57 protein-coding genes and 1 tRNA gene (2 of these 58 cut by a window edge) are annotated in these 56,272 nt (G+C 62.6%); 43 read left to right on the forward strand and 15 right to left on the reverse strand.

Annotated elements, in window-relative coordinates; all coding sequences use genetic code 11:
- Positions 1-826: the 5' portion of a class I SAM-dependent methyltransferase gene (locus NKH19_RS15460; protein ID WP_352868386.1), read on the reverse strand. 434 nt of this gene lie to the left of the window's left edge; 826 of the gene's 1,260 nt are visible here — the first part of the coding sequence; its start codon is at positions 824-826; the stop codon falls past the left edge of the window.
- 1 nt (position 827) lies between these two features.
- Entirely contained in the window at positions 828-1,109 is a 282-nt protein-coding gene (locus NKH19_RS15465) for a DUF1365 family protein (RefSeq protein ID WP_352868560.1), read from the reverse strand.
- Between the two features lie 64 nt (positions 1,110-1,173).
- On the opposite strand from NKH19_RS15465, the gene NKH19_RS15470 reads away from it, so the two are divergent.
- The 16 genes from NKH19_RS15470 to NKH19_RS15545 all read left to right on the forward strand — a co-directional run bounded on the left by NKH19_RS15470 (position 1,174) and on the right by NKH19_RS15545 (position 14,770).
- Positions 1,174-1,308, forward strand: coding sequence for a hypothetical protein (locus tag NKH19_RS15470; protein WP_352868389.1), 135 nt, complete (start codon positions 1,174-1,176; stop codon positions 1,306-1,308).
- A gap of 99 nt (positions 1,309-1,407) precedes the next feature.
- Entirely contained in the window at positions 1,408-1,698 is a 291-nt protein-coding gene (locus NKH19_RS15475; RefSeq protein WP_352868392.1) for a Dabb family protein, read from the forward strand.
- A 109-nt stretch (positions 1,699-1,807) separates the two neighbouring features.
- Positions 1,808-2,698, forward strand: a complete 891-nt coding sequence (locus NKH19_RS15480) for a VOC family protein (RefSeq protein WP_352868395.1) — start codon at positions 1,808-1,810, stop codon at positions 2,696-2,698.
- The gene (kdsA, locus tag NKH19_RS15485; protein ID WP_352868397.1) at positions 2,695-3,540 is read left to right on the forward strand and encodes a 3-deoxy-8-phosphooctulonate synthase; all 846 of its coding nucleotides are present in this window, start codon (positions 2,695-2,697) and stop codon (positions 3,538-3,540) included. Before NKH19_RS15480 ends, kdsA begins: the two co-directional genes overlap by 4 nt.
- Before the next feature lie 95 nt (positions 3,541-3,635).
- On the forward strand, positions 3,636-3,839 hold the full coding sequence (locus tag NKH19_RS15490; protein ID WP_352868399.1) for a dodecin family protein: 204 nt from the start codon (positions 3,636-3,638) through the stop codon (positions 3,837-3,839).
- Positions 3,840-3,924: 85 nt separating this feature from the next.
- On the forward strand, positions 3,925-4,290 hold the full coding sequence (locus NKH19_RS15495; protein ID WP_352868401.1) for a PRC-barrel domain-containing protein: 366 nt from the start codon (positions 3,925-3,927) through the stop codon (positions 4,288-4,290).
- A gap of 504 nt (positions 4,291-4,794) precedes the next feature.
- A complete protein-coding gene (eno, locus tag NKH19_RS15500) occupies positions 4,795-6,069 on the forward strand; it encodes a phosphopyruvate hydratase (RefSeq protein WP_352657940.1) in 1,275 nt (424 codons plus the stop codon).
- Positions 6,070-6,232: 163 nt separating this feature from the next.
- The gene (locus tag NKH19_RS15505; protein ID WP_352868403.1) at positions 6,233-6,556 is read left to right on the forward strand and encodes an FtsB family cell division protein; all 324 of its coding nucleotides are present in this window, start codon (positions 6,233-6,235) and stop codon (positions 6,554-6,556) included.
- A 193-nt stretch (positions 6,557-6,749) separates the two neighbouring features.
- Positions 6,750-7,787, forward strand: a complete 1,038-nt coding sequence (gene pdhA / locus NKH19_RS15510) for a pyruvate dehydrogenase (acetyl-transferring) E1 component subunit alpha (protein WP_352868406.1) — start codon at positions 6,750-6,752, stop codon at positions 7,785-7,787.
- Positions 7,788-7,802: 15 nt separating this feature from the next.
- The gene (locus tag NKH19_RS15515) at positions 7,803-9,203 is read left to right on the forward strand and encodes a pyruvate dehydrogenase complex E1 component subunit beta (RefSeq protein ID WP_352868409.1); all 1,401 of its coding nucleotides are present in this window, start codon (positions 7,803-7,805) and stop codon (positions 9,201-9,203) included.
- 18 nt (positions 9,204-9,221) lie between these two features.
- Positions 9,222-10,631: a pyruvate dehydrogenase complex dihydrolipoamide acetyltransferase gene (locus NKH19_RS15520; RefSeq protein WP_352868412.1), complete on the forward strand. Its 1,410-nt coding sequence runs from the start codon at positions 9,222-9,224 to the stop codon at positions 10,629-10,631.
- A gap of 108 nt (positions 10,632-10,739) precedes the next feature.
- On the forward strand, positions 10,740-11,375 hold the full coding sequence (locus NKH19_RS15525) for an SGNH/GDSL hydrolase family protein (RefSeq protein WP_352868415.1): 636 nt from the start codon (positions 10,740-10,742) through the stop codon (positions 11,373-11,375).
- Positions 11,376-11,391: 16 nt separating this feature from the next.
- Positions 11,392-12,837 (forward strand): dihydrolipoyl dehydrogenase, encoded by a 1,446-nt coding sequence (gene lpdA / locus NKH19_RS15530; RefSeq protein ID WP_352868418.1) that lies wholly within the window; start codon positions 11,392-11,394, stop codon positions 12,835-12,837.
- Between the two features lie 99 nt (positions 12,838-12,936).
- Positions 12,937-13,194 carry a GlsB/YeaQ/YmgE family stress response membrane protein gene (locus NKH19_RS15535; RefSeq protein WP_352868420.1) on the forward strand — a complete coding sequence of 86 codons (258 nt, stop codon included), beginning with the start codon at positions 12,937-12,939 and terminating at the stop codon, positions 13,192-13,194.
- Positions 13,195-13,332: 138 nt separating this feature from the next.
- Positions 13,333-14,298, forward strand: a complete 966-nt coding sequence (lipA, locus tag NKH19_RS15540; protein WP_352868562.1) for a lipoyl synthase — start codon at positions 13,333-13,335, stop codon at positions 14,296-14,298.
- 10 nt (positions 14,299-14,308) lie between these two features.
- Positions 14,309-14,770, forward strand: a complete 462-nt coding sequence (locus tag NKH19_RS15545) for a type II toxin-antitoxin system RatA family toxin (protein WP_352868423.1) — start codon at positions 14,309-14,311, stop codon at positions 14,768-14,770.
- Here NKH19_RS15545 and NKH19_RS15550 read toward each other — a convergent pair.
- The gene (locus NKH19_RS15550) at positions 14,746-15,255 is read right to left on the reverse strand and encodes a CinA family protein (RefSeq protein WP_352868425.1); all 510 of its coding nucleotides are present in this window, start codon (positions 15,253-15,255) and stop codon (positions 14,746-14,748) included. The genes NKH19_RS15545 and NKH19_RS15550 overlap by 25 nt on opposite strands.
- On the reverse strand, positions 15,252-16,481 hold the full coding sequence (locus tag NKH19_RS15555) for a bifunctional 2-C-methyl-D-erythritol 4-phosphate cytidylyltransferase/2-C-methyl-D-erythritol 2,4-cyclodiphosphate synthase (protein WP_352868427.1): 1,230 nt from the start codon (positions 16,479-16,481) through the stop codon (positions 15,252-15,254). The genes NKH19_RS15550 and NKH19_RS15555 overlap by 4 nt, the downstream gene beginning before the upstream one ends.
- Before the next feature lie 242 nt (positions 16,482-16,723).
- Here NKH19_RS15555 and dusB point away from each other — a divergent pair, with 242 nt between their 5' ends.
- From dusB to hflX, 8 genes are all read left to right on the forward strand, one after another.
- Positions 16,724-17,752, forward strand: a complete 1,029-nt coding sequence (gene dusB, locus NKH19_RS15560; RefSeq protein WP_352868429.1) for a tRNA dihydrouridine synthase DusB — start codon at positions 16,724-16,726, stop codon at positions 17,750-17,752.
- Positions 17,749-18,891 carry a two-component system sensor histidine kinase NtrB gene (locus NKH19_RS15565; RefSeq protein WP_352868432.1) on the forward strand — a complete coding sequence of 381 codons (1,143 nt, stop codon included), beginning with the start codon at positions 17,749-17,751 and terminating at the stop codon, positions 18,889-18,891. The genes dusB and NKH19_RS15565 overlap by 4 nt, the downstream gene beginning before the upstream one ends.
- Entirely contained in the window at positions 18,888-20,348 is a 1,461-nt protein-coding gene (gene ntrC, locus NKH19_RS15570) for a nitrogen regulation protein NR(I) (protein ID WP_352634499.1), read from the forward strand. The genes NKH19_RS15565 and ntrC overlap by 4 nt, the downstream gene beginning before the upstream one ends.
- 128 nt (positions 20,349-20,476) lie before the next feature.
- Entirely contained in the window at positions 20,477-22,762 is a 2,286-nt protein-coding gene (locus NKH19_RS15575; RefSeq protein WP_352868434.1) for a sensor histidine kinase NtrY-like, read from the forward strand.
- Positions 22,752-24,113, forward strand: a complete 1,362-nt coding sequence (gene ntrX / locus NKH19_RS15580; protein ID WP_056588733.1) for a nitrogen assimilation response regulator NtrX — start codon at positions 22,752-22,754, stop codon at positions 24,111-24,113. Before NKH19_RS15575 ends, ntrX begins: the two co-directional genes overlap by 11 nt.
- 98 nt (positions 24,114-24,211) lie before the next feature.
- Positions 24,212-25,075 (forward strand): D-amino-acid transaminase, encoded by an 864-nt coding sequence (locus NKH19_RS15585; RefSeq protein ID WP_352868437.1) that lies wholly within the window; start codon positions 24,212-24,214, stop codon positions 25,073-25,075.
- Between the two features lie 145 nt (positions 25,076-25,220).
- Positions 25,221-25,466, forward strand: coding sequence for an RNA chaperone Hfq (hfq, locus tag NKH19_RS15590; RefSeq protein WP_006202172.1), 246 nt, complete (start codon positions 25,221-25,223; stop codon positions 25,464-25,466).
- Entirely contained in the window at positions 25,467-26,858 is a 1,392-nt protein-coding gene (hflX, locus tag NKH19_RS15595; protein ID WP_352868439.1) for a GTPase HflX, read from the forward strand.
- 5 nt (positions 26,859-26,863) lie between these two features.
- Here hflX and mazG read toward each other — a convergent pair whose 3' ends face one another.
- Both mazG and NKH19_RS15605 read right to left on the reverse strand, forming a co-directional pair.
- A complete protein-coding gene (mazG, locus tag NKH19_RS15600; RefSeq protein ID WP_352868441.1) occupies positions 26,864-27,688 on the reverse strand; it encodes a nucleoside triphosphate pyrophosphohydrolase in 825 nt (274 codons plus the stop codon).
- 139 nt (positions 27,689-27,827) lie between these two features.
- Positions 27,828-29,012, reverse strand: coding sequence for an amino acid aminotransferase (locus NKH19_RS15605; protein ID WP_352868443.1), 1,185 nt, complete (start codon positions 29,010-29,012; stop codon positions 27,828-27,830).
- 195 nt (positions 29,013-29,207) lie between these two features.
- On the opposite strand from NKH19_RS15605, the gene NKH19_RS15610 reads away from it, so the two are divergent.
- The 10 genes from NKH19_RS15610 to NKH19_RS15655 all read left to right on the forward strand — a co-directional run bounded on the left by NKH19_RS15610 (position 29,208) and on the right by NKH19_RS15655 (position 38,586).
- Positions 29,208-29,729, forward strand: coding sequence for a sigma-70 family RNA polymerase sigma factor (locus NKH19_RS15610; protein WP_352868446.1), 522 nt, complete (start codon positions 29,208-29,210; stop codon positions 29,727-29,729).
- On the forward strand, positions 29,726-30,517 hold the full coding sequence (locus NKH19_RS15615; protein ID WP_352868448.1) for an anti-sigma factor family protein: 792 nt from the start codon (positions 29,726-29,728) through the stop codon (positions 30,515-30,517). Before NKH19_RS15610 ends, NKH19_RS15615 begins: the two co-directional genes overlap by 4 nt.
- A 42-nt stretch (positions 30,518-30,559) precedes the next feature.
- Positions 30,560-31,276, forward strand: a complete 717-nt coding sequence (locus tag NKH19_RS15620; RefSeq protein ID WP_352868450.1) for a Bax inhibitor-1/YccA family protein — start codon at positions 30,560-30,562, stop codon at positions 31,274-31,276.
- A gap of 372 nt (positions 31,277-31,648) precedes the next feature.
- Positions 31,649-32,293 carry a helix-turn-helix domain-containing protein gene (locus tag NKH19_RS15625; RefSeq protein ID WP_352868452.1) on the forward strand — a complete coding sequence of 215 codons (645 nt, stop codon included), beginning with the start codon at positions 31,649-31,651 and terminating at the stop codon, positions 32,291-32,293.
- 128 nt (positions 32,294-32,421) lie between these two features.
- Positions 32,422-33,081 (forward strand): 2Fe-2S iron-sulfur cluster-binding protein, encoded by a 660-nt coding sequence (locus NKH19_RS15630; protein WP_352868454.1) that lies wholly within the window; start codon positions 32,422-32,424, stop codon positions 33,079-33,081.
- Between the two features lie 3 nt (positions 33,082-33,084).
- Positions 33,085-34,065: an FAD binding domain-containing protein gene (locus tag NKH19_RS15635; RefSeq protein WP_352982357.1), complete on the forward strand. Its 981-nt coding sequence runs from the start codon at positions 33,085-33,087 to the stop codon at positions 34,063-34,065.
- 17 nt (positions 34,066-34,082) lie between these two features.
- Positions 34,083-36,410, forward strand: a complete 2,328-nt coding sequence (locus NKH19_RS15640; RefSeq protein WP_352982359.1) for a xanthine dehydrogenase family protein molybdopterin-binding subunit — start codon at positions 34,083-34,085, stop codon at positions 36,408-36,410.
- Positions 36,411-36,509: 99 nt separating this feature from the next.
- A complete protein-coding gene (locus tag NKH19_RS15645) occupies positions 36,510-37,382 on the forward strand; it encodes an aldose 1-epimerase family protein (protein WP_352868463.1) in 873 nt (290 codons plus the stop codon).
- Between the two features lie 40 nt (positions 37,383-37,422).
- A complete protein-coding gene (locus tag NKH19_RS15650) occupies positions 37,423-38,076 on the forward strand; it encodes a glutathione S-transferase family protein (protein ID WP_352868466.1) in 654 nt (217 codons plus the stop codon).
- A 336-nt stretch (positions 38,077-38,412) separates the two neighbouring features.
- The gene (locus tag NKH19_RS15655) at positions 38,413-38,586 is read left to right on the forward strand and encodes a hypothetical protein (RefSeq protein WP_352868469.1); all 174 of its coding nucleotides are present in this window, start codon (positions 38,413-38,415) and stop codon (positions 38,584-38,586) included.
- An 83-nt stretch (positions 38,587-38,669) separates the two neighbouring features.
- Here NKH19_RS15655 and NKH19_RS15660 read toward each other — a convergent pair whose 3' ends face one another.
- From NKH19_RS15660 to NKH19_RS15695, 8 genes are all read right to left on the reverse strand, one after another.
- Positions 38,670-39,581 carry an agmatinase gene (locus NKH19_RS15660; RefSeq protein WP_352868472.1) on the reverse strand — a complete coding sequence of 304 codons (912 nt, stop codon included), beginning with the start codon at positions 39,579-39,581 and terminating at the stop codon, positions 38,670-38,672.
- A gap of 543 nt (positions 39,582-40,124) precedes the next feature.
- On the reverse strand, positions 40,125-40,943 hold the full coding sequence (locus tag NKH19_RS15665; RefSeq protein ID WP_352868475.1) for an MBL fold metallo-hydrolase: 819 nt from the start codon (positions 40,941-40,943) through the stop codon (positions 40,125-40,127).
- Positions 40,940-41,758 (reverse strand): TatD family hydrolase, encoded by an 819-nt coding sequence (locus NKH19_RS15670; protein ID WP_352868478.1) that lies wholly within the window; start codon positions 41,756-41,758, stop codon positions 40,940-40,942. The genes NKH19_RS15665 and NKH19_RS15670 overlap by 4 nt, the downstream gene beginning before the upstream one ends.
- The gene (metG, locus tag NKH19_RS15675) at positions 41,758-43,308 is read right to left on the reverse strand and encodes a methionine--tRNA ligase (protein WP_352868481.1); all 1,551 of its coding nucleotides are present in this window, start codon (positions 43,306-43,308) and stop codon (positions 41,758-41,760) included. Before metG ends, NKH19_RS15670 begins: the two co-directional genes overlap by 1 nt.
- Positions 43,309-43,450: 142 nt before the next feature.
- The gene (locus NKH19_RS15680; RefSeq protein WP_352868483.1) at positions 43,451-44,506 is read right to left on the reverse strand and encodes a DNA polymerase III subunit delta'; all 1,056 of its coding nucleotides are present in this window, start codon (positions 44,504-44,506) and stop codon (positions 43,451-43,453) included.
- Positions 44,503-45,177, reverse strand: a complete 675-nt coding sequence (gene tmk / locus NKH19_RS15685; RefSeq protein WP_352868486.1) for a dTMP kinase — start codon at positions 45,175-45,177, stop codon at positions 44,503-44,505. The genes NKH19_RS15680 and tmk overlap by 4 nt, the downstream gene beginning before the upstream one ends.
- A 141-nt stretch (positions 45,178-45,318) precedes the next feature.
- Positions 45,319-46,485: a D-alanyl-D-alanine carboxypeptidase family protein gene (locus NKH19_RS15690; protein ID WP_352868565.1), complete on the reverse strand. Its 1,167-nt coding sequence runs from the start codon at positions 46,483-46,485 to the stop codon at positions 45,319-45,321.
- Positions 46,486-46,588: 103 nt separating this feature from the next.
- Positions 46,589-47,809, reverse strand: coding sequence for a septal ring lytic transglycosylase RlpA family protein (locus tag NKH19_RS15695; RefSeq protein WP_352868489.1), 1,221 nt, complete (start codon positions 47,807-47,809; stop codon positions 46,589-46,591).
- A gap of 469 nt (positions 47,810-48,278) precedes the next feature.
- On the opposite strand from NKH19_RS15695, the gene NKH19_RS15700 reads away from it, so the two are divergent.
- On the forward strand, positions 48,279-48,485 hold the full coding sequence (locus NKH19_RS15700) for a hypothetical protein (RefSeq protein WP_352868490.1): 207 nt from the start codon (positions 48,279-48,281) through the stop codon (positions 48,483-48,485).
- A 515-nt stretch (positions 48,486-49,000) separates the two neighbouring features.
- Here the strand turns inward: NKH19_RS15700 and NKH19_RS15705 are convergent.
- Complete coding sequence (locus NKH19_RS15705) at positions 49,001-49,165, reverse strand: hypothetical protein (RefSeq protein ID WP_352868493.1); 165 nt, start codon at positions 49,163-49,165, stop codon at positions 49,001-49,003.
- A 240-nt stretch (positions 49,166-49,405) separates the two neighbouring features.
- Here NKH19_RS15705 and NKH19_RS15710 point away from each other — a divergent pair, with 240 nt between their 5' ends.
- The 8 genes from NKH19_RS15710 to NKH19_RS15745 form a co-directional block, all read left to right on the forward strand.
- Positions 49,406-50,908 carry a winged helix-turn-helix domain-containing tetratricopeptide repeat protein gene (locus NKH19_RS15710; RefSeq protein ID WP_352868495.1) on the forward strand — a complete coding sequence of 501 codons (1,503 nt, stop codon included), beginning with the start codon at positions 49,406-49,408 and terminating at the stop codon, positions 50,906-50,908.
- A 167-nt stretch (positions 50,909-51,075) separates the two neighbouring features.
- Positions 51,076-51,165: transfer RNA gene (locus tag NKH19_RS15715), tRNA-Ser, on the forward strand.
- A gap of 164 nt (positions 51,166-51,329) precedes the next feature.
- Positions 51,330-52,127: a sterol desaturase family protein gene (locus NKH19_RS15720; RefSeq protein WP_352868496.1), complete on the forward strand. Its 798-nt coding sequence runs from the start codon at positions 51,330-51,332 to the stop codon at positions 52,125-52,127.
- An 80-nt stretch (positions 52,128-52,207) separates the two neighbouring features.
- Positions 52,208-52,906, forward strand: a complete 699-nt coding sequence (locus NKH19_RS15725; protein WP_352868499.1) for a DUF2161 domain-containing phosphodiesterase — start codon at positions 52,208-52,210, stop codon at positions 52,904-52,906.
- Positions 52,907-52,962: 56 nt separating this feature from the next.
- On the forward strand, positions 52,963-53,370 hold the full coding sequence (locus tag NKH19_RS15730) for a DUF930 domain-containing protein (RefSeq protein WP_352868502.1): 408 nt from the start codon (positions 52,963-52,965) through the stop codon (positions 53,368-53,370).
- 182 nt (positions 53,371-53,552) lie between these two features.
- On the forward strand, positions 53,553-54,212 hold the full coding sequence (locus NKH19_RS15735; RefSeq protein WP_352868505.1) for a TerC family protein: 660 nt from the start codon (positions 53,553-53,555) through the stop codon (positions 54,210-54,212).
- Positions 54,213-54,352: 140 nt separating this feature from the next.
- Positions 54,353-55,666 (forward strand): 30S ribosomal protein S12 methylthiotransferase RimO, encoded by a 1,314-nt coding sequence (gene rimO / locus NKH19_RS15740; RefSeq protein ID WP_352868507.1) that lies wholly within the window; start codon positions 54,353-54,355, stop codon positions 55,664-55,666.
- Between the two features lie 109 nt (positions 55,667-55,775).
- Positions 55,776-56,272 carry the beginning of an acyltransferase family protein gene (locus NKH19_RS15745; protein ID WP_352868509.1) on the forward strand. The gene runs 610 nt beyond the window's last position, so the window shows 497 of its 1,107 coding nt (coding positions 1-497); its start codon is at positions 55,776-55,778; the stop codon falls past the right edge of the window.

Consider the following 56,272-nt stretch of genomic DNA (forward strand, 5'->3'; position numbering starts at 1 on the left):
CGATCGAGGCGATGCGGTCATAGGTGCCGGTTTCGTCGCGATAATCCTGCAGCTTGATGTCAACCTTGTCGGCAAGTCCGGCCTTGGCGATGCGCGCCGTGGCGAAATCGTGCTGCTCGCGGCTGATTGTCAGCCCTGTCACCCGGCAGCCGATCTCGCGCGCCGCGAATTCGGCGAAGCCACCCCAGCCGCAGCCGATTTCCAGCACATGGTCCTTCGGATCGATCCCGATATCCTTCGCCAGCGCGCGATATTTGGCGGCCTGGCCGCTTTCCAGGTCGTTGGCACCGGTCGTATAGAGCGCCGAGGAGTAGGTCATGCTCGGATCGAGCCATTCCTTGTAGAAGGCGTTGCCAAGGTCGTAATGCGCCGAGATGTTGCGCCTCGAGCCGGTGCGTGTGTTCTGGTTGAACCAGTGGCGGATGCGCTGGACGGTGTTGATGAGCCAGCTGGTGCCGCCCGCGATACGCTCGCCGATGGCCGAATTGATCACGAACAGCTCCAGGAAGCTGGTCACGTCAGGGCTATCCCAATCGCCATCCATGTAGGATTCGGCAACGCCGATCGTGCCGCCGGAAAAGGCGCGGCCGGGCAAGCGCCAGTTCTTGAGCACCAGTTCGGCGTCCGGGCCGGGTCCCTTGCCGCCGACGAGGACGGCGCGGCCGTCCGGCATCCTGACCTTGAGCGAACCGCGCGGCAGGTTCATCGCCGCCGACAGCACCATGCGTGCCTTGGCCGGCAGACCTTTGACGATCTCGGCGAAATTGAATTCGTCGAGCCTGATCGCGTCGCTCAACGCCATGCCATGATGTTCCTTGTGTGCCATCTCACGCGCCCCTGACTTCCGCGGTGTCGGCGCAAATTGCCGAGCCCCGGTTCTCGCGGTTCATTCGCCAGGTTCGAACACCGTTGCGTGGTTCCGGCAGCTGACCGGTTCGGCGATCGGCGGTCTCGAACGAAGCGCGCGCCCTTTTTCGCCTGAGCTTCAGCGCTTCCCAGTGAATCCTTGCGACAATCTTCCACGTCATGAGGGGGAACTTCAAGAGGCAGGCTGCAAGCTGGGCTGTGCCAAGTGGGTGCTCTCGCCGGTGTGGATCTGCCTTTTGCACAGCAAAGGCCGAACGCGCCAAAAACGCCTATGGCTGCGGCATTGCGTGTGCGATAGATTTAGCCATGCGTTATGTAGTCGTCATTGCCGCCATCGCGTTTTTCCTGATCTGGGATGGCATATACAATCAGGGCCGGTATCTCGACTCAACGGTGAGGGGCGCCACGCACTTCGCGCGGTCCGTCACCAACAATATCTAACGTCTGCTCGAACGACCGGCGGCCGCGACATCCTTGTCGATTGACGCCGCCGTGCTGCCGTCACAAAAGACCTCCGGCATTTAGATCGAGGAGGCGGCTTTGATCCGGCATATCGTTTTCTTCAGCGCGCGGCGTAAGGAGGACGTGGAGGCGGTGCGCACCGGCCTGCTGGCGCTCGGCAACATTCCTCATTCCAGCCTTTTCGAGGTCACCTTGAACACCAAGGTGGACCCGCTGTCGGATGAGGTCGATGTGGTCGTCTATGCGGAATTCGCCGATGACGCCGCGCTGGCCGCCTACAAGGCGCACCCGCTCTATGCGCGGACCACCAGCAAGGTCAAACCACTGCGCGAGCTGCGCTACTCCGCCGATGTCGTCGCGGGGAGCTGATCGAGACCACGCTCCGGCCTTTCGACGTCCCATGAAATAGCCGGGTGGACCGGCCCGGATTGCGATCAAGTCTTGAACCGGTTTGCGGAATGATGCACATCGCGCCTGCATGACCCGAACCACAGCCACCGGCGCCCATCCGCTCGATCATCTGGTGCTGCCGACGCAGAGCCTCGATGTGGCGCGAGCCCGGCTCACCACGCTCGGCTTCGTCGTTGCACCGACCGGGGTCCATCCCTTCGGGACCGAAAACTGTTGTGTGTTCCTCGCCGACGGCACCTATCTCGAACCACTGGCTGTCGGCGATTCGCAGGCCGCGACGACGGCCATTGCCGAAGGCAATGTCTTCGTCGCGCGCGACCGCATCTATCGCGACAACCGTGGTGACGAGGGATTCTCCGCCATGGTTCTCTCTACCGGCAATGCCGATGCCGATCATGCGCGCTACCTCGAGGCCGGCATCTCGGCGGGGGACACGCTTAGCTTTTCGCGCGCCTTCACGGACCCGGCGGGCAAAAGCGACGTCGCATCGTTCAAGCTCGCCTTTGCGGCGGGAGCCAAGGCCACGGACGCTTTCCTGTTTGCCTGCGAGCGGGTCAACGCGCCTGACGTGGACCGTGCGGCTTTGCAGGCGCACGCCAACGGCGCCACTGGAATTGTCGAGATCGTAGCTGTCAGCGACCAACCTGCCGAACAGCATGGATTGATTTCGGTGGCGGTGGACAATCCGACCACCGACAGCCGGGGCGGCACATTTCACTTGCCGAATGCGGATCTGAGCGTGCTCGACCCAGCCTCTTTCACCGCGCGCTTTGGCCTGCCGGCCGGTGCGCCGACGGACCTTCGCTTCGCCGCGGTGGTCTTTTCGGTCCGGAGCGCCGATGTCACATCGCGGCTGCTTGCAGCCAATTCCATCCAACACGATATAGCGGGCAATGATATTGTCGTGCGGCCTGCACCCGGACAGGGCGCGGCCTTCATCTTCCGGGAGATCCCATGAGCATACCCCTGGCGCCCAATTCATCGGTAACCGTCGGCAATGTCGTCTTCGACAACAATGCAGCCTTGGCGCTGATCGCCGGCCCTTGCCAGTTTGAATCGCGCCAGCATGCCTTCGATATGGCCGGCGCGCTGAAGGAACTGACCGGCAAGCTCGGCATAGGCCTCGTCTACAAGACCAGCTACGACAAGGCCAACCGCACTTCGCTGTCGGCGACGCGGGGTGCCGGCATGGATGCGGCACTTCCCGTCTTCGACGAACTGCGCAAGGCATTTTCGCTCCCCGTGCTGACCGATGTCCACACCGAGGAGCAGTGCGCCATCGTCGCGCCGCATGTCGACGTCCTGCAGATTCCGGCTTTCCTGTCGCGCCAGACCGACATGCTGGTCGCCGCCGCCAAAACGGGCAAGGTGATCAACGTGAAGAAGGGGCAGTTCCTTGCCCCCTGGGACATGAAGAACGTCGTCGCCAAGATCACCGGCTCCGGCAACGCCAATGTGCTGACCACCGAGCGCGGTGTCTCCTTCGGCTACAACACGCTGGTCTCCGACATGCGCGCTTTGCCTGTCATGGCCGAGATCGGCGCGCCGGTGATCTTCGACGCCACCCATTCGGTGCAGCAGCCGGGCGGGCAGGGCGGCTCCTCGGGTGGTGAGCGCCGCTTTGTCGAGACTCTGGCACGCGCCGCCGTCGCCGTCGGCGTTGCCGGCGTGTTCATCGAGACCCATCAGGATCCGGATAATTCGACCTCTTCCGATGGCCCGAACATGCTGCCGCTGAAGGACATGCCGGCCCTGCTCGAGCGGCTGATGGCATTCGATCGCATCGCCAAGGGTCACTAAGCCAGGCACATCCTTCGCCGACTGTCGGCGCTTGTGATCGGCATAAGCCGACTGTACGCTTGCCCGGCAAATGAGCGTTTTGGCAGGAGGAAGCCATGTCCGTCGCCCGCGTCACCGAAATCACCTCGTCGTCGAACAAGAGCTTTCAGGACGCCATCGAACAGGGGATTGCGCGCGCATCGAAAACCCTGAAGAACGTCGAAGGCGCCTGGATCCAGGATCAGAAGATCGTCGTCGAGGACGGCAAGATTACCGCCTATCGCGTCAACATGAAGGTGACTTTCATCCTCGCGGAGTGACCGGCCCGCAGCCGAAAAAAGTCGGGAACTTTCGCCCGCGCCCCTCATTGTCCAAGCAGAGTTAACGACAATGAGGAGCAAGATCATGACAACCCAGACTGGCCACACCGAGGCCATCGCGGCTTCGCGAGTCATTGGCACGTCGGTCTACAACACCGAGGGCAAGAGCATCGGCAGCATCCAGGACGTCATGCTCGACAAGACGTCGAACGGCATCATGTTCGCAGTGATCGGTTTTGGCGGCTTCCTCGGCATCGGCGAGAAGTATCACGCGATACCGTGGGCAAGCCTGGACTACGACGAGGACAAGGGCGGCTATGTCGTGCCGTTCTCCAAGGAACAGCTGAAGGCCGCACCCGCCTATTCGATCAACGAACTGGCCGGCGCGGATGGTGAGGTGGCACGCGACGCGTCCTATGACTACTACAAGGTCACGCCTTACTGGCATTGATGCCTGCAAGCAAAAGGCCCCGTCGAGAGATCGACGGGGCCTTTTGGATTCGAGGCACACCTATCCGCTTATATGCGGCGCCGACAAGGGCGCCGCAGCCTTGGGCGGCGACTGCTGATTGTCGCACGACGTCAGAAAGGCCGCCGCGATCAGGAACAGACTCACGATACCACTCAACTGGGACATGGCGAAACTCCTCCTGTTTCGCCCCGCGCATCCGCACCATAGCCGGAAGCCGCTCTGCCGCACATGACTTATGATGACAGCGATTTGCGCTTCGTGAATCGTGATGCATGTCGCCCAAAAAGTGGCCCCGGTTTTGGGAGAACGACATGCATAAAAACAAACATCTAAAGCGCGGCGCCTGAATCCGTTTGAATCCGTTCAAACGCGACGCGCTTTAGGCTGACGCCACGGCAATAATTGCGAGCCGGCCGATTGCCTTTTACGGCACTTTGGCTAAGACGTGCGCGACGCTTCTTAAGATCAATCGAGGACATCGCAATGACCGCCATCATCGACATTGTCGGGCGTGAAATCCTGGACAGCCGTGGAAATCCGACCGTCGAGGTCGACGTCATTCTCGAAGACGGCTCGATGGGCCGCGCGGCGGTGCCGTCGGGCGCTTCGACCGGCGCCCACGAGGCCGTCGAACTGCGCGACGGCGGCGCCCGCTATCTCGGCAAGGGCGTGCTCAAGGCTGTTGAGGCGGTGAATGGCGAGCTGTTCGAGGCGATCGGCGGCATGGAAGCCGAAAATCAGATCCACATCGACCAGACCATGATCGAGCTCGACGGCACACCCAACAAGAGCCGGCTCGGCGCCAACGCCATTCTCGGCGTGTCGCTGGCGGTGGCCAAGGCCGCCGCCGAAGCAGCCGGCCTGCCGCTCTACCGTTATGTCGGCGGCACCAAGGCGCATCTCCTGCCGGTGCCGATGATGAACATCATCAATGGCGGCGCGCATGCCGACAACCCGATCGACTTCCAGGAATTCATGATCCTGCCGATCGGCGCGCCGACGCTGCGTGAAGGTGTCCGCTGGGGTTCGGAAATCTTCCACACGCTGAGGAAGAAGCTGAAGGATGCCGGCCACAACACCAATGTCGGCGACGAGGGCGGCTTTGCCCCGAATTTGAAAAGTGCGCCTGTGGCGCTCGATTTCATCATGGAATCGATCGAGCAGGCCGGCTTCAAGCCGGGCGAGGAGATTGCGCTCGGCCTCGATTGCGCCGCGACCGAGTTCTTCAAGGACGGCAACTACGTCTATGAGGGCGAGAAGAAGACGCGCGACCCCAAGGCGCAGGCCAAGTACCTGGCCAAGCTTGCCGCCGACTATCCGATCATCTCGATCGAGGACGGCCTGGCCGAGGACGATTGGGAAGGCTGGAAGTACCTGACCGATCTGATCGGCAAGAAGACCCAGCTGGTCGGCGACGATTTGTTCGTCACCAACACCGCACGGCTGCGCGACGGCATTCGCATGGGCGTTGCCAATTCGATTCTGGTCAAGGTCAACCAGATCGGCTCGCTGACGGAAACGCTCGATGCCGTCGAAACCGCGCACAAGGCCGGCTACACCGCCGTCATGTCGCACCGCTCGGGCGAAACCGAGGATTCGACCATTGCCGATCTCGCGGTCGCCACCAATTGCGGACAGATCAAGACCGGCTCGCTGTCGCGCTCCGACCGCATGGCCAAGTACAACCAGTTGATCCGCATCGAGGAAGAGCTCGGCAAGCAAGCAAGCTACGCCGGCAAGTCGGTGGTCAAGGGCTGATCCGTAAGCACGCTAACGTCGAATATCGGATGAAAGGGCGGGAGCATTCCCGCCCTTTTTCATTTCGACAGGGCCCCGCCGGTCATCCGTAACCGTCCGTTAAGCACAATCGAGCGAAAAAGATCGTGAGCCGCCTGAGTTCGCGGCCGAGAGGAATCGGGCGATGTGGACGCGTCAGCACAAGCAGAGAAACACCGGCCGGCTGATCATCCCCTCGCTCTGCGCGGCGTTTTTGGCTTATTTCGGCTTTCATGCCTATCACGGCGAATTCGGCATCTACTCGAAATACCAGCTGGAAGCCCAGACGGTAGCGCTGCAAGGCCAGCTCGATGCGATCAAGGCACGCCGCATGGAACTCGAGCGCCGCGTTCGGCTCATGCATGAAGGCACGCTTGAGAAGGACATGCTCGACGAGCAGGCGCGCAAGGCGCTCAATCTGTCCCAGGCAGACGAAATCACCATCATGTTGCCGTCCGTCGAGAAATAACTGATATCCAGTTAATCGGCAATATTTTCAATGATTTTAATCGCTTAGGTGCATGCCAGCTATGCAAATTCGGCATGGCGCAACGCTCTTACGCGTGTTAGCTTCCCATAAATCGATGGGGAGGAGCTCATCTCCCCAGAGCAGATTTCATCTGCTCTAATGTCCACAAAGAGACGCCAACAGGGAGTGATGCATGGCTACCGCCGCCAGAAAAGCGCCTGCCAAATCCAAATCCGACGGTAAATCGGGGCTTTCGGCCCCCAAGCCTGCCGAATTCACCAAGGACGAAGAGCTTGCCGCCTACCGGCACATGCTGCTCATCCGCCGTTTTGAGGAAAAGGCCGGCCAACTTTATGGCATGGGCTTCATCGGTGGCTTCTGCCACCTCTATATCGGCCAGGAAGCGGTCGTCACGGGCATGAAGATGGCGCTGATCGACGGCGATCAGATGATCACCGCCTATCGCGACCACGGCCACATGCTGGCGATGGAGCTGTCGCCGCGTGGCGTCATGGCCGAGCTGACCGGGCGTCGTGGCGGCCTGTCGCGGGGTAAGGGCGGCTCCATGCACATGTTCTCCAAGGAAAAGCATTTTTATGGCGGCCACGGCATCGTCGGCGCGCAGGTTTCGCTCGGCACCGGGCTGGCCTTCGCCAACCGCTACCGCGACAACAACAATGTCTCGCTGACCTATTTCGGCGACGGTGCGGCCAACCAAGGCCAAGTCTATGAAAGCTTCAACATGGCCTCGCTGTGGAAGCTGCCGGTGATCTACATCATCGAGAACAACCGCTATGCCATGGGCACCTCGGTTTCGCGCTCTTCGGCGGAAACCAACTTTTCGCATCGCGGCGCCTCGTTCAAGATCCCTGGCATCCAGGTCGATGGCATGGACGTGCGCGCCGTGAAGGCCGCCGGCGACCAGGCGACCGAATGGTGCCGCGCCGGCAACGGACCGATCATTCTCGAAATGCAGACCTACCGCTATCGCGGTCACTCGATGTCCGACCCGGCGAAATACCGCTCGAAGGAAGAAGTGCAGAAGATGCGCTCGGACCATGACCCGATCGAGCAGGTCAAGGCGCGGCTGACCGGGAAGAAGTGGGCGACCGAGGACGAGCTCAAGGCCATCGACAAGGAGGTTCGTGACGTCGTTGCGGACGCCGCCGAATTTGCCCAGAACGACGCGGAGCCGGATCCGTCCGAGCTCTGGACCGATATCGTATTGTAACGGGAGGGCAAGGACATGCCGATCGAAATTCTCATGCCCGCTCTCTCGCCGACCATGGAAGAGGGCAATCTTTCCAAGTGGTTGAAGAACGAGGGCGACAAGGTCGTCGCCGGCGATGTCATCGCCGAGATCGAGACCGACAAGGCGACGATGGAAGTCGAAGCCGTTGACGAAGGCACGCTGGGCAAGATCCTGATCGCCGCCGGCACCGAAGGCGTCAAGGTCAACACGCCGATCGCTGTTTTATTGCAGGACGGCGAAAGTGCCGGAGACATCGGCAAGTCCGCGGCTCCCGCCAAGGCGGAAGCGCCTGATAAGGCGGAGGCTCCAGCAGCCGAGGACAAGGCTGAGGCCGCAAAGCCCGCGGCCACGCCGGTCGCCGCCGCCCCCAAGACGGAAATCGCCGCCGATCCGGATATTCCGGCCGGCACGGAAATGGTCTCGACCACGGTGCGCGAGGCGCTGCGCGATGCCATGGCCGAGGAAATGCGCCGCGATGGCGATGTCTTCGTCATGGGCGAGGAGGTCGCCGAATACCAGGGCGCCTACAAGATCACGCAAGGCCTGCTGCAGGAATTCGGACCGCGCCGCGTCGTCGACACGCCGATCACCGAGCACGGCTTTGCCGGCGTCGGCGTGGGTGCCGCGATGGCCGGCCTGAAGCCGATCGTCGAGTTCATGACCTTCAACTTCGCCATGCAGGCGATCGACCAGATCATCAACTCGGCCGCCAAGACGCTCTATATGTCGGGCGGCCAGATGGGCGCTCCGATCGTGTTCCGCGGACCGAACGGTGCCGCCGCCCGGGTCGCCGCCCAGCACTCGCAGTGCTATGCCGCCTGGTACAGCCACATTCCGGGCCTGAAAGTGGTGATGCCTTACACCGCCGCCGACGCCAAGGGCTTGCTGAAGGCTGCGATCCGCGATCCCAATCCGATTATCTTCCTCGAGAACGAAATCCTCTACGGCCAGTCCTTCGACGTGCCGAAGCTGGATGATTTCGTGCTGCCGATCGGCAAGGCGCGCATCCACAAGACCGGCAAGGACGTCACCATCGTCTCCTTCGGCATCGGCATGACCTATGCGGTCAAGGCCGAGGCCGAACTGCGCGGCCTGGGCATCGACGTCGAGATCATCGATCTCAGGACCATCCGGCCGCTCGACCTCGACACCATCATCGCCTCGGTCAAGAAGACCAACCGGTTGGTCGTGGTGGAGGAAGGCTACCCGCAGAGTTCGGTCGGCGACCATATCGCCAACCAGGTGTCGCAGCGCGCCTTCGACTTCCTCGACGCTCCGGTGATCACCATTGCCGGCAAGGATGTGCCGATGCCCTATGCGGCCAACCTCGAAAAGCTGGCCTTGCCCAATATCGGCGAGGTCATCGAGGCGGTCAAAGCCGTCACGTATCGCTGAACCGGGCGGGAGGACAAAATGCCAATCAACATCACCATGCCGGCCCTGTCGCCCACGATGGAAGAGGGCAATCTGTCCAAGTGGCTGGTCAAGGAAGGCGACAAGGTTTCGCCGGGCGATGTCATTGCCGAGATCGAGACCGACAAGGCTACGATGGAAGTCGAGGCAGTCGATGAGGGCACGGTTGCCAAGCTTGTCGTTCCCGCCGGCACCGAGGGCGTCAAGGTCAACGCGCTGATCGCCGTGCTGGCTGCCGAGGGTGAAGATGCGGGCGCTGCCGCGAAAAGCGGTGGGGCTGCCGAACCAGCGAAAGCCGAGGCCAAGCAGGATAAAGCGCCAATCTCCCCACCCGTGGGGGAGATGTCGACCAAGTCGACAGAGGGGGGCGCTGTCCCGCAAACGTCTCATTCTGTCACGCCCGCCTCTGCCCTGCCGGGCATCTCCCCCACAAGGGGGGAGATTGGCCAATCGTCGGGCGACCGCACCTTTGCCTCACCCCTGGCGCGCCGTATCGCCAAGGAAGCCGGCGTCGACGTCTCCGCCGTGACCGGCACCGGCCCACATGGCCGCGTGGTCAAGGCCGATGTCGACGCGGCGATTGCCGGTGGCGGCGCCAAGGCGGCGCCTGCCGCCAAGGCTCCCGCCGGCGCTCCGGCGGCTGCCCCTGCCGTGAAGGCGATGTCGGACGATCAGGTGCTCAAACTATTCGAGCAAGGCTCCTACGACCTGGTCCCGCATGACAATATGCGCAAGACCATCGCGCGCCGTCTGGTCGAGGCCAAGACCACGATCCCGCATTTCTACCTGACGCTCGACTGCGAACTCGATGCGCTCTTGGCGCTGCGCACGCAGATCAATGCGGCGGCCCCGGTGAAGAAAACGGAAAAGGGCGACGCACCCACTTACAAGCTGTCGGTCAACGACATGGTGATCAAGGCGATGGCGATGGCGCTGAAGGCGGTGCCGGATGCCAATGCGTCGTGGACGGAAAGCGCCATGGTCAAGCACAAGCATGCCGATGTCGGCGTTGCGGTGTCGATCCCGGGTGGCCTGATCACGCCGATCATCCGCAAGGCGGACGAAAAGACGCTGTCCACCATCTCCAACGAGATGAAGGACCTGGCCAGCCGCGCGCGCAGCCGCAAGCTGAAGCCGGAAGAGTACCAGGGCGGCACCACGGCGGTGTCCAATCTCGGCATGTTCGGCATCAAGGATTTTGCCGCGGTCATCAACCCGCCGCATGCGACGATCCTGGCGGTCGGCGCCGGCGAAGAGCGGGCAGTGGTCAAGAACGGCGAGATCAAAATCGCCACCGTGATGTCGGTGACATTGTCGACCGACCATCGCGCCGTCGACGGTGCGCTCGGTGCCGAACTGCTGGTCGCCTTCAAGCGGCTGATTGAGAACCCGATGGGCATGCTGGTCTAGGAAGGGAGAGGGCGGTGCGGATAGTCTTCACCAGCCTTTTTGCCTTCATGATTGGCTGTTCGTGCGCTGGCGGTTGAGACGCGGTTTGATTAACGCACAGGTGGGCGCATGAAGACGGTTCTTTGCTACGGCGACTCGCTGACCTGGGGCTACAACGCCGAAGGTGGCCGCCACCCGCTTGAAGACCGCTGGCCAAGCGTGCTGCAGGCGGGGCTCGGCGGTGCCGCCGAAGTCATTGCCGAAGGCCTCAATGGCCGCACCACGGCGTTCGATGATCATCTGGCCGGCGCCGATCGTAACGGCGCCAGGCTGCTGCCGACGATCCTGACAACGCATGCGCCGATCGATCTGATCGTCTTCATGCTCGGCGCCAACGATATGAAGCCGTGGATCCACGGCAATCCAGTCGCGGCCAAGCAAGGCATCCAGCGTCTGATCGACATCGTGCGTGGTCACGACTACCCGTTCGACTGGCCGGCGCCGCAGGTCCTGATCGTGTCACCGCCCGTGGTCAGCCGCACCGACAATGCCGAATTCAAGGAAATGTTTGCCGGCGGTGACGATGCTTCGACCCGTCTGGCGCCGCTCTACGCTGCCCTTGCCGACGAGGTTGGTTGCGGTTTCTTCGATGCATGCACGGTGGCGCAAACCACCCCGCTCGACGGCGTCCACCTCGATGCCGAAAACACACGAAACATCGGCAAGGCGCTGACGCCGCTCGTGCGCGTCATGCTGGAACTGTGAATCAAGGAGAAAAATCGTGGCTGAGAACTACGACGTCATCATCATCGGCTCCGGCCCCGGCGGCTATGTCACGGCGGTGCGTTCCGCCCAGCTCGGTTTCAAGACGGCGATCATCGAGCGCGAGCATCTCGGCGGCATCTGCCTCAACTGGGGCTGCATCCCGACCAAGGCGCTGCTGCGCTCGGCCGAGATCATGCATTATTCGGATCATCTGAAGGATTACGGGCTGAAGCTCGACGGAAAGGTCAGCGTCGACACGGCTGCCGTGGTCGACCGCTCGCGAAAAGTCTCGCTGCGGCTCAATGGCGGCGTTGCCTTCCTGATGAAGAAGAACAAGGTCGACGTCATCTGGGGCGAGGCCAAGCTCTCGAAACCCGGCGAGGTTGTCGTGTCGAGGACCGCCAAGAAGCCGATGGAGCCGCAGCCGCCGGTGCCGAAAGGCGTCAAGGGCGAGGGCACCTATACCGCCAAACACATCATCCTGGCGACCGGTGCGCGGCCGCGCGCGCTGCCAGGCATCGAGCCGGACGGCAGACTGATCTGGACCTATTTCGAGGCCATGGTGCCGAAGGAGATGCCGAAGTCGCTGCTGGTCATGGGATCAGGCGCCATCGGGATCGAATTCGCCTCCTTCTACCGCACCATGGGCGCCGACGTGACGGTGGTCGAACTGCTACCGGCGGTGATGCCGGTCGAGGACGCCGAAGTCTCGAAATTCGCGCAGAAGCAGTTCGAGAAGCAAGGCATGAAGATCATCCTCGAAGCCAAGGTGAGCAAGGTCGAGAAGGGTGCCAACTCGGTCACTGCCCATGTCGAGATGAAGGATGGCAAGGTCGAGAAGATCACCGCCGACCGCATGATCTCGGCCGTCGGCGTGCAGGGAAACATCGAGAATCTCGGGCTTGAGGCACTCGGCGTGAAGACCGAGCGCGGCTGCGTCGTCGTCGACGGCTACGGCAAGACCAATGTGCCGGGCATCTACGCCATCGGCGATGTCGCCGGCCCGCCAATGCTTGCCCACAAGGCCGAGCATGAGGGTGTGGTGTGCGTCGAAAAGATCGCCAATTTCCCCGGCGTGCATGCCACCGACAAGCTCAAGATTCCAGGCTGCACCTACTGCAATCCGCAGGTCGCCTCCGTCGGCCTGACGGAAGCGAAGGCCAAGGCGGAGGGCAAGGATATCCGGGTCGGGCGCTTCCAGTTCGTCGCCAATGGCAAGGCCATCGCGCTGGGCGAAGACCAGGGCTTCATCAAGACCATCTTCGACAAGAAGACTGGTCAGCTGCTCGGCGCGCACATGGTCGGCGCCGAAGTGACCGAACTGATACAGGGGTTTGTCGTGGCGATGAACCTCGAAACGACCGAGGAAGAGCTGATGCACACCATCTTCCCGCACCCGACGCTGTCGGAAATGATGAAGGAAAGCGTGCTCGACGCCTATGGTCGCGCGCTGAACGCATGATAGATTGGCCGCACGAGACTCAATCGCGCAAACTGCGGGATCTCGGCGGCAAGGCAGTTCGCTTCCGGATGCATTTTCACTCGTGCAAGGAGAGGACATATGGACGTGAATGGCGTGGGCTGGATCGCAGCCATCATCATCGGCGGGCTGGCGGGTTGGTTTGCCGAGATGGTCATGAAGAGCAACACCGGCATCCTTATGAATATTGTTATGGGCATCGTCGGCGCGGTCGTGCTGAACGCCATTCTGCAGGCACTCAATTTCGGCCCGTTCGGCGTCGGCTGGACTGCCTATCTAATCACCGGCTTTATCGGCGCCTGCCTGCTGATCTGGGCTGGGCGTCTGGTGCGCCGTTAACACCGCTGAATATCCGCTATGCGAAAAAGGCTGTTGCGGCATGCGCCGCCGCGGCCTTTTTCTTTGCGCTGAAAAGCCTTAGATGACGTTATGACAGCGAACGCCCGACTGGCGATCGCGAACGAACCAGGTTTCCCGATGGTCACTGTCCTCGATACGATTGCCAACGCACCGCGCTTGCGGCATCCGGAAAAGGCGCACAAGCCTGACCAGGACGTGCTGCGCAAGCCCGACTGGATCCGCGTCAAGGCGCCGATGTCGAAGGGTTATGCCGAAACGCGCGAAATCGTGAAGTCGAACAGGCTGGTGACGGTCTGCGAAGAAGCCGGCTGTCCCAACATCGGCGAGTGCTGGGAGAAGAAGCACGCCACCTTCATGATCATGGGCGAGATCTGCACGCGCGCCTGCGCGTTCTGCAACGTCGCCACCGGCATTCCGACCGCACTGGACCCCGATGAACCGGCTCGCGTAGCGCACGCTGTCAAGCAGATGGGTTTGACCCATGTCGTCATTACCTCGGTCGACCGCGACGATCTCGCCGATGGCGGCGCACAGCATTTCGCCGAAGTTATCCGCGCCATCAGGGCGGCAACGCCGTTGACGACGATCGAAATCCTGACGCCCGACTTCCTGCGCAAGGAAGGCGCGCTGGAGGTCGTCGTGGCGGCCAAGCCCGACGTCTTCAACCACAATCTGGAGACCGTGCCGTCGAACTATCTGACGGTTCGTCCGGGCGCCCGCTATTTCCATTCGATCCGGCTGCTGCAGCGGGTCAAGGAACTCGACCCGTCGATCTTCACCAAGTCCGGCATCATGGTGGGTCTCGGCGAAGAGCGGAACGAAATCCTGCAGCTGATGGACGATCTGCGTTCGGCCAATGTCGACTTCATGACCATCGGTCAGTATCTGCAGCCGTCGAAGAAGCACCATCCGGTGATCCGCTTCGTCACGCCGGAGGAGTTCAAATCCTTCGAGACGATCGGCCGGACCAAGGGTTTCCTGCTGGTGGCGTCGAGCCCGCTGACGCGCTCGTCGCATCATGCCGGCGACGATTTCGCCAGGCTGCGCGCGGCACGGGAAGCGCAACTTCAGAAATCGGTCTAGCGCTGGTTGCATGCCGAAATTCGAAGCCACCCGCCGCGTATCCCACACGCCGGACCAGATGTTCGCGCTGGTCGCCGATGTAGAATCCTATCCGCAATTCCTGCCGCTTTGCGAGGCGCTGACGGTTCGCTCGCGCAAGGAGCGTGACGGACGTACCGTTCTCCTCGCCGACATGAGCATCGGCTACAAGGCGATCCGCGAAACCTTCACCACGCAGGTGCTGCTGAAACCCGACGAGAACACCATCGACGTGAAATACATCGATGGCCCGTTCAAATATCTGAGCAATGTCTGGCGTTTCGAGCCCGACGGCAACGCCGGCTGCACGGTCCGCTTCTTCATCGACTACGAGTTCAAGAGCCGCATTCTGGGCGCGGTGATGGGAACCATGTTCGATCGCGCCTTCCGCATGTTCGCCGAGGCTTTCGAGAAGCGCGCCGACGTCATTTATGGTGCAGCACCCTCGGCCTGACGTTGGCCAAGCACACGCAAACCCAGTTCCAACGCGTGCCGGACCGTTTCACGGCGGATGAAATCGCGACCTTTGTCGGCAAAGATCTTGTGTTCGGCGGTCACGGTCTGGCCGTCCAGGCCGAAGCCGAACCAGACCAGGCCGACAGGTTTTTCCGCCGAACCGCCGCCGGGCCCGGCGATGCCGGTGACCGCAAGGGCGAGCCCGGCGCGCGAACGGGCAAGCGCGCCTTTCGCCATCTCAATCGCCGTCTCGCGCGAAACCGCGCCGTATGCCTCAATCGTGGCGGCGGAAACACCGAGCATGTCCATCTTGGCTTCGTTGGAATAGGTGATGAAGCCGCGATCGACCACGGCGGAGGAGCCGGCGATGTCGGTCAACGCGGCGATGATCATGCCGCCGGTGCAGCTTTCCGCCGTCGCCAGCATGATGCCGCGCTTCTGGCAGGCTTGCAGCAAGGCATTTGCCAACTCGTTGTTGCTCATTCCGGCACCTCGCCGGGAAACACCACGCTGGCGGTTGCGATCGCCGCTATGCCTTCCTCGCGCCCGACAAAGCCGAGCTTCTCGTTGGTTGTCGCCTTGATCGAGATGCGGTCCGGTGAAATTGCCAGCATCCGCGACAGAGCCGCGGTCATCGCGTCACGATGCGGGCCGACACGCGGCGCTTCGCAGATCAGCGTGATATCGGCATTGGCGATGCGTCCGCCGCGCTCGCGCACCAGCCTTGCCGCATGCTCGACGAATATCCGGGACGCAGCGCCTTTCCACTGCGGGTCGGACGGCGGGAAATGCGTGCCGATGTCGCCGGCGCCGCAAGTCGCCAGCAGCGCATCGGTCAGGGCGTGCAGGCCGACATCGGCGTCGGAATGGCCGGACAGTTTCTTGTCATGCGCAATGGCGACGCCGCACAGGGTGACATGGTCGCCGGGCTCGAAGGCATGGACGTCGTAACCATTGCCGGTCCGGATGTCGGGAAAGCGCACGCGTTCGCCGGAAAGTCTCTGATCCGCCATCGCAATATCCCGTGCCCAGGTGAGTTTCACATTATCCGGCGAGCCCGGAACGATCCTGACCGGAATATGCGCCCATTCGGCGATCGCGGCGTCGTCGGTGAAATCCATTTTTCTCAGATGATGGGCTTTCTCGTGCGCGGCAAGAATGGGCCAGAACGGAAAGCCCTGTGGCGTTTGCGCCGCGTGAAGCCCGCTGCGGGAAACGGTTTCTCCGACCACGCCAGAGGCCGACTCACGTTTCAGCGTGTCGGCGACGGGCAGGGCAGGCAACGCCCCCTCGCGCTCGCCGATGGCAGCGATCGTGCGGTCGATAAGGTCCGCGTCGACGAACGGACGGACGGCGTCGTGGATCAGAACCCGCCCTGGCGCGTGGCTTCTCAGCGCAAGCAGTCCCAGCCGGACCGATGCCTGCCTGGTCGCCCCGCCCATGATGAGGATGACCCGTTCGGCGTTGGCGCCCACCGCCTGCAGGAACAGTTCGTGGTCGTCGGCATGGATGGCGACAACAACCTCGCCGATTCGCGAGTGGGTCAGAAAAATTTCCATTGTGTGCGCGATGACGGCATAGCCGCCAATGTGTTGATATTGCTTCGGCCCATTGGCCTGTCCGGCACGCGCGCCGCGGCCGGCCGCAACGATCACCACGGCGACCTTGCCATCCTCACTTGAAACGCGATTTTCACTTGCGTCAGTCATGTTGACTGGTCCTAACGTACGATCCCGAAAAGTGTAATCGGTTTTCGGAAAGATCATGCGCTAAGTGTGAAATTCCAAAGTGTCAAAGCCCGTCCTGAGTGACGCGCGGCGCTTTGGTCGCCGCCAATCCCGAAGGCCGGCATTTTTCCAATTGCGCCTTAATGTGGCGTCATTCCGCGTTGCACATTGCGGCGGTTCTGGCTAGAGAATGTGCAGCGAATGAACGTGCTTGGTTTTTGTGCATGGTTAACTTGACCAAATTGGCCGCGCCGCTCGATGTCGGTGGTGTGAAAATCCGCAATCGCGTGTTCCTCGCGCCGATGTCGGGGATTACAGACGAGCCGTTCCGGCAACGCGCCCACGCGCATGGCGCGGGCCTGGTCGTGTCCGAAATGGTGGCCAGCGGCGAGTTGGCCAAGGGAAGGGCCGGTTTCAACCTGCGCATACGCCACTCCGGTCTGCCGGTCCATATGGTCCAGCTTGCCGGCCGCGAGGCTGCGCACATGGCGGAAGGCGCCAGGATAGCCGCCGGCGAGGGCGCCGACATCATCGACATCAACATGGGTTGCCCGGCCAAGAAGGTTACTGGCGGCTATGCCGGCTCGGCATTGATGCTGGATCTCGACCATGCGCTGTCGCTGATCGACGCCGTTGTCGGCGCGGTCGAGGTGCCGGTGACTGTCAAGATGCGGCTCGGCTGGGACGAAGGCGCGCTCAACGCGCCTATGCTGGCGCGCCGCGCCGAGCAGGCCGGCGTCAGGATGGTGACCGTGCACGGCCGCACGCGCTGCCAATTCTATCAAGGCAAGGCCGACTGGCGCGCCATCGCCCGCGTCAAGGAAGCCGTGTCCATCCCGGTCGTCGCCAATGGCGATGTTTCTTCGCCAGCGGAAGCTGCCGACATTCTCGACCAATCCGGCGCCGATGCCGTGATGGTCGGCCGTGCGCATTATGGTGCTCCCTGGATCGCCGGCGGCATTGCGGCGGAAGCGACAGGCGAGACGACGCCAAAGCTTCCACGGGCCCCGATGGCGCTGGCTGACTACATCGTGTCCCACTATGAGGACATGCTGGCACTCTACGGCGTCGAGAGCGGCCTACGCCAGGCGCGCAAGCACCTCGGCTGGTATCTCGACCGCCATGCCGGCGGTGTCGCCGACGACAGCCGAAAGGCCATACTGACCGCATTCAAGCCCGCGCGCGTCATTGGCTTGCTGCGCGACGTGTTTTCGCGCGATCCGCAACCATTGAACCTGCGGAGCGCGGCATGAACGCCAACGTCACACAGGGCAGCGAGATGGCGGACGCCGCCCATATCGTGCTCAACACCATCCGCCGCCCGGTAATCATGGTCGATACGGACGGGTTCATCACCTACGCCAACGCCGATGCCGAGGATTTCTTTCGCTCGAGCGCGACGATGCTGGCGCGCAACACCCTGTCAAAGCTCATTCCGTTCGGCAGCCCTTTACTGACCTTGGTCGATCAGGTGCGCGAGCGCCGGGCTCCGGTCAACGAATACCGGGTCGACGTTTCGTCGCCGCGCCTCGGCATCGAGAAGGTCGTCGATCTCTATGTCGCGCCGGTGCCGGAATTTCCGGGTTGCGTGGTGGTGATGTTCCAGGAACGGTCGATGGCCGACAAGATCGACCGGCAGATGACGCATCGGGGCGCGGCGCGCTCGGTGACCGGTCTGGCGGCGATGCTTGCCCATGAGATCAAGAACCCGCTCTCCGGCATCCGGGGTGCTGCCCAGCTCCTCGAACTGTCGGCTTCCGACGAGGACCGTGCGCTGACGCGGCTGATCACCGACGAGACCGACCGCATCGTGTCGCTGGTCGACCGCATGGAGGTATTTTCCGATGAGCGGCCGATCGATCGCTACCCCGTCAACATCCATGTCGTGCTCGACCATGTGAAGGCAATTGCCAAGAACGGTTTTGCCAAGAGAATCAAGATATTGGAGGATTATGATCCTTCATTGCCTCCGGTGTTTGCCAACCGTGACCAGCTCATCCAGGTGTTCCTCAACCTCGTCAAGAACGCCGCCGAGGCGATCGGCAGCGACCCACAGGGCGAGATCGTTCTGTCGACCGCCTTCCGGCCGGGCATCCGCGTTTCCGTTCCGGGCACGCAGGACCGCGTCTCGCTGCCGCTGGAATTCTGCGTGCGCGACAACGGCTCGGGCGTCTCGGAAGATATTTTGCCGATCCTGTTCGACCCGTTCATCACCACCAAGCCAAACGGCTCGGGGCTGGGGTTGGCGCTGGTCGCCAAGATCGTCGGCGAGCATGGCGGCATCATCGAATGCGAATCGACGCCGCGCGGGACCACATTCCGCATCCTGATGCCGGCCTGGAAAGAGACGCCACACGGCGCCGATGAAGACGGTGAAGGAGACCGCAAATGACCGTTCGCGGCAATATTCTCGTCGCCGACGACGATGCGGCGATCCGCACCGTCCTAAACCAGGCCCTATCGCGCGTCGGCCACGAGGTGCGTGTCACCTCCAACGCTTCGACGCTATGGCGCTGGGTGGCGGCGGGCGAGGGCGATCTGGTCATCACCGATGTGGTGATGCCGGACGAGAATGCCTTCGACATGCTGCCGCGCATCAAGAAGGCGCGGCCGGAACTGCCGGTTATCGTCATGAGCGCCCAGAACACCTTCATGACGGCGATCCGCGCCTCCGAAACCGGTGCCTACGAATACCTGCCGAAGCCGTTCGACCTTACCGAGCTGCTTAACATCGTCAACCGGGCGCTTTCCGAACCGCGGCGGCCGAAGATCGATGCGCGGCCGGAAGAACAGCCCGACGCAATGCCCCTGGTCGGCCGCTCGGCAGCCATGCAGGACATCTACCGCATGCTGGCGCGCATGATGCAGACCGACCTGACGGTGATGATTTCGGGCGAATCCGGCACCGGCAAGGAGCTGGTGGCACGCGCGCTGCATGAATATGGCCGCCGTCGCGGCGGCCCGTTCGTTGCCATCAACATGGCGGCAATCCCGCGCGATCTGATCGAATCGGAACTGTTCGGCCACGAGAAGGGCGCCTTCACCGGCGCGCAGAACCGCTCGACCGGCCGCTTCGAGCAGGCCGAGGGCGGCACGCTGTTCCTCGACGAGATCGGCGACATGCCGATGGAGGCGCAGACGCGCCTGCTGCGCGTCCTGCAGCAGGGCGAGTACACGACCGTTGGCGGACGCACGCCGATCAAGACCGACGTGCGCATCGTCGCCGCCACCAACAAGGATCTGCGCACGCTGATCAACCAGGGGCTTTTCCGCGAGGATCTTTTCTATCGCCTCAACGTCGTGCCGCTCAGGCTGCCGGCGCTGCGCGAGCGCTCCGAGGACGTGCCGGACCTCGTCCGCCACTTCTTCAAGCTCGGCGAGATGGAAGGCCTGCAGACCAAGCGCATCTCGTCGGGCGGCATCGAACTGATGAAGCGCTATCCGTGGCCGGGCAATGTGCGCGAACTGGAAAACCTGGTTCGCAGGCTCGCCGCGCTCTATTCGCAGGACGAGATTTCCGCCGAGATCATCGAAGCCGAGCTCAAGACCGGCGAACGTCCGGTAGTGCCGGGCGGCGGCAACCTCATTCCCGACGACCTGTCGATCGGCCAGGCGGCCGAGCATTTCCTGCAGCGCTATTTCGCCTCCTTTGCCGGCGAATTGCCGCCCGCCGGCCTCTATCAGCGCATTCTGGCCGAGGTCGAATATCCGTTGGTCCTGGCCTCGATGACGGCCACCCGCGGCAACCAGATCAAGGCCGCCGAATTGCTGGGCTTGAACCGCAACACGCTGCGCAAGAAGATTCGCGAACTCGGCGTCAACGTCTACAAATCGTCGCGGCAGGGCTGAGCCCAATCCGGGCCTCGCTCTCTTTTCGGGGGACGGCTCGCGAAAGATTTCCGTCTCGGTCACACTTGTTGCATAATCGCCACAATGCGTTGCATACATCCGACGCAATCATGGCTCTAGACGGCGACATGGCTCCGCAGGCACCGACAACAAACCAACCGCTTTTCAGCGAACCCGGCGCGCGTGACGGGCGCCGGCTGCTGGCGCTGCCCGGCGTGGTCGCGGTCGTCGGCGCGCTGATGACGGCGGCGATCTCGTTCACCATCCTTGTCGGCGCCACGCCGATCACGCCGAACGAGTCGACGACGCTGGCGCTGATTGCCCTCAACGCCGCTTTCGTCCTGTTCCTCATCGCGCTGGTCGGGCGTGAAGTGCACCGCATCCTGATGGCGCGCCGGCACGGCAAGGCGGCCTCGCGGCTGCATGTGCGCATCGTCGCCATGTTCGCTCTGGTTGCCGCCATTCCCGCGATCATGGTGGCCATCATCGCCTCGATCACACTCGATATCGGCCTCGACCGCTGGTTCGAGATCCGCACCAAGACGATCGTCAATTCGTCGCTGTCGATCGCCGACGCCTATGTCCAGGAAAATGCCCGCAACCTGCAGGGCACGACACTGTCGATGGCCTATGATCTCGATGCGTCGCGCACGCTCTACGGTCTCGATCGAACCGGTTTCCTCGACCTCATGAACAAGGAAGCGGTGGGCCGGTCGCTGGCGCATGCGGCGTTGATCAAGCCTGACGGCTCTTTCGTGATGAGCGCCAAGACCGATACGAATTTCGCCATGCCCGAGCCGCCGGAAGGCGCCGTGGCGAGCGCTGCCGACGGCAAGCCGGTGCTGATCGAACCGAAAACGCGCAACATCATGGGCGCCATCGTCAAGCTGCGCGAGATCGAAGGGCTCTATCTCTACACCATTCGCCTCGTCGACCCCGAGGTGATCAAGGCAAGGCAGATCGTCAGGTCCAACACCGATGAATATCGCGGGCTGGAAGACAACCGCCGCACCTCGCAGGTGGCGTTCGCGCTGCCCTATCTGTCGCTGACGCTGATCATCATCCTGTCCGCGATCTGGACCGGCATCGCCGTCGCTGACCGTCTGGTCCGGCCCATTCGCCAGCTTATCGGTGCCGCCGACGAGGTCGCGACCGGCAATCTCGACGTTGCAGTTCCCGTCAGGCCATCGGATGGCGATGTCGCCTCGCTCGGCGACACGTTCAATAAGATGCTTCTGGAGCTGAAATCACAGCGCAACGAGATCCTGTCGGCCAAGGACCTGATCGACGAACGGCGCCGCTTTTCGGAAGCCGTGCTTGCCGGTGTTACCGCCGGCGTCATCGGCGTCGACCCCTACGGCATCGTCACCATCGTCAACCGTTCGGCCGAGGCGATGCTGGCCATTTCAGCCAACGCCGCCCTTGGGCAGAACCTCTCAGCCGTGCTGCCACATGTCGGTCGCGTCTTCGAGATCGGCCGCAAGTCCGGCAAGCCTGTCTACCGCGAGCAGGTGACCTTCTACCGTGCGGGTGCCGAGCGGACCTTCAACGTGCAGATCACCATCGAGGCCGGCGATGACGGTTCGGAGGAAAAATCCTATGTCGTGACGGTCGACGACATCACCGATCTGGTGCAGGCGCAGCGCTCCTCCGCCTGGGCCGACGTGGCGCGGCGCATCGCCCACGAGATCAAGAATCCGCTGACGCCGATCCAGCTTTCGGCCGAGCGCATCAAGCGACGCTTCGGCAAGGTCATCACCGAGGATCGCGAGATTTTCGATCAATGCACCGAGACCATCATCCGGCAAGTCGAGGACATTGGCCGCATGGTCGACGAATTCTCGGCTTTCGCCCGTATGCCAAAGCCCGAGATGAAGGCTATCGACCTGCGCGAATCGTTGCGCGAGGCCTCGTTCCTGGTTGAAGTCAGCCGGGCCGACATTGCCTTCGAACGCGTCTTCGGCAACGAGCCGCTCAAGGGCACCTTCGACAGCCGTCTGATGGCGCAGGCTTTCGGCAATGTGATCAAGAACGCCGCCGAGGCGATTGACGGATTGGAACAAAAGGATGGTTCGCACGGCATAATCCGGATTCAAGCCGGGCGCCAGAATGGTGCGATTCGCATCGACGTCATCGACAATGGCAAAGGCCTGCCGCGCGAAAATCGCCAGCGGTTGCTCGAGCCCTATATGACGACGCGCGAGAAGGGTACCGGGCTTGGCCTCGCTATCGTCAAGAAGATCGTGGAGGACCATGGTGGCAGGCTGGAACTTCACGATGCGCCCCCGGATTTCCACGACGGACGCGGCGCGATGATCAGCATCATCCTGCCGCCCGCGGCTGCCGCGTCTCCGCGCGGCGAGAGCAGGACGGAAAACGAACGAGAAACTGAAAAGGTCGGTAATGGCGTCTGATATTCTCATCGTCGATGACGAGGAAGACATCCGTGAACTCGTCGCGGGCATCCTGAGCGACGAAGGTCACGAAACCCGCACGGCATTCGATGCCGACAGCGCGCTGGCGGCGATCGCCGATCGGGCGCCGCGGCTGATTTTCCTCGACATCTGGCTGCAGGGCTCGCGTCTGGACGGGCTGGCGCTGCTCGACGAGATCAAGACGATGCACCCAACCTTGCCGGTGGTGATGATCTCGGGCCACGGCAACATCGAAACGGCGGTCTCCGCCATCCGTCGCGGCGCCTATGACTTCATCGAAAAGCCGTTCAAGGCCGACAGGCTGATCCTCATTGCCGAGCGTGCGCTCGAGACCTCGAAACTGCGGCGCGAGGTTTCCGACCTCAAGCTGCGCAGCGGCGAAACCTTCGATCTGATCGGCATGTCGTCGGCGATGAGCCAGTTGCGCCAGACCATCGAACGCGTCGCCCCGACCAACAGCCGCGTGATGATCATCGGCCCGTCAGGTTCGGGCAAGGAACTGGCCGCGCGTGCCATCCACACGCTGTCGGCGCGTAAAACCGCGCCGTTCGTGACGCTGAGCGCCGCCAACATTACGCCCGAGCGCATGGAGATCGAGCTGTTCGGCACCGAATCGAACGGTGTCGAGCGCAAGGTCGGCGCGCTGGAGGAGGCGCATCGCGGCATCCTCTACATCGATGAAGTCGCCGACATGCCGCGCGAGACGCAGAACAAGATCCTGCGCGTGCTGGTCGAGCAGCAGTTCGAGCGGGTAGGGGGCACCAAGCGGGTCAAGGTCGATGTCCGCATCATCTCGTCGACCTCGCAGAACCTCGAAGCGATGATCGCCGACGGCCGTTTCCGCGAGGATCTCTACCACCGCCTGGCGGTGGTTCCGGTCATGGTGCCGGGACTGGCCGAGCGGCGCGAGGACATTCCATACCTCGTCGACAATTTCATGAAGCAGATCGCCCGCCAGGCCGGCATCAAGCCGCGCCGCATCGGCGATGACGCGCTGGCCGTACTGCAGGCGCACAATTGGCCGGGCAACGTTCGTCAGCTGCGTAACAATGTCGAGCGTCTCATGATCCTGGCCCGCGGCGACGACGTCGATGCGCCGATCACCGCCGACCTTTTGCCGGCCGAGATCGGCGATGTCATGCCGCGCACGCCGAATCAATCCGACCAGCACATCATGGCGCTGCCGCTGCGCGAGGCGCGCGAACAGTTCGAGAAGGACTACCTGATCGCCCAGATCAATCGCTTCGGCGGTAACATCTCGAAAACCGCCGAGTTCATCGGCATGGAGCGCTCCGCCTTGCATCGCAAGCTGAAGTCCCTGGGCGTCTGAGCACGGCGTCCAGCCATCCGCACTTGGGCCAACCATTTGCCGGTTACGGCGGCGGCGGAATCGCATAAGAAAGCCCGAGAATTTCCGAGGGGTCGCCAATGCCGCGCATTGCCTATGTCAACGGGCGCTACGTCGCTCACGCGGACGCTGCCGTGCATATCGAGGATCGCGGCTATCAGTTCGCCGACGGCGTCTATGAGGTCTGCGAGGTGGCGCGTGGCTTCATCGTCGACATGCCGCGCCATCTGGCCCGGCTGAACCGCTCGCTGACCGAATTGTCGATCGCCTGGCCGGTCACTGCAGGCGTGCTGCCGCTGATCCTGCGCGAGGTGGTCAACCGCAATCATGTCGCCAACGGCCTGGTCTATGTCCAGGTGACGCGCGGCGTTGCCAGCCGCGACTTTGTCTTCCCGTCCGCGGACACCAAGCCATCCCTGGTGGTGACCGCCAGGAAGGCCGATCCTGCCGCTGGAGCAAAGCGCGCCGAGACCGGCATCTCGGTGATCACGGTGCCGGAGAACCGCTGGGACCGCGTCGACATCAAGAGTGTCGGGCTGCTGCCCAATGTACTGGCCAAGCAGAAGGCCAAGGAAGCTGGCGCGCAGGAGGCGTGGTTCGTCGACACCGATGGTAACGTCAAGGAAGGCGGGTCGTCCAACGCCTGGATCGTCACCCGGGATGGTGTCCTTGTCACCAGGCCGGCCGAGCATGGCATCCTGCGCGGAATCACCCGCACGACCATGTTTGAAGTGGCGGCCAAGCTCGGCCTGAAGATCGAGGAGCGTGGCTTTTCCGTCGCCGAGGCCAAGGCGGCACGCGAGGCGTTCATCAGCTCCGCAACGACAATCGCCATGCCGGTCGTGGCCATCGACGGCGATCCGGTCGCCAATGGGCACCCCGGCTCAGTAACACTTTCGTTGCGGCAAGCCTTTTTTGACATTGCGGAAAAAAGTCCAGCCTGATAACCGCACAGGTGGAATGAACATCAATATATCTCGTTCTGCTTGTCGTTACTGACGACAAGACGGTGTTTGCGAGCTTGACATGCGCCCGTTAATTTGGCGCATTGGCTTGCAAACCGAAGGGGATCGGCGAAAGACAAGAACAATGGCGGAACGATCGCAAAACCTTCAGGACCTGTTCCTGAATTCAGTTCGCAAGAGCAAGAACCCGCTCACCATCTTCCTCATCAACGGCGTCAAGCTGACCGGCGTGGTCACTTCGTTCGACAATTTCTGTGTCCTGCTGCGCCGTGACGGTCACTCCCAGCTCGTCTACAAGCATGCCATTTCCACGATCATGCCGAGCCAGCCGGTTCAGATGTTCGATGGCGAGGAAAGTCAGGGCGCCTGATTGGCACGTGAGAAAGACGCGGACGCTACCGTTCGCGGAAAACCAGCGCATCATCCCGGGACGGAAGCCAAGGGTCCGACCCGGGCCGTTGTCATTGTGCCCGTCCTTACCCGCCACCAGCGCAACGACGACGAGACCAACCGTCCACGGCTGATGCGTTCGGCTGATGCTCGTCACGATGAGGCCGTCGGCCTTGCCCGCGCCATCAACCTTGATCTGATCCATACCGCGGTGGTGACCGTCAACGATCCGCGCCCGGCGACGCTGCTCGGCAGCGGCAAGGTCGCGGAATTCGCGGAAATCGTCAAAGAGGGGCATGCCGAAGTGGTCATTGTCGACCATCCGCTGACCCCGGTGCAGCAGCGCAATCTCGAGAAAGAGCTGGACGCCAAGGTGCTGGACCGCACCGGGCTGATCCTCGAGATATTCGGCGAGCGGGCGCGCACCAAGGAAGGCACGCTGCAGGTCGAGCTCGCCCATCTCAACTACCAGAAGGGCCGTCTCGTGCGCAGCTGGACCCACCTCGAACGTCAGCGCGGCGGCGCCGGCTTCCTCGGTGGTCCCGGCGAAACGCAGATCGAATCCGACCGGCGGCAGCTGCAGGAAAAGATCATCAAGCTGAAGCAGGAGCTGGAAACGGTGCGCCGCACCCGCGACCTGCACCGCGCCAAGCGCAAGAAAGTGCCGTTCCCGGTGGTGGCGATCGTCGGCTACACCAACGCCGGCAAGTCGACGCTGTTCAACCGGCTGACCGGAGCGGATGTACTGGCGCAGGACATGCTGTTCGCCACGCTAGATCCGACGCTTCGCCGCGTGCGCCTGCCGCATGGTACGCCGATCATCCTTTCGGACACGGTCGGCTTCATTTCGGACCTGCCGACGCATCTGATCGCGGCTTTCCGCGCCACCCTGGAAGAGGTGGTCGAGGCCGATCTCGTCATCCACCTGCGCGACATTTCCGATCCGGACACCGCGGCTCAGGCCGAGGATGTCGAGCGCATCCTCGCCGACCTCGGTGTCGACGCCGGTGACGCCAAACGGGTCATCGAAGTCTGGAACAAGATCGACCGGCTCGACGAAGGCAACAGAGGCCGGCTGCTCGCCGATGGCGCCGATGCCAGCAAGGCGCCGCCGATTGCGGTGTCGGCGGTGACCGGCGAGGGAATCGATGCGCTGAAGGCGATCATCGAGACACGGATGGCGGGCGAACTCGAAGACCTGACGGTGACGATCGAGCCGGCGCAGTTCGGCCTTGTCGACTGGCTCTATCGCAATGGCGATGTCGTTTCGCGAAGCGACAATGACGACGGCAGCGCCACGATCTCGCTCAAGGCCACGCAAAGCGCCCGCGAAGAGATCGAAAGCAGATTGCGTCGGAAAAACAACGGCTAACGGGGTTATTTCACGCCTTTGGCTTCCTGCCACAGCGCTTCCATCTCGGCCAGATCAGCCTTTTCCAGCGTGCTGCCGGATTTTTCCAGGGCCTGTTCGACATAATGGAAGCGTGAGCGAAATTTCTCGTTGGTGCCACTCAGCGCTGCTTCCGAATCGAGCTTAAGGTGCCGGCCGAGATTGACGACGGCAAACAGCATGTCGCCGAACTCGTCCTTGATCGAGGCCGTCTCGCCTTTCGCCAGAGCCTCGCGCAATTCGCCGATCTCTTCCTCGATCTTGTCGAGGATGGGGGCTGCCTCGCTCCAGTCGAAGCCGACGCGAGCGGCCTTCTCCTGAAGTTTCAGGGCTCGCGTCAGAGCGGGCAGGGCGACCGGCACGCTGTCGAGAAACCCCTTGCCGTTGTCCTCGGGGTCGAGGCCCCGGGCGAGGCGTGCTTGTCGTTTCTCCGCCTTCTCCTCGGCCTTGATCTTTTCCCACATGCCCTTGGCCATGCCGGCGCTGCGGGCCTTTTCGTCGCCGAAGACATGCGGGTGGCGGCGGATCATCTTGGTGGTGATCGCCTGGACCACGTCGCCGAAGGCGAATTCACCCGCCTCTTCAGCCATTTGCGCGTGGTAGACGACCTGCAGCAGAAGATCGCCGAGCTCGTCGCGCAGATCGTCGAGGTCGCCGCGCGCGATGGCATCCGCCACCTCATAGGCTTCCTCGATCGTATAGGGCGCGATGGTCGGAAAATCCTGTTCGATGTCCCAGGGACAACCGGTCTTTGGGGCTCGCAACGCCGCCATGATCTCGATCAGGCGCGAAATGTCTTTCGATGGCGTCATCTAGAGCTATTCCAGGAAAAGTGTGAAACGGTTTTTGTCCGGAATTGCGTCAAAACAGTCTATCGGATGCTATCCCGCGGCCGGCCGCGCGGGCAACGCTGTCAGCCGGCTCGGAAGCCTTGTCCACAGGTGAGCCGCTTCAGTCGAGTACAGAGACGATCGCCTTGGCGAGTTCGTCCATGCCGTCCTCGGGCAGGCCTGCCACATTGATGCGGCTGTCGCCGACCATGTAGATGCCGTGCTCGGAACGCAACCGCTCGACTTGCGCTTCCGTGAGGCCAAGGCGAGAGAACATGCCGCGATGGCTGGCGACAAAATCGAAACGATCGGAATTGGACTGACGCCGCAGCGCTTCGGCGAACTGGATCCGGAGCCTGAGCATGCGCAGCCGCATCTCTTCGAGTTCCGCCTCCCAGTCCGCACGCAAGGCGGCGTCTTCCAGCACGATGCGCACGGCTGCCGCACCGTGATCCGGCGGCATCGAATACATGGCGCGCGCCGCCGACAACATCTGGCTCATCGCCACATTAGCCTGTGCGCCGTCCCTGGCCAGGACCATTGCCGCGCCGACACGGTCGCGGTAGACGGCGAAATTCTTCGAGCAGCTCGAGGCGACCACCATTTCCGGAACCTTCGCGGCCAGCAGGCGCAAACCGAGGGCGTCGGCCTCGAGGCCATCGCCAAAGCCTTGATAGGCGATGTCGACAAACGGCAGCAGTTCGCGCTCGACGACCAGCTCGGTTACGGCCGCCCACTGTGCCGCATCCAGATTGGCGCCGGTCGGGTTGTGGCAGCAGCCATGCAGCAGCACGACGTCGCCGCTCTTTGCCGTCCGCAGCGCCGCCAGCATGTCGTCGAAACGCACAGTGCCCGATGCGGCATCGAAATAAGGGTATTCGCGGATCTGCAGACCGGCGGCGCGCATCACCGGCATGTGGTTCGGCCAGGTCGGGTCCGACAGCCAGATGGTTGCGTCCGAGCGTGTCCGCTTCAGCAATTCCGCCACCAGCCGCAGCGCGCCGGAGCCGCCGGGCGCCTGTGCCGCGCGGATGCGTGTCATGTCGGCGCCTGGACCGAAGGCGAGCTTAGCCATCACAATGTTGAAACCGGTATCGCCGGCAAGGCCGAGATAGGTCTTGGTGTCCTGACCCTGCAGCAGGCGCTTTTCGGCTTCGCGCACGGCGCGCATGACCGGCGTCTTGCCGTCGCGATCCTTGTAGACGCCAACACCGAGGTCGACCTTGTCGGGCCGCGGGTCGGCGCGATAAAGGCCGATCAGCGCAAGGATCTTGTCGGCGGGGGCGGGCTGCAGGGCTTCAAACATCGATACGGCTCCAATGGCGGCGGAGTGATACGCAAATCGGTCGCGTTTCGCCAGCGCTTTTCCTGCCGTCTCAGCCTGCACAAAGCTTTCTGGGGGCAGCAGCGAACGATGTCCTCCAGCGAACCCGGCGAAGAAAATTGGCAGGGCAGGGATTAAAATCCCCACATGCTCCGTAAACTGGACATGAAACCGTCGATGCCACGCTTTGACATCATAGGACAGCTCGGTTCGCTGCGCCGCTACGCGCGCTCGCTGACGCGCGACAGCGCGGATGCCGAGGATCTCGTGCACGACGCGCTGGTGCGCGCCTATGAACGGCGTGGCACCTTCCGCTCCGGTGGAAACCTGCGCGCCTGGCTGCTGTCGATCGTCCACAACACCTTCATCGACAAGATGCGATCCCGCGGGTCGGAAGCCTCGCGCCTCCAACAGGCCGGATATCTTGCCGATGGCAGCACGCCGGCGCCGCAGGAGCATTCGGTGCGCCTGGCTCAAGTGCGAGAAGCCTTTTTCAGCCTGCCGGAAGAACAGCGTTCGGCGCTGCATCTCGTCGCCATCGAAGGCCTTTCCTACAGCCAAGCCGCCGATGCCAGCGGCGTGCCCCTGGGAACGCTGATGTCACGCATCGGCAGGGCGCGTGCCGCATTGCGAGAGATGGAGGCGGCGGCACCCGCGAAGGCGAAAAACCACCTCAGGATCGTTGGAGGCCAGTCATGACAGCAGCTGTCGATCCCGTGACCGATATCGATCTCGACGCCTATGTCGACGACCAGATCGACGTCGCCCGCCGCATCGAGGTCGAGGCATTTCTGTCCGCCCGGCCGGAGGCAGCGGCGCGCGTGATGTCGGATCTCCGAACCCGCGATGAACTGCGCGTGGCGCTTGCCAGTTCCTCAGGTTTGGCCGGCTCCTGGGGCATGGCGCGGCCCGCGACCGCCGACGCCGCGCGGCGGCTGGAGAGGGGACTTGCCCGCGGCCGTATCTTCGGCGTGTTGCAGCGCGCGGCGGCGGTCACTGCCTTCGTCGCCGCCGGCTGGCTGGCGAACGGCATCATCGGGCCGATGTCGGTGACCCAGGTCGTCGCCTCGCCGCAGCCGCCCTCCTATGTCGACGAGGCGGTGCGGGCCCACAGGACGACGCTGGTGCGCGAGAGCATGCCGTCGCAGCCGGAAGCGCCCAATTACAACGCCGGCGAGATCCGCGCCGCGACCGCCATCGTCATGCCGTCGCTGCCTGAGGACTGGAAGGTCCGCGACGTGCAGATCTATCCGTCGCGCTTTGGCCCGAGCGTCGAGATGGCGGTCGAGACCAAAGACATGGGGCTGGTGTCGCTGTTCGCGATCCGACCGGGAACCTTCGACGTCGTCAAGCCGACGGTGGCGCCTTCGGGCGACATTTCATCGGCCTATTTCCAGATCGGCGAGGTTGCCTATGCGGTGGTCGGACGAAGTGAGGTCCGCGACCTCGACCGTGCCGCCGAGACGCTCGCCAAGACGCTTTACTGATCGATCCACGCTTTACTGACCGATCCACAAAGGAGAATGCAAATGAACACGCCCAATCTGGGATACCGCACCGGCGCCGCCGCCCAAACCGGCGCCATCTTCGACGAGGGCCTGCGCCGGCACATGCTGCGCGTCTACAACTACATGGGCGTCGGCCTGGTGGTCACCGGCCTCGTCGCCTTCATGATCTCGTCGACGCCGGCGCTCTACGTTCCGATTTTCTCTAGCCCGCTGAAATGGGTGGTGATGCTGGCGCCGCTCGCCTTCGTCGTGCTGTTCTCGTTCAAGATGCAGACCATGTCGGCGGCCAGCGCCCAGGCGATGTTCTGGGCCTTCTGCGCGGTCATGGGCCTGTCGCTCGCTTCGGTATTCCTGGTCTTCACCGGAACCAGCATCGCGCGCACCTTCTTCATCGCCGCCACCATGTTCGGCGCCACCAGCCTCTACGGCTACACGACCAGGCGCGACCTGACCCAGTTCTCGTCGTTCCTCATCATGGGCCTGATCGGCGTGGTGATCGCCAGCATCGTCAACATCTTCCTCGGCTCGACCGCGCTGCAGTTCGCCATCTCTGTGATCGGCATTGCCGTGTTCATCGGCCTGACCGCCTGGGACACACAGACGATCAAGGAACAGTATGCCGAGAACTTCGACGCTGAATCGCGCCAGAAGCTCGCCGTTTTCGGCGCCTTCTCGCTCTATCTGAACTTCATCAACATCTTCCAGCTGCTGCTGAATTTCACCGGCGAACGCGAGTAACGCCTTCCTGCCGACCTGCCCGATCAACCAGATCGGGCAAGCCCGGCTCCCGTGCTGATCATCTCGCCATCGGAGGCCAGGCGAATAATTCCAACCCGAGCGTTCTGTTGCTCAAAAGTGGATCATTAAAATATCGCGATGTCATTCAGACCCTTGCTTGGTCATGGACGGATTCGGAGCCGGGAGGAGAAGTCGGAAGCCCTGCAAACGGCAGCCTGGGTCGACTCTTCGGTCGTTTTCGACAATCGGCGCTGGGTGTGTCGGGACGCTGAGCTCCGCTGGACAGCTCCCCACCATCTGGTCGTACTGACCGAGGAAGGCGGGACGTCGCATACATCGATCCGCTCCGGGGAAAAGTCTGTCTACGACGGGATGGATCGTCCGGGAGACCTCACCTTCGTCCCCGCCGGCGCGGAGCGGCTCGGAACCTACCGGGACGTCAATCTTTCCTATTCGGCCCTGTGGATCGATCCCGAATTTCCAGGAAGCGAAAGCCTGGCGGATACGCCGATCCTGGTGAACAGGAGCGACAATGTCATCGCAACGCTTTTGAGTTCGCTCCGGGTCGAGGTGGCGCTCGGCCACAAGCCGGACACTGCCTATGTCGAGCATCTGGCGGCGCTCGTCAGCTTGCGCGTGGCGATGCTGGCCGGCAAGCAGCTCCCGGCCGTGCACTACGGTCGTCTCAGCCGCCGCACGTTTGCCCGGATCCGGGAATACATCGAGGCACGCATCAACTCCGACATTTCGCTGAGCGAACTGGCGGCTGTCGCAGAGATGGGAGTCGACACGTTTGCGCGCCGCTTCAAGGCGACGACCGGTCTCGCACCTTACGCCTATGTGATCGAGGAACGGGTGCGGCGGGCGGAAGTCGTGCTGCGTGAAACCGGGGCGTCCATCGGCACCATTGCCTTTCGCTTCGGCTTTTCGAGCCAGAGCCACTTCACCGCGACGTTCCGGCGCCTCAGAGGCATGACTCCTCGGGCCTACCGGGTGCAGTTTTCTCCGGAATCCTGATAGTGCCGCCGATTTCCTGAAAGAAAAGCCGAGCCTGCCGGACCACGTCCATAGGTGTCGATGAGTGTCCGGCGCACCAGCTGTCGGGTCGCTGTCGAGCCCTAATCTTTGTGACCGGGAGATTACGCATGGCTGAGACGGACAACAGGAACGGACCGACGCGTCGAGCGGTGCTGGAAGGAGGGGCCGCGACCGGTCTGCTGCTGGCAACCGGGGTTCCGGTTGAAGCCCAGCAATTGGAGCCCGCAGTCCCAGCCGCGTCCACCACGCCGGGACCAAAGATGCCGGTGTCGCTGCGCATCAACGCCAGGGACTTTGCCGTCGAGCTCGATCCGCGGACGACGCTGCTCGACACGTTCCGCAATCATCTCGGCCTTACCGGTTCGAAGAAAGGCTGTGATCACGGCCAGTGCGGCGCCTGCACCATCCTCGTCAATGGCCGTCGGATCAATTCCTGCCTGACGCTCGCGGTCATGCATGAGGGCGACGAGATCACCACTATCGAAGGGCTCGCCGACGGCAACCGGCTTCATCCCGTTCAGGCCGCCTTCATCGCCCGCGACGGCTTCCAGTGCGGATATTGCACGCCCGGCCAGATCTGCTCCGCGGTTGGCATGCTGGGCGAGGCCAGGGAGGGTTGGCCGAGCCATGCCAGCGACGAAGTGGCGGCAGCTTCGGTCGCGCTCAACGATGCCGAGATCCGCGAACGGATGAGCGGCAATATCTGCCGTTGCGCTGCCTATCCGAACATCGTCGCCGCCATCCGCGACGCGGCAGGGGAGGCGTGAGCGATGCGGGCTTTCACCTATGAGCGCGCCGGGAGGGCGGAAGAGGCGGCCGCCGCGGTTGCCAATCGGCCGGACGCCAAATTCATCAGCGGCGGCACCAATCTCCTCGACCTGATGAAGCTCGATATCGAGCGGCCGGCGCATCTCGTCGACATCAGCCGCCTGCCGCTCGACCGGATCGAGGAAACCGTGGAAGGCGGCCTGCGCATCGGCGCACAGGTCCGCAACAGCGATCTTGCCGCCGAGCCGCGGGTGAGGTCGCAATACCCGATGCTCTCGCAAGCGCTGCTGGCGGGAGCTTCCGGCCAGATCCGCAACAAGGCCTCGACCGCCGGCAATCTCCTGCAGCGCACGCGCTGCTTCTATTTCTACGACCGCAACATGCCGTGCAACAAACGCGAGCCGGGTTCCGGTTGTGCCGCGCTGCAAGGCTTCAACCGCATGCATGCGGTCCTCGGTGCAAGCGAAGCCTGCATTGCGGTTCATCCCTCCGACATGGCGGTTGCCATGGCCGGGCTCGACGCCAGGATCGAGACCTTGTCGCCAGGTGGCGAAGCCCGCACCATTCCGATCGGCGACCTCCATCGCCTGCCCGGGACAACGCCCGACGTGGAGACCGCGCTCGGCCATGGTGAGATGATCACCGCGATCACCTTGCCGGCTCCTCCACCCGGTCGGCAGCTTTACCGCAAGGTGCGCGACCGAGCCTCCTATGCCTTCGCACTGGTGTCGGTGGCGGCGATCGTCGAGAAAAGTGGCGACCGCATACGCAGCGCCCGCATCGCCATGGGCGGCGTCGCACCCAAGCCCTGGCGCGCGACCGCGGCTGAGCAAACGCTCGCCGGCGCTTTGGTGTCCGATGGCGCTTTTACCGAAGCCGCTGAAGCCGCGCTGGCCGAGGCGGTCGGGCATGGCGACAATGTCTTCAAGATCCCGCTGGCGAAACGGACGGTGCGGCACACGCTCGCCGCCGCCGCGAACTAAACATGCCAGGTGAGCCCATGCACAAGACCATAACGCCTCGCGGACAGTCTGCCGATCCAACCGGCTTTGATTCCCGTTCAACGGTGAAATCTTCCCCACATGCTGAATTCATTGGTCGTCCGGTTGACCGCATCGACGGGCCGTTGAAGGTGACCGGCCGCGCGACTTACGCCTATGAGCATGCAGTCGACGGCGTCGCTTATGGCTATGTCCTCGGCGCCGCCATCGCCAAGGGGCGCATCGCAGAGATCGATATCTCGGACGCTGAAAAGGCACCGGGCGTAGTCGGCGTCATGACGCACCGGAATGCTCCGCCACAGCCGGATTTTGGCCCGACGGTGACACCGACCGTGCCGGAGGTTTTCACGCGCGCCCGACCGGCGCTCAACAGTGACAGCGTACGCTACTATGACGAGCCGGTGGCGCTGGTCGTCGCGGAGACGTTCGAGGCGGCGCGTGCGGCTGCGGGGCTCATCAGAGTGCGCTACGAAGAGGAGGTGGGCGCCTACGATCTACAAGCGCATCTTGACGATGCCTATGCACCCAGGCGGACAAATGCCGGCCTGGAGACGGACAGCGTTGTCGGCGACTTCGAGGGCGCCTTCTCGCAAGCTCCGGTCAAGATCGATGCCACTTATCGGACGCCCTTCGAGCACCACAACCCCATGGAACCGCATGCGACGATCGCCGTCTGGTCAGGAGACGAGTTGACGATCCATACATCGGCGCAAACGCTTGCGAATTATAGGGCAGGCGTTGCCAGCACGCTCGGCATGCCGCCGGAGCGCGTGCGCATCGTCAGCCCCTTCGTCGGCGGAGGCTTCGGTTCCAAGTTGATTATCCATGCCGACACGGTGCTGGCAGCGCTTGCGGCGCGGGTCTTGCAGCGTCCGGTAAAGATCGCGCTTACGCGCCAGCAGATGTTCGCCAACACCGGCCATCGCGCCGAGATGATCCATCAGCTGCGCTTCAGTGCGGATACCGACGGACGGCTCACCGGGATCTCGCATGACGTCTGGTCGGCGACGTCGAGCTTCGAGGAGTATTGCGAGCAGACGGCAGCCTTTGCCCGCTCGCTCTACGCGGCGCCGAACCGCCTCACGCGCCATCGCTTGGTTCGACTCGATATCAATCGCGGCGAATGGATGCGCTCGCCCGGCGAAGCGCCGGGCATGCTAGCCTTCGAATGCGCCATGGACGAACTTGCGGAGCGTCTCGGGCTGGATCCGATCGAGCTCAGGATCCGCAACGAGCCGACACAGGATCCTGAGCGCGGTGTGCCGTTTTCGACCCGCAACCTCGTGGCCTGCATGGAGGAGGGGGCGCGTCGTTTCGGCTGGCAGGGGCGGGATCCGGTGCCCGGCCGTACCCGGGAGGGCCGCAAGCTCATTGGCTACGGCATGGCGGCAGCGATCCGTCCGAACTATATCGGCGCGACGACGGCGCGGGTCGCGATCGACCGGGACGGCCAGGTAACGGCACGGCTCGACATGACCGATATCGGCACCGGCACCTATACGATCTTGACCCAGATCGCCGCGCAAAGCCTTGGCCTGCCGCTCTCATCTGTCAAGGTGGAGCTCGGCGACAGCCTTTTCCCACGCACCGCCGGCTCCGGCGGCTCCTGGGGCGCGACGAGTTCGGGTTCCGCGCTGCATCAGGCGTGCAGCATCCTCAAGCAGCGGATCCTGGAAGTGGCGCGGTCGAGCGAAGCTTCGCCGTTCCGTGGCGTCAATGTCAGCGAGGCGAACTTCGCCCACGGTGAAGTCAGGGTCGGCGAGCGTTCGGCAAGGCTGAGCGATCTCATTCGCGGCATTGCCCCCGACGGGTTCGAGGCCGAAGGCTCGGTTGCCGCCGCCAATGCTACCGAAACCTACAAGGCCTATTCCCAGCACTCCCACGGCGCGCATTTCGCCGAGGTCGCGGTCGATTGCGATACCGGCGAGATCCGGATGCGTCGCTTTCTGGCAGTGATTGGCGCCGGCCGCATCCTCAACCCGAAGACCGCGCGCTCGCAAATCATCGGCGGCATGAGCTGGGGCATCGGCGCGGCGCTGATGGAGGAGACGGTGCTCGATCGGCGCTACGGCCACTTCGTCAACCACGACCTTGCCGAGTATCACGTTCCGGTCAATGCCGACATCGCCGGGATGGAGGTAGTCTTCCTCGAGGAACATGATGACAAGGCCAATCCACTCGGCGCCAAGGGACTCGGCGAACTCGGCGTCTGCGGGGCGGGGGCTGCTGTCGCCAACGCCGTCTACAACGCCACCGGCGTCAGGGTGCGCGAATTTCCGATAACCCTTGACAAGGTGCTGCCTGGCTTGCCCTTGACCGCCATCTGATCCGGCAAGCACCGGGACGAAGGCGCCAACATGCTCGCCCTTTGAGTCCGCGAAGGCTTTTGCTAACCTGGCTGTCCCGCCAGCAAACCGCGAGGACATATGGAACAAGACAGCCTGATGCTTCGCGGCGACGGCATCTCAGCGACCGTCGTCGGGCAGGGCGCCGAACTGGTCTCTCTGCGCGATGCCGACGGCACGGAGTTTCTGTGGCAGGCCGGCCCGGAATGGCGGCGTCACTCGCCGGTGCTGTTCCCGATCGTCGGGCGGCTGAAGGGCGACCGGTTGCACCATCAAGGCCAGACTTATCCGATGACCCAGCACGGCTTCGCGCGCGACAAGCCGTTTGCCTGGGCGGAGAGGGGGCCGGGGTCCTGCACATTGGTCCTCACCGACGACGCCGATACCCGTGCGCATTACCCCTTCGCCTTTCGGCTTGAAGTGACCTACGCGCTGGACCGCAAGCAACTTGGTGTGAGCTTCGACATCACCAACACCGGCAACAAGCCGCTGCCGGCATCGATAGGGGCGCACCCGGCGTTCAATTGGCCCTTGCTGCCGGATCTGGCCAAGACGGATTACCGGCTGATCTTTGCAGAGGACGAGGCTGCGCCGATCCGCCGGCTGAAGGACGGCCTGCTGTTGCCGACGCCGCAGCCGACGCCAGTCGAAGGCAATATCCTCAAGCTCTCCGAACGGCTGTTTGACGAGGACGCGGTGATTCTGGATCGGCCTGCCAGCACCAGCGTGCGCTACGCCGCCGACCGTGGTCCGGCGATCGAGATGTTGTGGCAAGGGGTTCAGGAGTTGGGCGTCTGGTCAAAGCCGGGTGGCGCGCCGTTCCTTTGCATCGAACCCTGGCACGGCATCGCAAGTCCGGTGGACTTCGATGGCGATTTTATTGACAAGCCGGGCCTGATGCTCATCGCGCCTGGTGCGAAGCGCGTGCTGAGCTATCAGATGCGGCTGCTGTGACGCCCTTGTTCGATAGACCCGGCCACACCGGCGGTGCCCGATGAAGCTGTACTTCAGCCGCAATCCCAATCCTCGGCTTGCCGTTGCGGTTGCACGCTATCTCGATGCGAAAGTCGAGTTCGAATTCGCCTCGCCATTCGCTCCGGGACAAGCAGAGAAGTATCGCCCGTTAAATCCCAATCTCTCACTGCCCATCCTTGTGGAAGACGAGGGAAAAAGCCTCTGGGAGGCAGACGCCATCGCCTGCCGGCTTTCGCGCGGCGCACATTCGGATTTCTGGCACACCGGCGATGACGAACCCGAGATGATTCGGTGGCTCAGTTGGGGCAAGGAGCACTTCGCATTCGCTTGCGACACGGTGCATTTCGAACGTGGCACCAAACAGCGCTATGGCATAGGCCCGATCGATCAGGAACGCGTGGACGAGGGGCTAGGACATTTCCGCACCGCCGCCGCAATACTCGACGCCGTGCTTGCCGAGCGGCAATGGCTGGTCGGAAATTCGGTTTCCTACGCGGACTTTCGAATGGCAACCTTTCTGCCATTCAACGATGCCGCCAGACTGCCGCTTGAAGACTATTCGTCTGTCAGCCGCTGGTATCGTCGGCTTGAAGAGATCGATGCCTGGCGCGACCCCTTCAGGGGACTGAATGCGCCCGAATTGCCGCCGGTCCCGCGAGCGGTGGCGGATTAGCGGAGCCGGCCACTTTCAACGAACGAGAAGCGTGGGTTTGACCATGATTACGGCTCGCAGATCGGACTACGCCACGCCATCGCCCATCCCCCGAGAAGCATCGCCAGCTGGAGGAGGCGGTGAGCGAGGAGGGGTTTCGGCACGAGTTCATTGGAGAGGTGAGCGACGATGTCGCCGAGCGCCTGCCGCCGGATCTGTGGAAACTCCACTGGCCTCTGATGGATACGCCGACCCGTCGTCGGCTCGCGGTCGGCCTGATGGAGAAGCTGGAGGCGAACCTCGACTGGTTCCCACGCCTATCTGCGCGCAAGCTGAGCTCTTCGATGGTGCCGGCCAATGGTCGCCGACGCTTACGAGATCTATCTGAAGGCCGAGGGTATCCCACCGCTCGAGAGGACCGCGCTGGGTGTCCAGCTCTTCCGCGAGGATCGTGAGCCGGAGTTCCTGATCGAACTGCCGGAGCGGATCCAGATTCATCGCATCCTGGTCGACCGGGAGGGCTTGCGCTGAGGCTTGGGGCGGCACCGGGCAAACCACCTGTCAACAAATGGCACCGGTATGCTACGCCATTTGTGCACCAGAGGAAGCCGGCTTCAAACCTGCCGCACGATGGTGCCGATCACATTGACGAGAAGGCGCGCGGCGGTCAGGGCCGACAGGCCGTCAATATCGGCCGGAGGATAGAACTCGACAAGGTCGAATCCCCCGATCCTGGCCCGCCTGCCGAGCCCCGCGATCAAGTCGATCACCTGCGTGTAGGTGAGGCCGCCGAGCGTCCGCGCCGCCACGCCCGGCATGATGCTTGGATCGAGGCTGTCGCAGTCTAGGGTTACGACGACCCGCGCGCCTTCCGGAATATGCCGGAGTGCAGCTTCGACGCCCTGGGCGTGGACCTCGCGGGCGGTCACGAAGCGGCTGCCATAGCGCCGTGCCGCTTCGATGTCGGTGAGGCGCGCGCTGCCGACACTACGCAGGCCGACCTGCACGATGCCGGCGACATGCGGCATCTCGCTCGCCCGGCGCATCGGGCTCGAATAGCCGTTGCGTTCGCCATCCACCTCGTCGCGCCAGTCGATATGGGCGTCGATCTGCAGGATCCAGACCGGCCCGTGATCCGTAAAGCCGGCGAGGAACGGAATGGTCACGGAGCAGTCGCCGCCAACAAGAATCGGTACAGCCAGCAATACCAGTGCCTCGCGTGTCTTTGCCTCGATCCGGGCCCGGTTGCCGGCATTGTCATGCATGGTGGTCGGGATATCGCCGGCGTCGATGCAGCAGACCGGCTTGCCGTCGAACAGCGGGCCGCCGAGATCGAAATCCCAGTGCTCGACCAGCGCGGCATCGTCCTGGCTCGCGGCGCGGATGGCGTCGGCGGCCAGGGCATGGCCGCTGCTGTCCTGGCCGGAATAGGTGCTGCCGTGACCGGCCCCGAAGATCACCGCATGGGGTACCCGCCCATCGGCGAGGCGGTCGGGTAAGCCGAGAAAGAGAGACGAGGCGGTCATTTCTTGATGGTCCTGATGGTGAATCCCAGACAGGCGCGACAGGGCGGCCTGAGACACGCTAGCCGCTTCGTCGGCAAGACGCCATGATCGAAGACCCTCTTCCTCTCGCCGCCGTGAGCGCCCGCTCGGGTTCAGCTTGTCGGCCCGCAACGTCCAAGTGAAGCGGTGACAGCGGCGCGCGGGGCCGCGTGACCGCAACCCACATCCGAAAGTCGCATAAGATAGATTATGGAACTAATGCGTTGGGGCGATGCCGGAAATTGTCGATATTTTTCATCGGCTTGCTGCCAAGCCGCGTATTGCCTTGATCCGGCCGGCAACGCTAGGCTGCTGATGAAGAGGTCAAACCGAGCGATTAAGTTTGCGATCGAGCTGTTCGTATGTCGATCCCGCGCACCGGCATCGGGTATCGGCCAGGCGCCGCTCCTAGAAATGTTGTGGGACGATCACACAGGGGCGCTTCCGTATCCTCGCGTCGGCTATGAGTGGATTGGACGCTGTTCATGTTCGGGTCAAGGAGCGGGGCGTGAAGACCCCTTGCTATCATGCTGACTCATAAGGGATTTCGATCATCATTCCATCATAGGCCGGCTCGACGTTGGCTGGTGTCTCGGCCATCACCGTGGCGTAGTCGAGCGGCACATGCATATGAGTCAGCACGGCGTGTCCTGGCGCCAATCGCTCGATCCATTCAAGCGCTTCTCCAAGTGACAGGTGACTTGGGTGCATCCGGTACTGCAGCGCGTCGATGACCAGCACGTCGAGGCCCCGCAGCCGTTCGGCGGTGGCCTGCGGAAAGCCGCTGATATCAGGGCAATAAGCGAGCGCGCCGATGCGGAAGCCGAGCGATATGATGTCGCCATGGATCTGCGGCAACGGCTCGAGGGTGAGGGCACCCCCCTCTCCTTCGATGACCACCGGCCTGGCGTGGTCGATGAGATGCGGCTTGACGATCGGCGGATAGGAACTGCCCTGCGGCGTCTCGAAACAGTATCCGAATGCTTCCCGCAGCCGAAGCATGGTCACCATGTCGGCGTGGATATCGATCAGCTGGCGCTGATCGAGGACGAAACCGCGCAGATCGTCGATGCCGTGGATATGGTCGGCATGCGGGTGCGTATAGACGACCGCATCGATGCGTTTGACGCGGGCCAACAGCATCTGCTGGCGGAAATCAGGCCCGGTGTCGATGACGACGGTCGTGCGGCCGCCGTTGGCCGCGATCCGCTCGACCAGCGCGGCGGTGCGCATGCGCCGGTTCTTCGGATTGTCCGGATCGCATTTACCCCAGTCGCCGGTGATGCGCGGCGTGCCTGGCGACGAGCCGCAGCCGAGAATGGTGAGGCGCAGCCGGTCGGTCATCGTTCAGGCACTTTGCTCGGCCAAGCACTTTGCTCGGGAGGTCGCGGCATTTTGCCGAACAGGCGGAAGAAATTGTTCGTTGTCAGCGCGGCGATTTCGGCCTCGCCGACGCCGATTGTGTCGGCCAGCACCTTGGCCGTGTGCGCGACATAGGCCGGCTCATTGCGCTTGCCGCGAAATGGGATAGGCGCCAGATAGGGCGCGTCGGTTTCGACCAGCAGTCGGTCATGCGGCACGTCGGCGGCAATGGCGCGCAACTCAGCCGAATTCTTGAATGTCAGGATGCCTGAGAACGACACGTAACCACCGAGCGCGACACCGATTTCGGCAAGCCGACGCCCCGAGGAAAAGCAATGCAGGATGAAGGGGAAGGCGCCCTTCCCTGTTTCGTCCTCGAGAATACCAGCCATGTCGTCGTCGGCATCGCGCGAATGGATGACCAGCGGCAATCCTGTCTCACGCGCCGCGGCGATGTGATTGCGAAAGCCTTGCGCCTGTGCATCGCGTGGCGCCTTGTCGTAGAAATAATCGAGACCGGCCTCGCCGATCGCCACCACCTTCGGGTGAGCGGCCAGCCGCACGAGATCGGCCGACGTCACGTCCAGCTCTTCCGCGGCGTTGTGTGGATGGGTGCCGACCGAACAGTATACTTCGTCGAAAGTTTCCGCGATTTCAAGGATTTGCTGAAACCGCTTCACGCGGGTTGAGATCGTCACCATACGGCCGATTCCAGCCGCCTTGGCGCGGGCGACAATAGCCGCCCGCTCCTCGGCAAAATCTGGAAAATCCAGATGGCAGTGGCTGTCGACAAGCATCAGATGCTCGCGTCCGGCTGTTCGACATAACGCGGAAACACGCCTTCCGGCACGGGCAACGCAGTGCCAGGCACCAGCGCATGGTCCGCGTGGACATGGACGAAGTCGCGGCTCTCCGCCGGTATCGCCAGCAGGTCGAGCAGTTTGTTGGCCGATCCCGGGACGAAGGGCTGACACAGCAGCGCCACGCGACGCACGACCTCGGCGGTCGTCCACAGCACGGTTTCCATGCGCGCCGGGTTGGTCTTCTTCAACGCCCATGGTGCCTCACCGGCGAAATATCGGTCGGCTTCCGCCACCACGTCGAAGATCGCCGCCAGTGCCAGGTGGATACTTTGCCCAGCCATCGCCTTGCGCGCCGTGGCAAGAGCCGCCGCCGCCTGGTCGAGGATCGCCTTGTCGGCTTCCGTCAGGTCGCCGCGCTGCGGCACCACGCCGTCGCAGTTCTTGGCGATCATCGACAGCGAGCGCTGCGCCAGATTGCCGAGGCCGTTGGCAAGGTCGGCGTTTGTGCGGTTGACGATCGCGTCGTGGCTGTAGCTGCCATCCTGGCCGAACGGCACCTCGCGCAGGAAGAAATAACGCACCTGGTCGAGACCGTAGTGCTCGACCATCGCGAATGGATCGACGACGTTGCCAACCGATTTCGACATTTTCTCGCCGCGGTTGAACAGGAAGCCATGCGCGAAGACGCGGCTTGGCAACTCGATGCCGGCCGACATCAGAAAGGCCGGCCAGTAGACCGCATGAAAGCGGACAATGTCCTTGCCGATGATGTGCGTGGCCGGCCAATAGCGCCATTGCTCGGCCTTCGTGTCGGGGTAGCCGGCGGCGGTGATGTAGTTGGTCAAGGCATCGACCCACACATACATCACATGCTTGTCGTCGCCTGGCACCGGCACGCCCCATTTGAAGGTCGTGCGCGAGATCGACAGATCCTTCAGCCCGGATTTGACGAAGCTCAGCACCTCGTTGCGGCGTTCGGCAGGTCCCACGAAGTCAGGCTGGCTGTCATAAAGGGCCAGCAATTTGTCCTGATAGGCGGAAAGCCTGAAGAAGTAGCTTTCTTCCTCGTTCCATTCGACGGGCGAGCCGAGCGGTTCGCGCCGCACGCCGTCTTCGCCGAGCGTCGTCTCGGCCTCGTCGAAATAGGCTTCCTGGCGGACCGAATACCAGCCGCTATAGCGGTCGAGATAGATGTCGCCATTGGCGGCCATCGCCTTCCAGATCGCCTGACAGGATTCATAGTGGCGCGGCTCTGTCGTGCGAATGTACTCGTCATTCGAGCCGCCCATCGCCTCGGTCATCTCGCGGAAAATCGCCGAATTGCGGTCGGCGAGCACCAAGGGCGTTATGCCTTCCTTCTCGGCCGTCTGCTGCATCTTGAGGCCGTGTTCGTCGGTGCCGGTCAGGAAAAAGACGTCCTTGCCGTCCAGCCGCTGGAAGCGAGCCAGCGCGTCGGTTGCAATGACCGTATAGGCATGACCGATATGCGGCTTGCCGTTTGGGTAAAAGATCGGTGTGGTGATGTAGAATTTGTCGCGTGACATGAATGAACCGTCATGAATGTCTGAATGGAAAGGCGTGGCGGTGGATATCGCATCGAGACGGCGATTGCCATCCCGAGGCCAATGCATGCCGCCCAAAAGTGGCCCCGGTTCTAGGGGCAGCGGCAATGCATCGAAAAGGCCGTCACATTCGCATTGCAGAATTCAGCCGGTCGATCATGGTCAAGGCGTGCTGCTTCTTGTCGAGATTGTAGGTGTCGGTCTCAGATATAGCGTCCAGCGCCTCATGCCAAGTGTCCGACAGGGTTTTGGCCCGTGCGAGATCGCCCGCCAGCGCCGCCTGGCTTGCCGCGTCCGACAAAAGGTCGAGCGCCCGGCGGTTGAAAATATCGAACTGGATCGCCTGGTCGCGGCCGGCCACAGCCTCGGCAAGGCGAAACGCGCCGCCGACATCGCTCTTTCTGCCCGTGACCAGGGCATCGAGCGTCGAGGCGATCTCCAGCCCACCATACTGCGTCAACAGGATCGCGTTGCGCGCGCTGCCGCCTGCCCGGCCGACCAGGGCCGCCCGCGCCGCCGGATCATCCGGCGGCGGCGGTTCCGCCGTTTCCAGCACCGCCATCAGCTCGTCGGCGTCGAGCGGCGTCAATCGCACCATCTGGCAGCGCGACCGGATCGTCGGCAACAGGCTGCCCGGAGCATGGACAACCAGGATGAACAGCGTTCGTGCCGGCGGCTCCTCAAGATTCTTCAGTAAGGCATTGGCGGCATTGGTGTTCATGTCATCGGCCGGGTCGACGATGACGACCCGGTAGCTACCGTCATGCGAGGTCAGCGACAGGAAGCGGTTGACCTTGCGGATTTCATCGACGGTGACGACGGTCTTGAAGCTCTTGGTCTTGTCGTTCAGCGGCCGGGTCAGATGCAGCACGCCAGGATGCGCCCCGGTGGCGATCTGGCGAAACAGCGACGAGGCCGGATCGGGAATGGCAAGGCTTTCCGGCGCCTGCGCGAAATCCGGGTGCTTCAAGAGATGATGCGCAAGGTGGAAGGCGAGCGTCGCCTTGCCGATGCCGACCGGTCCGGAGAAGATCAGCGCATGCGGCAGCTTTCCCGCACGGTAAGCGGCGGTGAGCATATCAGCGGCCTGCCGGTGTCCGACTAGGCGCGGCGTTTCGGATGGCTCGGGCACGCCGTCCAGCGTGTCGTGCTGCTCGGGTGCGATGCGTTCGAAGATCATGCCGGTGTCGCCTGCCTGCTGCGCGCCGGCGTTCTCGCTTCGAGCGCCGCGAACACGGCGGCGGTGACGACATTCTCGACCGCATCCGGCTCGGCGGCCGCGTCGACCACGATACAGCGCTCCGGCTCGGCCGCGGCGATCGCCAGAAATGCCTCGCGGCGAGCCTGATGGATCGCCAGCGTCTCCTTTTCGAAGCGGTCGGCGTCTGCGTCGGTACCGCGCCGCAGCGTTGCGCGCCTGAGGCCTTCCGCCGGATCGATGTCGAAGATCAGGGTCATGTCGGGCATCATGCCGTTGACGGCGACCTGCTCCAGCGCATCCATGAACGCCGGATCGATGCCACCGGTGACCCCCTGGTAGACGCGCGAGGAATCCAGGAAGCGGTCGCAAAGCACGATGGAGCCACGCTCGACCGCCGGCCGGATGACCTGCTCGACATGGTCGGAACGCGCGGCGGCGAAAAGCAGCGCTTCCATCTTCGGCCCGAACGGTTCGGCGGCGCCCGAAAGCAGCACATGCCTGACCGCTTCGGCGCCCGGCGAGCCGCCCGGTTCACGGGTAAGGAGGACATCGTATTTCTTGGCGCGCATCTTCCTGGCCAGCCGCTCGATCTGCGTCGACTTGCCTGCTCCTTCGCCGCCTTCGAAGGTGATGAAAAATCCGCGTGCCAACCGAGAGGCCTTCTTGTCCATGCCTGAATGGGATTGTAGCGCTCTAGATAGTCCGCGTTCGACGAAACGTCCATGCCGTCAATCTTTGCTTTTATGCATGTCGTTTCCCCAAAAACCGGGACTACTTTTGAGCGACATGTATTAGCGCAGCCAGCCGACCGCCAGTTCCTTGACAGCGTCGAGCGCGCGCTGCGGCAGTGTGCCGACGCCGATCGACTCGGCGGCGAAAAGTGGTGTCTCCTGGCTCAGCGTATCGCCGATCCAGACACGCAGCGCGCCCACCGGCTGCCCCTCCTCCACCGGCGCCGCGACCGGGCCGTTGTAGACGATCCTGGCCGTCAGCTTGTCGCGGTTGGTGATCGGCAGGAAGATGTCGATCGGGCCCTTGGCCTTCAGCGCCACCCCGGATTTCGCGCCGCCGAAAACCTGGGCTTCTCCAACCACTTCGTCCTTGGCGAAGATTTCGGTCTTCTCGAAGGAGCGAACGGACCAGTCGAGCAGCTTTCGCGCCTCCTCGGCGCGCTCCTTGTCGGAGGCCAGGCCGCTCATCGCCGCGATCACCCGCGTGCCATTATGGCTGACTGAACCGACGATGCCGAAGCCAGACGCCTCGCTCGCACCAACCGCCAGGCCATCGGCGCCGATATCCATCGCCAGCAGCGGATTGCGGTTCCTCTGTGAGATCTTGTTCCAGGTGAAATCCTTCTGGCCGTAGTAGCGATAGAAATCCGGATAGTCGCGCCACAGGTGCACGGCCAGCTGCGCCAGTTCACGCACAGTCGTCTGCTGGCCATCCGCCGGCAGGCCGGTCGAATTGACGAAAGTCGATGTCTTGAGGCCGATCTGGCGGGCGCGTTCGGTCATCTGCGCGGCAAAATTGTCCTCGGACCCGGACATGCCTTCGGCGATGACGATGCAGCCATCATTGGCCGCCTGCACGATCACGCCCTGAATCAGGTCCTCGAGCCGGATCGCCGACTTGAGCTTGGCAAACATCGTCGATGTCCCCGAAGGCGCGCCACCCTTGCGCCAGGCGTTTTCGCTGACCACGAACGTATCGTCGAGCTTCAGGCGGCCGGACTTGATGGCGTTGAACACCACTTCCATGGTCATCAGCTTGGCCAACGAAGCCGGCGGTATCGGCTTGTCGGCATCCTTCGAAAACAGCACCGTCCCGGTCTCGGCATCGATCATGAAGACCTGCGTAGCCTTGGTCTCGAACAGCTGCGCACGGGCTGGAGCCTGGGAAAACAGCAGCAGGCCAAAAACCAGAAGCCCGGCGAGAGGCTGGAGCAAGCGCAATTGCATGATGTTCGACCCATTGGCCGGCACGGCCGGCAAGCCCGCGAAAACTATCAGGCTTTTTGCGCGGCGGATCAACCGCGCAGCGGAAATCCGGCCTGGCTTGCGCTCAGTTGCGCACAGCCAGCGCATCCGGCGCGCCATGCGACCATGCTGCCTGCAGCAAATCGTCCAGATTGCGTTGGCCATCGGGATAGAGATTGACCGAATACCAGTCCTCGCCATCGAGTTCCGAGCGCTGGATCTCGATCTTGCCGAATGCGGCAAGCTGAGCGGCAATGCGCCTGGCCTGCGCTGCATCCTCGAACGAGCCGGCAGCGACGTAGTCGGTAGCCGAACCTGGCGGCTGTCGCTTCCATGATTGAAGGACGTCGGCCGGCGACATGCCCTCGCCACCCAGCGCGGCGAAGGCATTGGAGGCGCGTTCCACCCGCTCGTCCGCGTAGGACAGCGAGGCCACCGCAAACGGTGATTGCCGCGGCAGGCTGATCTCCGGGCGCTCCGGCACGATCGGTCCGAAATCGGGCAGCGCCAGATCGCCAAAGGCCGGTGACCGCGCCGACATGACCGGCTGGCCGGAATCGGTCAACTGACCCGGAAACGGCACGGCGGCAGTGCCGGCAGACAGGCTTGGCGACGGCCCGTTCATGGCCACCATGACGCCGCTCGGCAGTCCGTCCGACGGATCCGGCGCCCTGTTGCCGGGGTGATAGGAGGCCATCAGATACTGGTCGTCATCGCCGTCGAGCGGTGCACGGCCGACATACTCGACCTTCACTTGAGCGGTGCCAATATTGGCATAATCAAGCATCTGGGCGGCGCGCTCCGACACATCGATGATGCGCCCTTCGTGATACGGGCCGCGATCGTTGACGCGAACGATGACCGAACTGCCGGTCTTGAGATTGGTGACGCGGGCGTAGCTTGGTAGCGGCATGGTCGGATGCGCCGCCGTCAGGTGGGTCATGTCGTAGACTTCGCCATTGGCGGTAAGCCGGCCATGGAAGGCATCGCCATACCAGGAGGCCAGGCCGACCTTGGCGTAGCGCTTGTCTTCCTTCGGGTAATACCATTTGCCGCGGACCTGGTAGGGCTTGCCGAGCTGATCCCTGCCGCCGCCGCGTTGCATGCGCCCGTTCTGGGAGAACACACGCGGGCTTGCCTTCACGCCATATTCGGATTCGGAGAAATATTCCTTGGAGCGGGTCTTCTTGTAGACCATCGCTTTGGACTCAGGCTGCGACGCGCAAGCCGCCAGCAAGGCGGCCGACATGGCAAACAACGCGACCGTGGCAGCGCGACGAAGACGCGGGTGCGTCACAGCCTGCATTTTCCTGATGTCCCCTTCAGTCTCGACCTAAGACGCCGCGTTCAAGCATCAGAGGAGCCAAAACACTCACTCGACAAATACCGACGACGCCTTGAACCCCGGTCCTTTGTGCGCAGGAATTGTTTATCACGATATTAACCGATTGTGGCCGGAACCGGGCAAGATTGTGACGCCATCACCGTGCCGAGCACCGTGAAAGGTCACGGCCTTTGCCTCGCTGCCTACGCAGCCCACAATGTCGACATAACGAATGGCGAAGGCACCGGCGCCAGGTTGCGGAAGTCGCCCAAAGTGACCACCTCCTGGCCCGACGGCGAGGCCGGCATTATCGACGACAACAAAATGCAGTCGGTTCGGAGTTATATCGTTTTACACAATCCCTAGTTGCTAGACTCGCGCGACACGCCGGCTGTTAATTTTGCCTCAGGGCGAGGAGGGAAAAGGTACCGAACTGGGAGGATGTAGTCGCATGAATTACGATTTCGGCCTCGGCCATCTATCTGAAGACAATCAGCCTTACGAAGTCACCTCTTTCGCCAAAAAACATGGCTTAACTATACGAGCCGCGGACGCCGTTCTTTTCGCCAAAGGCCCATCTCGGACGGCCTGCGATGCCGCCGCATTGGCTTTCCTCTGTGCGGTCGCCGCACACGCCAAGAAACAATCGGCGCGCTAGCCTTCCGCGATCACGACTCGGGTCGATTCGCTGGGCCGGCGCCTTCGGGAAACTCTGCAACCCGAGTAGGTTGCCGGCCATTCTCCTCTTGCTGAAGTCGTCAAGCCGCTCCCTTCGGGGAGCCGGCTTGCGTTTATCCGTGGCCGGCGCGGTCTGGCGTTTCATGCACGCGATATGGTCGGCACGTATGCGCCATATCGACGAGACCGCTTAAGTGAAGGCCCGCCGCCTCATTTGCGAAGCGACAGGCCCTTCCCCTACCCACAATCGTCTCAACGCAATTCCAGTGCCAAATTGATTGACCCATTACGGGTCACTAACCGCACCGGTGCTCGGGCTCCGCTTCCGCGATCACACCATAGGCTAACGCGATCACGCGGTTCACAATACAACTACAAGCGGTCGATTCCTTAGGGATGTAGCCACTCCAAAAGCCCGCCGCGGGTCGCTCTCGTGGCGGGTTTTTCATCGGCTGGGGTTTCGGGCTTCCTCTTGCATCGCCTAACGGGCCGGCCCTAACGCTTCTTCGGCTTCGGCGTAATTTCTTCAACCCGCACCTTGTCGCCGATCTCTTTGGCCATCGCCAGGGCTTTGGTCTTGTCCTTGGTGGTCAGTATGGTCCGCCAATGCGGCTTCTCGAATACGCTCACGACGTAGGTTGTCGCCGGGATATCCGTCATCCTATCCCTCCCCAGGGCCCGAGGCCCGCGCCACTTGCGGAGGCGCGGGCCGATCGGGGCGGTGCGTATCCCGATCAGCGGCGATGGGGTGAGCATCGCCTGCCGCAACCACAACAGTTAGAGATCGCTAATGTTCCGTCAAGGCGATTTGGTCCGATCGAATGTCAGCTTCCAGTCGCGATTGTGCTCGGCCGGGATTTAAGCGGTGCCGAAAACTTCCGAAACGTCTAATATGCCGACATGCAGGGGACTCGCATCGCTTTTGGTCCGTTCGTACTCGATGCCGACATCGGGACGCTCCTTAAAGAGCAGATCCCGATCGCTATTGGACATCGTGGGCTGACGCTGCTTGCTGCGCTTACGGCACGGCCCGGTGAAATCCTGACCAAGGCCGAGCTGATGGACGCTGCCTGGCCGGGTACCGCCGTTGAGGAAGGCAACCTTACCGTCCAAATAGCGACGCTAAGAAAGGCACTCGGTCCAGCTGACAACGGCGGCGAGTGGATCGCCACGGTGCCTCGCGTTGGCTACCGCTTCACCGGGACTGTCGAGCCGGTGGCGAGCGCATCCCCCAGACCTATACCACTGTCCGGCAAGCCGTCGATTGCGGTGCTGCCTTTTGCCAACTTGAGCGGCGATCAGGACCAGCAGTATCTCAGCGACGGCATAACCGAGGACATAATTACGGAGCTGGCCAGGTTCCGCTCCCTCCTCGTCATCGCGCGCAATTCATCTTTTCAGTTTCGCCATCCGGCATTGGACATGGCCGAAGTCCATCGCAAACTCGGAGTTCGCTACCTCGTCGAAGGCAGCATACGAAAGCTCGGTGATCGCATTCGGATCACCACACAGTTGATTGACGCCGCCACCGGCACCCACCTGTGGGCCCAACGGTACGACCGGGCCCTCGACGATATCTTCGCATTGCAAGACGAGGTTGCGGCTCTTATCGCCTCGATAGTCGAAGGCCAGGCGGAGGCCGATTCGGCGAGCCGGACCAGCCGCAAACCTCCGGCCGATTGGGATGCATATGACTACTACCTGCAGGGGCGCGCGCACTTCTACCGATATGAATTGGACAAGTCCGAGCCCCTATTCGTCCGGTGTGTCGAACTCGATTCAACGTTCGCTCAAGGCCACGCCTTCCTCGCGCAGGCCCTCGTCGGCAGATTTTGGTACGACAACGATCCGCGGACGCTACAGAAGGCCTGGGACTCGGCACGAACGGCGCTTGCTCTCGATAGGAGCGATGGCGTCTGTCACCAGAGCATGGGGCTGGTGCTTACGCACATGCGGCAGCACAGCGACGCGGGAGTGCATTTCGAGCTAGCGAGCTCATTGAACCCGCTAGACGTGAACATAGCGGGGGACTACGCAAGCTGGCTCAACTATGGCGGTCGGGCAGAGACGGCGCTGAACGTGCTCGAAACTGCGCTCCTGCGCGACCCGTTACCTCCGATATGGTTCTGGGAGGTGAAGGGCAGCTCCCTCTTCCTGCTTGGAAGGTACTCGGAAGCCGTCGGTTCGTATAAGAAAGCCGGTGACCAATTCTTCATTCATGCCTTCCTCGCGGCGGCGTACGCACATTTGGGCGAGACGCAGAAGGCGCGCGCTGAAGTCGAGGAAGCACTGACGAGGAAACACGACCTGACTGTCCGGTTGATTTCAGGTCTCCCGTTCGCCGATCAAGTCGCCCTCGAGCTTTTCACGTCAGGTTTCAGAAAGGCCGGTCTTCCCGCGTGAACGCACCTTCGTGCCAGGAATGCAGGCCGATGCCGCGGAGCAGGTTGACGCCGTGATCCAGCGCGCGGTAAAGGCGAAGGCGCAAAAGGCCATTCGGTAGCAAAATGGTAGCAGCGGTCAGATTGGAGGCCACTGGAAAGCCAGAAAAGCTAACGAAATCAAGCCTTGGAGGAATGGCCGAGCGGTTTAAGGCACCGGTCTTGAAAACCGGCGTGGGTGCAAGCTCACCGTGGGTTCGAATCCCACTTCCTCCGCCAAACCCGAAGAAAATTTAATAAAATCAATAGTTTGATAGTTTCTGTCCTGGCGCCCTATTCACGATTCATGCTGGCGGCGTCTGTGCGAAAGCAGAACCTTTAGCCTTTGGAAAGGGGAAATGTGGTTCTTTTCGGAGGCGCAGACTGCGCGCCGGGGCGAATGAATGGATATCCTTGGTATCAAGGCACTGTTGATCTGCGGGCTGATCTTCATTCCGTTCGAACATCTGTTTGCCGAGCGGCCGCAGAAGATTTTCCGCAAGGGTCTGGCTGTCGATCTGATCTATCTGCTGTTCAACGGCTTCATCATAAAGGTGGCCATCGCCATCATGGCGGCCGGTGCCCTCGGCGCCGCTGCAATTTTGGTCCCGCAATCGATAACGCAAGCCGTCAGCGGTCAGCCCGTCTGGCTGCAGGTTGCGGAAATCATCCTGATCTCCGACATCGGCGTCTATTGGGCGCATCGGGCCTTCCATAAAATCCCCGCGCTTTGGAAGTTTCATGCGATCCACCACGGTATCGAGGAACTGGACTGGCTCGGGGCTTTCCACAATCATCCTGTCGACGCCATCGTCACGAAGGCAATATCGCTGACGCCGATCTTTTTCCTTGGCTTCTCCGAAGCCTCGATCGCTGTCTTTTCGATCATTTACCTCGGGCACACGCTGCTTGTTCATTCAAACGTGCGGATTCCGTTCGGCCCTTTGAAATGGCTGATCGCCAGCCCGCAGTTCCATCGCTGGCACCATGCCAACCAGCGCGAAGCCTACGACAAGAACTTCGCCGGGCAGTTGCCTTTCCTCGATGTCATGTTCGGTACCTACAATATCACCGCTGACAAGGTGCCGGAGAAGTACGGCGTCGACGATCCGATCCCCTCCACCTACTTCGGTCAGATCGCCTATCCGCTCCTGCCCCGCGGGAAGCCATTGAATCGAGCCGCGCCGAGCACCGAAGCCTGACATCGACGGGTTTCGGGCGTGCCGTAAGAGGCCGCGCCCGCGGGAGGCTTTTCGCGTCGAATCGGCTAAACCTTCGAAGCATGAACGAGACCTCACTCTATGCGCCGGTGAAGCGGTTCCTCGAAAGCCTCGACTTCGTCGTCAAAGGCGAGATCGGCGGCTGCGACATCGTCGCGCTGCGCGAAGGTGAGCCGCCCGTCGTCGTCATCTGCGAACTGAAGCTGCAGTTCAATCTCGAACTGGTGCTGCAAGGTGTCGATCGCGCCGCGGCCTGCGACGAGGTTTGGCTGGCCGCGCGCATGTCGGCCCGGGGCAAGGGCCGCGAAAGCGATGCACGGTTTCGCAATCTCTGCCGCCGCCTTGGCTTCGGCCTGCTTGGCGTGACCGCGACCGACCGGGTCGAGGTGCTTCTCAGCCCGATCGCACTGGCGCCGCGCAAGAATGCGCGCCGGCGCTCCCGCCTGGTCGACGAGCACCAGCGCCGGCGCGGCGATCCTGTTGCGGGAGGAGGATCGCGCAATCCGATCATGACGGCCTATCGGCAAAGCGCCCTCGCCTGCGCCGCCGCGATGGTGGACGGACCCAGGCGGCCGCGCGATCTGAAGGCGGTGACGCCGATCGCGCCGAAAATCCTGCAGCACAATGTCTATGGATGGTTCGCGCGTGTCGACCGAGGCCTCTACGATCTCACGGATGCCGGCCGTGCTTCGCTGGTCCGTTGGCCGCAGGCATCGCACGATGAATCCCGACACGCAATTTTGAACGTATCGACCATTTGATTGATGATGCCTGCGGGGTCCGAGGCGGTCCCCTTGGTTGATTTCTCCGACAAAATATGGTGCTTGTCCCGCCCATGAAGAAGCTCTGCATGACCGCCTTGGCGTCTGTGACACTGAGTTTTCCAGCCAGCGCAATGGACAGTGCATTGCGCGCCGGCCTGATGAAACTCGATCCCCAAACCCGCCTTGAACAGCGTTGTGACGCCGAAGTGCTCGACCGGATCACTCACGACGATCGCAAGTTCAAGGCCGATCGCGTCGTCGCCTACGCCTTCGCGACGCCAGAGATGGGCGCTGATGCAATCAAAAGCCCGGGCGCTGCGTTTCGCAGCAAGGGGCAATGGTACCGGCTGAAATTCAAGTGCCAGACGGCGCCCGACCATATGGAAGTTTTGCAGTTCCGCTACCGGATCGGCGACGAGATTCCGGAAGCCGATTGGGCAAAGTATAATCTCTACGATTGATCTTCGATCGGCCATGGTTTTGCCCTGCTGTCGATGAGCGCCGCAGGGCCTCTGATCCAGATTTGACGTAACGGTGCTGCGGTGATGTCGCCACGAGCGGTCCCTTGACGCCAAGGGACCACCAAGTTAGGCCCTCTGGATAATCGAGGACCACTCGGCAAATCAGCAAGGGCTTCCGGTCGATGGACATTTTCAGCGCTGCCAGTCTGACCGCCCTGCTCCAGGTCATCGCCATCGACCTCGTGCTGGCCGGCGACAATGCGATCGTCATCGGTCTTGCCGCTGCCGGCCTGCCGGCCGAACAACGCAAGAAGGCGATCCTCATCGGCGTGCTGGCGGCAACGGTGCTGCGCATCGGTTTTGCCGCGGTCACCGTCAAGCTGCTGGCGATCGTCGGCCTGCTGCTGGCCGGCGGCATCTTGCTGCTGTGGGTCTGCTGGAAGATGTACCGCGAGCTGCGCACGTCGCATGCCGATGAGCTGGAAGCGACCGAGGCGCTGTCGAACTCCGATCTCAACGGCGACAAAAAGGTGGCCGGCAAGGCGAAGCGCAAGACGCTCGGCCAGGCGGCCTTGCAGATCGTCGTCGCCGACGTGTCGATGTCGCTCGACAACGTGCTGGCGGTCGCGGGTGCCGCGCGCGATCATTTTCCGGTGCTGGTCATCGGCCTCGTGCTGTCGATCGCGCTGATGGGCCTCGCCGCGACTTTCATCGCAAAACTGCTGCAGCGCCACCGCTGGATCGCCTATGTCGGTCTGTTGATCATTCTCTATGTCGCGGTGGACATGGTCTATCGCGGTGCGGTGGAAGTCTGGCCGCATGTAAACGGCGCGGTCAGCTGAGGCGGCTGTCCGCCGCGTCTTCGACCGAAAGCTCGCAGTGCAATCGTCATGCGTTTTGCCGCATCGCAGGCGTGCCCATACCAATGCCGTAATAAGTGTGGTACTGGCCCGGCAATCCTGAAAAGCCCGGAAAACCTTATATGTCCGCTCCCCGCGTGAGTTTTGTCAGTCTTGGATGCCCGAAGGCCCTTGTGGATTCGGAGCGCATCATCACGCGCCTGCGCGCCGAAGGCTACGAGATCGCACGCAAGCATGACGGTGCCGACCTTGTCGTCGTCAACACCTGCGGCTTCCTCGATTCCGCCCGCGACGAGTCGCTCAATGCCATCGGCTCCGCGCTTTCGGAGAATGGCCGGGTCATTGTTACCGGCTGCCTCGGCGCCGAGCCGGATGTCATTCGCGAGAGGCATCCCAATGTTCTGGCGATCACCGGACCGCAGGCCTATGAGAGCGTGATGGCAGCCGTGCATGAGGCCGCACCGCCTTCGCACGACCCCTATATCGATCTCTTGCCGCCGCAAGGCGTCAAGCTGACGCCGCGCCACTACGCCTATCTCAAGATTTCCGAAGGCTGCAATAACCGCTGCACCTTCTGCATCATTCCCGCGCTGCGTGGCGACCTCGTCTCGCGGCCGGCGGCCGATGTGCTGCGCGAAGCCGAGAAATTGGCCAAGGCCGGCGTCAAGGAACTCCTGGTCATCTCGCAGGACACCAGCGCCTACGGCATCGACATCAAGTACCAGACCAGCATGTTCGGCGACCGCGAAGTGCGGGCGAAGTTCCTCGACCTTTCCGAGGAACTGGGCAAGCTCGGCATCTGGGTGCGCATGCACTATGTCTACCCCTACCCGCATGTCGCCGACGTCATCCCGCTGATGGCCGAGGGCAAGATCCTTCCCTATCTCGATATCCCGTTCCAGCACGCCTCCCCCCAAGTGCTGAAGAACATGCGGCGCCCGGCACATGGCGAAAAGACCCTCGAGCGCATTCGCGGCTGGCGCGAGATTTGCCCGGATCTCGCCATCCGCTCCACCTTCATCGTCGGTTTCCCCGGCGAGACGGACGACGATTTCGAGATGCTGCTCGACTGGCTCGATGAGGCCAGGATCGACCGCGCCGGCTGCTTCAAATACGAGCCGGTCCGGGGCGCCCGCTCCAACGATCTCGGTCTCGACCAGGTTCCGCAGGAGATCAAGGAGGCGCGCTGGCACCGCTTCATGCAGCGCCAGCAGAAGATTTCGGCGACGCAGCTGGCCAAGAAAGTCGGCAAGCGCTTGCCGGTGCTGATCGACGAGGCGCACGGCACATCGGCAAAGGGCCGCACCAAATACGACGCGCCCGAGATCGATGGCGCGGTCCACATCCAGTCGCGGCGCCCGCTGCGTCAAGGTGACATTGTCACCGTCAAGATCGACCGCGCCGATGCCTATGACCTCTACGGTTCGGCGGTCTGACGGGATCGGTACGCCGTCTATTTACTACATCTGGCGATAATTCAGGCCGCTTAACCCGCTCAGCCGCGATCCGCTCTATGGTTTCCGGATCGTGGATGCGGGAATCCGGATGGACATCAGACCTCCCAGGCAAGACTACATCGCGACGCTGGATCTGCTCAGGCTGGCGGCAGCACTTGCCGTTGTGTTCTTTCACTATTTCTTCCGCGGCGCGGCCGCCGAAGGCTTTCTCGCCGAGGGTTATCCGCTCGCCGCGCCGCTCGCCCTCTACGGCTATCTCGGCGTCAATCTGTTCTTTCTGATCAGCGGGTTCGTCATTGCCTGGTCGGCGGAAAATCGCAGCTGGGACCAGTTCGCGATCGCACGTTTCGTTCGCCTCTATCCCGGCTTCCTGTTCTGTATGACGATCACCTTCGCGATCGTCTTTCTGGCTGGCTCACCGCTGCTTCCAGCCTCTTTCAGCCAGTATGCCGCCAATCTGTCGATGTTCGCACCGGCCTTCGGCCAACCCTTCATGGACGGCGTCTATTGGTCGATCGTGCTTGAGCTGGTTTTCTACGGTTGGGTGACGCTGGCCCTCCTCACCGGGCTGTTCCAGAAACGCAA

The sequence above is a fragment of the Mesorhizobium sp. M1338 genome, from assembly GCF_040318045.1.
GTDB lineage: Bacteria > Pseudomonadota > Alphaproteobacteria > Rhizobiales > Rhizobiaceae > Mesorhizobium.

Excerpts from the sequence above, each read along its gene's own strand:
- NKH19_RS15605 (WP_352868443.1), bottom strand. The coding sequence starts at position 29,012 with ATGTTTGAAGCCCTGCAGCCCGCCCCCGCCGACAAGATCCTTGCGCTG.
- NKH19_RS15725 (WP_352868499.1), top strand. The coding sequence starts at position 52,208 with ATGAACGAGACCTCACTCTATGCGCCGGTGAAGCGGTTCCTCGAAAGC.
- NKH19_RS15635 (WP_352982357.1), top strand. The coding sequence starts at position 33,085 with ATGCGGGCTTTCACCTATGAGCGCGCCGGGAGGGCGGAAGAGGCGGCC.
- pdhA (WP_352868406.1), top strand. The coding sequence starts at position 6,750 with ATGGCTACCGCCGCCAGAAAAGCGCCTGCCAAATCCAAATCCGACGGT.
- NKH19_RS15645 (WP_352868463.1), top strand. The coding sequence starts at position 36,510 with ATGGAACAAGACAGCCTGATGCTTCGCGGCGACGGCATCTCAGCGACC.
- NKH19_RS15615 (WP_352868448.1), top strand. The coding sequence starts at position 29,726 with ATGACAGCAGCTGTCGATCCCGTGACCGATATCGATCTCGACGCCTAT.
- NKH19_RS15610 (WP_352868446.1), top strand. The coding sequence starts at position 29,208 with ATGCCACGCTTTGACATCATAGGACAGCTCGGTTCGCTGCGCCGCTAC.
- NKH19_RS15545 (WP_352868423.1), top strand. The coding sequence starts at position 14,309 with ATGCCGAAATTCGAAGCCACCCGCCGCGTATCCCACACGCCGGACCAG.
- NKH19_RS15575 (WP_352868434.1), top strand. The coding sequence starts at position 20,477 with ATGGCTCCGCAGGCACCGACAACAAACCAACCGCTTTTCAGCGAACCC.
- NKH19_RS15690 (WP_352868565.1), bottom strand. The coding sequence starts at position 46,485 with ATGCAATTGCGCTTGCTCCAGCCTCTCGCCGGGCTTCTGGTTTTTGGC.
- rimO (WP_352868507.1), top strand. The coding sequence starts at position 54,353 with ATGTCCGCTCCCCGCGTGAGTTTTGTCAGTCTTGGATGCCCGAAGGCC.
- NKH19_RS15720 (WP_352868496.1), top strand. The coding sequence starts at position 51,330 with ATGGATATCCTTGGTATCAAGGCACTGTTGATCTGCGGGCTGATCTTC.
- lipA (WP_352868562.1), top strand. The coding sequence starts at position 13,333 with ATGGTCACTGTCCTCGATACGATTGCCAACGCACCGCGCTTGCGGCAT.
- NKH19_RS15655 (WP_352868469.1), top strand. The coding sequence starts at position 38,413 with ATGGTCGCCGACGCTTACGAGATCTATCTGAAGGCCGAGGGTATCCCA.
- ntrC (WP_352634499.1), top strand. The coding sequence starts at position 18,888 with ATGACCGTTCGCGGCAATATTCTCGTCGCCGACGACGATGCGGCGATC.
- NKH19_RS15665 (WP_352868475.1), bottom strand. The coding sequence starts at position 40,943 with ATGACCGACCGGCTGCGCCTCACCATTCTCGGCTGCGGCTCGTCGCCA.
- NKH19_RS15680 (WP_352868483.1), bottom strand. The coding sequence starts at position 44,506 with ATGATCTTCGAACGCATCGCACCCGAGCAGCACGACACGCTGGACGGC.
- NKH19_RS15735 (WP_352868505.1), top strand. The coding sequence starts at position 53,553 with ATGGACATTTTCAGCGCTGCCAGTCTGACCGCCCTGCTCCAGGTCATC.
- NKH19_RS15565 (WP_352868432.1), top strand. The coding sequence starts at position 17,749 with ATGAACGCCAACGTCACACAGGGCAGCGAGATGGCGGACGCCGCCCAT.
- metG (WP_352868481.1), bottom strand. The coding sequence starts at position 43,308 with ATGTCACGCGACAAATTCTACATCACCACACCGATCTTTTACCCAAAC.
- NKH19_RS15695 (WP_352868489.1), bottom strand. The coding sequence starts at position 47,809 with ATGCAGGCTGTGACGCACCCGCGTCTTCGTCGCGCTGCCACGGTCGCG.
- NKH19_RS15470 (WP_352868389.1), top strand. The coding sequence starts at position 1,174 with ATGCGTTATGTAGTCGTCATTGCCGCCATCGCGTTTTTCCTGATCTGG.
- NKH19_RS15650 (WP_352868466.1), top strand. The coding sequence starts at position 37,423 with ATGAAGCTGTACTTCAGCCGCAATCCCAATCCTCGGCTTGCCGTTGCG.
- dusB (WP_352868429.1), top strand. The coding sequence starts at position 16,724 with ATGGTTAACTTGACCAAATTGGCCGCGCCGCTCGATGTCGGTGGTGTG.
- NKH19_RS15490 (WP_352868399.1), top strand. The coding sequence starts at position 3,636 with ATGTCCGTCGCCCGCGTCACCGAAATCACCTCGTCGTCGAACAAGAGC.
- NKH19_RS15520 (WP_352868412.1), top strand. The coding sequence starts at position 9,222 with ATGCCAATCAACATCACCATGCCGGCCCTGTCGCCCACGATGGAAGAG.
- NKH19_RS15535 (WP_352868420.1), top strand. The coding sequence starts at position 12,937 with ATGGACGTGAATGGCGTGGGCTGGATCGCAGCCATCATCATCGGCGGG.
- kdsA (WP_352868397.1), top strand. The coding sequence starts at position 2,695 with ATGAGCATACCCCTGGCGCCCAATTCATCGGTAACCGTCGGCAATGTC.
- NKH19_RS15705 (WP_352868493.1), bottom strand. The coding sequence starts at position 49,165 with ATGACGGATATCCCGGCGACAACCTACGTCGTGAGCGTATTCGAGAAG.
- NKH19_RS15670 (WP_352868478.1), bottom strand. The coding sequence starts at position 41,758 with ATGCTTGTCGACAGCCACTGCCATCTGGATTTTCCAGATTTTGCCGAG.
- NKH19_RS15550 (WP_352868425.1), bottom strand. The coding sequence starts at position 15,255 with ATGAGCAACAACGAGTTGGCAAATGCCTTGCTGCAAGCCTGCCAGAAG.
- NKH19_RS15640 (WP_352982359.1), top strand. The coding sequence starts at position 34,083 with ATGCACAAGACCATAACGCCTCGCGGACAGTCTGCCGATCCAACCGGC.
- NKH19_RS15700 (WP_352868490.1), top strand. The coding sequence starts at position 48,279 with ATGAATTACGATTTCGGCCTCGGCCATCTATCTGAAGACAATCAGCCT.
- NKH19_RS15660 (WP_352868472.1), bottom strand. The coding sequence starts at position 39,581 with ATGACCGCCTCGTCTCTCTTTCTCGGCTTACCCGACCGCCTCGCCGAT.
- NKH19_RS15480 (WP_352868395.1), top strand. The coding sequence starts at position 1,808 with ATGACCCGAACCACAGCCACCGGCGCCCATCCGCTCGATCATCTGGTG.
- NKH19_RS15625 (WP_352868452.1), top strand. The coding sequence starts at position 31,649 with ATGGATCGTCCGGGAGACCTCACCTTCGTCCCCGCCGGCGCGGAGCGG.
- NKH19_RS15505 (WP_352868403.1), top strand. The coding sequence starts at position 6,233 with ATGTGGACGCGTCAGCACAAGCAGAGAAACACCGGCCGGCTGATCATC.
- NKH19_RS15585 (WP_352868437.1), top strand. The coding sequence starts at position 24,212 with ATGCCGCGCATTGCCTATGTCAACGGGCGCTACGTCGCTCACGCGGAC.
- eno (WP_352657940.1), top strand. The coding sequence starts at position 4,795 with ATGACCGCCATCATCGACATTGTCGGGCGTGAAATCCTGGACAGCCGT.
- NKH19_RS15620 (WP_352868450.1), top strand. The coding sequence starts at position 30,560 with ATGAACACGCCCAATCTGGGATACCGCACCGGCGCCGCCGCCCAAACC.
- hfq (WP_006202172.1), top strand. The coding sequence starts at position 25,221 with ATGGCGGAACGATCGCAAAACCTTCAGGACCTGTTCCTGAATTCAGTT.
- ntrX (WP_056588733.1), top strand. The coding sequence starts at position 22,752 with ATGGCGTCTGATATTCTCATCGTCGATGACGAGGAAGACATCCGTGAA.
- NKH19_RS15630 (WP_352868454.1), top strand. The coding sequence starts at position 32,422 with ATGGCTGAGACGGACAACAGGAACGGACCGACGCGTCGAGCGGTGCTG.
- NKH19_RS15710 (WP_352868495.1), top strand. The coding sequence starts at position 49,406 with ATGCAGGGGACTCGCATCGCTTTTGGTCCGTTCGTACTCGATGCCGAC.
- NKH19_RS15515 (WP_352868409.1), top strand. The coding sequence starts at position 7,803 with ATGCCGATCGAAATTCTCATGCCCGCTCTCTCGCCGACCATGGAAGAG.
- NKH19_RS15730 (WP_352868502.1), top strand. The coding sequence starts at position 52,963 with ATGGTGCTTGTCCCGCCCATGAAGAAGCTCTGCATGACCGCCTTGGCG.
- NKH19_RS15555 (WP_352868427.1), bottom strand. The coding sequence starts at position 16,481 with ATGACTGACGCAAGTGAAAATCGCGTTTCAAGTGAGGATGGCAAGGTC.
- NKH19_RS15495 (WP_352868401.1), top strand. The coding sequence starts at position 3,925 with ATGACAACCCAGACTGGCCACACCGAGGCCATCGCGGCTTCGCGAGTC.
- NKH19_RS15525 (WP_352868415.1), top strand. The coding sequence starts at position 10,740 with ATGAAGACGGTTCTTTGCTACGGCGACTCGCTGACCTGGGGCTACAAC.
- mazG (WP_352868441.1), bottom strand. The coding sequence starts at position 27,688 with ATGACGCCATCGAAAGACATTTCGCGCCTGATCGAGATCATGGCGGCG.